This is a genomic window from Puniceibacterium sp. IMCC21224 (assembly GCF_001038505.1).
Lineage (GTDB): Bacteria > Pseudomonadota > Alphaproteobacteria > Rhodobacterales > Rhodobacteraceae > Puniceibacterium.
On record NZ_LDPY01000001.1, the window covers coordinates 920,017 to 977,687 of the forward strand.

The window sequence follows — 57,671 nt, forward strand, 5'->3', positions numbered from 1 at the left end:
ATCAATCTGGGCTTTGCCCTGTCACCCGCCAGCGAAGAGGTCGAAAGCCTCGCGCGGGGGTATATGACGATCCGCATCTGGTCGGCACCCGCTGCCATTGCGCTCTATGGGATCACCGGGTGGCTGATTGCGCAAGAGCGCACCCGCGCCGTGCTGGTGCTGCAATTGTGGATGAACCTGCTCAATATTGTGCTGGATCTATGGTTTGTCCTTGGGCTGGGCTGGGGGGTGAATGGTGTGGCCTTCGCCACCTTCCTGGCGGAATGGTCCGGGCTTGCCATGGGGTTGTGGCTCTGCCGGGCAGCGTTCCGTGTGCCTGCGTGGCGCGATTGGGCGCGGGTGTTTGACCGGATCAGGCTGATGCGGATGTTGCAGGTCAATTCCGATATCCTCGCGCGGTCCTTTCTGTTGCAGGGTATCTTTATGTCGTTCCTGTTTCTGGGGGCGGATTTTGGCGATGTGACGCTGGCCGCCAATCAGGTGCTGATCCAGTTTCTTGAAATCACCGCCTATGCGCTGGACGGCTTTGCCTTTGCCGCCGAGGCGTTGGTGGGGCAAGCCATCGGTGCCCGTAACACCGGGTTCCTGCGGCGTGGCGCGCTGTTGACCAGCTTTTGGGGGCTGGTGGTTTGCGGTGCGCTGTCGTTGGGCTTTGCGCTGGGCGGACCTGCGCTGATCGACCTGATGGCCGATGTGCCACCAGTCCAGGCCGCGGCGCGCAGCTATCTGCCGTGGATGGTCGCGGCCCCGCTGCTGGGGCTGGCCGCCTGGATGCTGGACGGGATCTTTATCGGTGCGACCCGGACCGCTGACATGCGCAACATGATGGTACTGTCGGCGCTGGTCTATGTGGCTGCGGTTCTGTTGTTGATGCCGGTGATGGGCAATCACGGGCTTTGGGCGGCGTTGCTGGTATCGTTTGTGGCGCGGGGCGTGACACTGGCGTGGAAATATCCGGGGCTAGAGCGGGCAGCGGCCTGACGCGCATTGGCGTCCCACAAGCTTCACGCTTTCGCCACACTGCCGCCGTGCATTTCGTACAGTCCTGCGTGACCGGTTAATTGCGCAGGGTGGGACCATGGACGCCATTATTATAATCGCATCGTTCATCGGTCTGGCGGCACTTGCAGGCATCGTTTATCCATTCAGGCCCTTTCGAAAGCGGCTGTATGCGTTCTTGACGTTTTTTACCTGCTTCGTCGTTGTCGGCGTCGCGGCGCCGAAAGTGGACACGGACGGTATCACAGCGGCCACCGCAGCCGCTCGCGCGCCGACCGAGGTTGCCGACGGCGACCGGATCAAGATCCCGAGCGATCCAAAAGCCATGTATTTTGTGCTGGGGATCGACGGTCGGACAGACGGCCGCATCGAAATCACCACCCGGCGTGAAGGCCCGTCGGGGACCTCGTTTGCAATTCGTCTGGTGCAGTGCGAGCCGCTGTTGTTTGGCTATATCGCGGATGGCGACAGTCAGGCCGATCTTGTCCGCGAGCCTGCGCCCGAGATGACAGAGCTGGTTGACGGTTCGATCTCGGATGTGATTTCCAAGGCAGCCTGCGCTACCACCGTTGCTGTCGCGACCCCGCCTGTGAGGCAAATGGCATCCGACGCTGACGCGACCAAGAAGGCCGCCAAACAGATAAAACTCGAAGCAGAATTGCTGCAAGCTGTTGAATCAGGTCAGTGGACCGACGCCCGCACGGCATACCGGGATTTGATCAAAACAGGCTTTGCAAGCGAGGAAGTCAAGTCTGACCTTGAGGCGCGGATGCTCGCGCTGGTGCGGCCATTGCCGTCGAGTGCGCGCGAAACGAATCTGCAAGGATATCAATTTCTTGCGGAAGTCCGCCCGGAGAAAGCCGAATACATCGCCAAGATCGAAACCTACGAGGCCGCGATCAAGGCGGCACGACAGCGTGCCGTGACGTCCCTTCGAACCACGGAAGACAAGATTGAAGGTATCACGTGGTATCAGCACCCGAACGCGCCAAAGTATCTCAACAGCCGATCCACGGCGTATCTCTATATGGGCAAGAAAGGCGGCGCGGGCCGCCCGTGGTTGCGCATGAAGGTGCAATATACCGGCTCCGACTGGCTTTTCGTTACAAGCGTGACGGCGTGGCATGACGGAATAAAGGAGTCGCTGATCGCAGGCTCTTTTGAACGCGACAACAACACGAGCATCTGGGAGTGGATGGATGTGACCCCGGATGACGATCAGATCGAAGTCTTACGGTCGCTGGCAACTGCAAACGAAGCCATCCTGCGGTTTAACGGCGACCAATACCACAGGGATGTGACGCTTTCTTCCGGCGACAAAAAGGCGATCCGCGATATTCTTGACGCGCATGACGCCCTGCGCAACGGGCAGTGGTGAGGTGAACGCGTATCACCCGGTCGATATTTTCAGCCACATCCGGTGTCGCGGTCTGACTTGGTTACGGTCTGGCAGACATGGAGGCATCCGGAGCCCCTGAGTGCCCCCGATCAAAGCCTGCGCAAAACGTCCCGTGCAGGCGCCAACGCCTCACCTGTGGCCTCTCGAATTCGAATCGCACTGGAAATCCGCGCCCGGCTTGCTTAGAGATACACTCTGATCCAGGGGAGATGAGCCATGAACGATCTATTCAACAGTTTCATGACCGGGCCCGACGAAAAAGGCCGCTTTGGTCAGTTCGGCGGGCGGTTCGTGTCGGAAACGCTGATGCCGCTCATCCTGGAACTGGAAGAGCAGTACGAGCGCTCCAAGACCGATAAATCATTCTGGGACGAGATGGATTTCCTGTGGAAACATTACGTCGGCCGTCCCAGCCCGCTGTATCACGCCGAACGGCTGACGGAACATCTGGGCGGCGCCAAGGTGTATATGAAGCGTGACGAGCTGAACCACACCGGCGCGCACAAGATCAACAATGTGCTGGGGCAGATCATCCTCGCCCGTCGCATGGGCAAGACCCGGATCATCGCGGAAACTGGCGCCGGTCAGCACGGCGTTGCCACGGCCACCGTTTGCGCCAAGTTCGGCCTGAAATGCGTCGTCTACATGGGCGCGCATGATGTCGAACGTCAGCAGCCGAACGTCTTTCGCATGCGCCTGCTGGGGGCCGAGGTGATTCCGGTCACGTCGGGACGTGGGACGCTCAAGGACGCGATGAACGATGCGCTGCGCGACTGGGTAACCAACGTGCGCGATACCTTCTACTGCATTGGCACCGTGGCCGGCCCGCACCCGTATCCGGCTATGGTCCGCGATTTTCAAGCCATCATAGGCAAGGAAACCAAGGAACAAATGCACGAGGCCGAGGGCCGTCTGCCCGACACGCTGGTCGCAGCCATCGGTGGCGGATCGAACGCCATGGGGCTGTTCTTTCCCTTCCTCGACGACAAGGATGTGCAGATCATCGGGGTTGAAGCCGGCGGCAAAGGCGTGAATGCCAAGATGGAGCATTGCGCCTCGCTCACCGGCGGTCGTCCGGGTGTGCTGCACGGTAATCGTACCTATCTGTTGCAGGATGACGACGGACAGATTCTTGAGGGGTTCTCGATCTCTGCCGGTTTGGATTATCCGGGCATCGGGCCAGAACATTCCTGGCTGCACGACATCGGTCGGGCGGAATACGTCGCCATCACCGACGTCGAGGCGCTTGAGGCGTTTCAACTGTGTTGCGCGATGGAAGGGATCATTCCGGCACTGGAACCCAGCCACGCGCTGGCGCACGTAATGAAGATTGCGCCGACCCTGCCGCGCGACCATATCATTTGCATGAACATGTGTGGGCGCGGCGACAAAGACATCTATACCGTCGCCAAGGCGCTTGGCTTTGACATGAGTTGACGCCCACACGCAGCGCCGGGACACATCATTGCCTCGCCGACGCGCATGTGTCAGTCGAGGTTTTTTCTGCCTCATCTCTCATCCAGAGGTGCCTGATGTGAATCAGACGATAAGTCCTATATGGATAAGTTTTCCGGGAAATTCAGACCTCAAGTCTTTGATATTTACCCTATAGATATCATATTTTGTAAAGCTCAAGAATGTTCAAAGGCACGACATCCAGTGCCCGCTGGTGGGTCGCCGCGAGGTTGACGCCCGGTGCACAACCCTCGTCATGGGCCTGGAGGAACCGTCCGGCACAAAGGCACCAATGGTCGCCGGGCTTCAGTCCTGAAAACTGATACTGGGGCATCGGCGTCGTCAGATCGTTGCCGACATATTTGGAATAGGCAAGGAACTCGGCCGTCATCACGGCACAGACAGTGTGGCTGCCCTGATCGGCGGCACAGGTGTTGCACATCCCGTCGCGAAAGAACCCAGTGAGGGGGTCGGAAGAACAGCTTTGAAGATCGCCGCCGAGGGCATTGATTTGCGCATCTTTTTTCATGAGCGTGTTCCTTTGGTTATGGGTATCAGCGAAATCGGTCCGCCAGCCGTTGCAGCGGCGACCGAGGTTCTGGGGCGGGTTCCGATGTTTGGGACGATACAGGCAGGGGTTGGTCCGTCTTGGCCTGAACCTTGGTCCCACCGCCCGAGCGGGGCGGGGACACCCGCAAACCGACCGCGTTCAGGAAACCCGCGGCGTCGTCTGCGGCCAGTGCCTCGGAACCATCTGTCAGCCCACGCAACACGTCGTCGAGCCAGTCCTGATCCGCTTTGGCAAAATCATGCAGAACATAGCCCGCAACCAGTTCCTTGCGCCCAGGATGCCCAATGCCAAGGCGCACGCGTCGGTAAGCCTCGCCGATATGCCCATGGATCGACCGCAATCCGTTGTGACCTGCGTGACCACCGCCAACCTTGACCCGCACCTTGCCGGGGGCAAGGTCAAGCTCGTCGTGGAACACGGTAACATCACCGGGTTCGAGCTTGTAGAACCGCATCGCCTCGCCCACCGCCTGACCTGAGAGGTTCATGAAGGTTGCGGGTTTCAACAGCAACACTTTGTCACCGCCCAGCCGACCCTCGGCCACATGCCCCTGAAACCGCGCTTTCCACGGCTGGAACCCATGCGCATCGGCGATCCGGTCAACCGCCATGAACCCGATATTGTGCCGATTGGCGCTGTGCTGGCTGCCCGGATTGCCCAGGCCGACGAAAATTTTCATGGGAGCGTCCTCGCGTTCACCTCTTGGGTGGTCATTGGCAGAGATAGGCCGCATTTGGCACGGCTGCAACGCAAACGGCCCCGCCATCAAGGCAGGGCCGCATCAATCGCTTCGAATCGGGGACCTGAAATTAGGCCTCTTCCGCCTCGTCCACTTCCTCGTCGTCGTCAACACCAGCCGAGCGCAGGCCCGACGGAGCCGAGATGTTTGCAATCACAAAATCACGATCGATCGTTGGCTTTGCGCCTTCGGGCAGGGTCACGTTGGAAATCGTGACGGTGTCGCCGATGTCCAGACCAGTGAGGTCGACGGTGATGTGATCGGGGATATCCCCCGCCGTCACCATCAGCTCGACCTCGGGGCGAACAACGGTCAGAACGCCACCCTTCTTGATGCCGGGCGCGATGGCTTCGTTCTCAAAGTTCACGTGGATGAACAGGTTGATCTTGGACGTGCGGCGCAGGCGCATCAGGTCCAGATGGGTCGGCTGATCCTTGACCACGTCGCGCTGCACGTTGCGGCAGATCACGCGCACGTCCTCGTGGCCTTCAACCTTGAGGTTGAAAAGCGTCGAAAGAAAACGACCGGCCTTCAGCCGCTTGAGCAGGGTGTTGTACGGAATGTTGATCGACAGCGGCTCAGCACCGCCACCGTAAACGATACCCGGAACAAGGTTGTCGCGACGTGCCTGACGAGCGGCGCCCTTGCCTGTCCCCGTCCGGACTTGTGCTTCGAGATCAGGAATCTCTCCAGCCATATTGGTCTCTCCTGGTTAGGGCGGGGCTCCTCCAAGGCTGTAGCCCCGCGTGAACGTCGCGCGATAAACCGGATTGGCCCATATAGCAAGGCGTTTAAGGCTGCCCGCAATGGGCAGTGAACGAAAACCCATCACCGTATTTTTGCCGAAAGATGACGGGGGGTGCGACCAAACGCACGCCAAGTCACCCCGTACGGTTCTGTGGCGGCGCGGCCCAAGTCTTCTTCTCTTCAAAAATACGCAAAGAATCCAACCTCTGCTCCAGGCGCAACATCCAGAGATTTATTGCCAGCGCCCTTCAAAGCCCTCTGGGACCAATAGGATATCGCGGTCGAGCCCCTTGACATCACGCCGTCCGCACAAAGCCATGGTCAGGTCCAGTTCTTTGTGGATAATTTTCAGTGCGTCGCTTACGCCTTGCTGGCCATTGGCGCCCAGACCGTAAACATAGGCGCGGCCGATGTAGGTCCCCTTGGCCCCCATTGCCAACGCCTTGAGAACGTCTTGGCCCGAGCGGATACCCGAATCGAGGTGCACCTCGATCTTGTCACCAACCGCGTCGAGAATGGCGGGTAGCGCCCGGATTGAACTCAGCGCACCGTCCAGCTGTCGGCCGCCGTGGTTTGACACGATGATGGCATCTGCACCGACGTTCAGCGCCTCCAGCGCGTCACGCGGGTCCATGATCCCCTTGATGATCAGCGGTCCGTCCCACATCTTGCGGAATTGCCGGATCCGGTCCCAGTCCAGCGACTGATCAAAGCTTTCGTTGGTCCAATTTCCCAGCGATGAGGGGTCCGAAACCCCCTTGGCGTGGCCAACAATGTTGCCAAAGAACCGTCGTTTGGTCCGCAGCATCCCCAGGCCCCAGTGTACCTTGGTCATCATGTTGGCCACGGATTTTGCTGTCAGCTTGGGCGGGGCTGACAGCCCGTTCTTCAAATCTTTGTGTCGTTGGCCAAGCAATTGCAGATCCACCGTGATCACAGCAGCCGAGCATTTCGCCGCCTTGGCCCGGTCAAACAGCCGCTGCATGAAGTCGTCGTCCTTGAGCGTGTAGACCTGCATCCAGAACGGCTTGTCGGTGTTGGCGGCGACATCCTCGATCGAACAGATCGACATGGTACTGAGGATGTAGGGCACGCCGAATTGTTCGGCAGCTCGGGCGGCTTTGATCTCGCCGTCGTAGTGCTGCATGCCGGTTAGGCCGACGGGGGCCAGTCCGACGGGCATTGCCACGTCTTGTCCAATCATCGTGCTGGCAGTCGAGCGGCCCGCCATATCTGTCGCGACCCGCTGGCGCAGGTAAATGTCATTAAAGTCAGAAACGTTGTTGCGAAAGGTTTGTTCCGACCAGCTGCCCGATTCCGTGTAGTCATAGAACATCTTGGGGACACGGCGGCGGTAAATCCGCTTGAGGTCGTCAATCTCGGTGATAACGGGCATGGGCCGGTCCTTTCGCGCGGGGATTGGTCAGGTTTGAGTACCAATGCCGACGCAACCGGGCAATGGGTCAAATGCGACCGAGGGAACTTGAAGCCAGAGAGACGTTGCTATTGTGAGTCAGGCATATCGAATGCGTTGCAAACCGAACACAAAGACAATTGCTGTCACTGTGATCGGCTCTGCATACGCCCGCCGGGCATGGGCAAAACTACTGGCCTTAGGACGTGGCGCGTTCTACCCCGGCGTCGATGGCGGCGCGAAGTTTACGCTCAAGCATCTTCTGCTTCGACACGGTGTGGTATTTCAGGCCGAACATATCCTTGACGTAGAAGCTGTCGACCACCTGTTCACCATAGGTCGCGATCACGGCCGAGGCGATGTAGACGTGGCTCGCCGCGAGGGTGCGGGTCAGGTCATACAGCAGGCCGGGGCGGTCGCGGGTATCCACCTCGATGATGGTATAAATCTCGGATCCGTCGTTGTCGAAGATGATCGAAGTTGGCACCTTGAAAGCGCGTTCGCGTTTCTTGAGCTTGTCCTTGGAGCGCATCAGGTCGTTCGATCCCAATTCTCCGCGCAGCGCCTTGCCAATCACGTCACGCAGGCGGGGCAGGCGAATGGCGTCGTAGGGTGATCCGTCACCGTCCTGAATCCAGAAGGCGGCGGTGGCGAAGCCATCTTTTGATGTATAGGTGCGGGCGTCCACGACATTTGCACCCGCCAACGACACGGCGCCGGCCAGACGTGAGAATATGCCGGGATGATCATCCAGCGCGAAACAGACACGGGTTGCATCGCGCTCTTCGTCGGGGTGGATGTCGATGCCGATCTCACCGGGGCCGATGTCGCGCAACAGACGGGCAAACACCACATGTGCGGTGACATGCAACCCCTGCCAATACGGCGGATAGTGACGGGCTTTTTCTGTGCGCAGGTCCTTGGCGTCCCAATCCGAGAGCGCTTCGCGCAGCAGAGTCTTGGCCTCGGCGCCGCGACGTTCGCGGTTCAGTGCCTCCATACCGTTTTCCAAACCGTCGCGGGTCTGACGGTAGAGCGCACGCAGCAATGCGGCCTTCCAGTTGTTCCAGGTGCCGGGGCCAACGCCACGAATGTCACAAACCGTCAGCAGCAGCAGCAGGTCGAGCCGCTCGCGAGTCTGCACCGCTTTGGCGAAATCGCGCACTGTGCGGGGGTCGGCGATGTCGCGTTTCTGCGCCATATCGGACATCAGCAGGTGGTGGCGGACCAGCCATTCGACGGTGGCGCTGTCCTTGGCGCTCAGGCCAAGGCGGGGGGCCACCCTGCGGGCGATCTGGGCGCCTAGGATCGAATGATCCTCGTCCCGGCCTTTCCCGATGTCATGCAGCAACATCGCGACGTACAGCACCTTGCGGTTGATGCCCTCTTTCAGAATCAGAGATGCGACGGGCAGCTCTTCGACCAGCTGGCAATTTTCGATCTCGGAGAGGTTCCAGATGCACTGAATCGTATGCTCGTCGACTGTGTAGTGGTGGTACATGTTGAACTGCATCATTGCGACGATCAGTTCGAATTCGGGTATAAAGGCGCCGAGCACACCCAGTTCGTTCATCCGGCGCAGGGCACGGTCGGGATTGCCATGTTTCAGCAACAGATCGAGAAAGATCTGCTGCGCCTCTTTTGACTGACGCATGTCTTCGTCGATCAGTTTCAGGTTCGCAACGATCAGCCGCATGGCGTCGGGATGGATCAGCAGACCGGTGCGCAGTGCCTCTTGAAAAATCCGCAGCAGGTTCATCTTGTCTGCCAGAAAAGCCTTTTCGTTTAACGGGTTGATGCGCCCATTAATGACCTGATAGCCATCGCCGACCTTGGGTGGCCGGCGATTGAAAAAGCGTGCCAGCAGGGGGGCGTCTTTGATATGTTCGGCTTCGAGCGAGGTCAGGAAAATACGCGTCAGATCGCCAACGGCCGTGGCGTGGCGAAAATACTCGTGCATAAAGATTTCCACCGCGCGGCGGCTGCCACGGTCGGTGTAGCCCATCGCTTCGGCAACGGCGACCTGCATGTCAAATGTCAGTTGCTCCATCGCGCGCCCGGCGATCAGGTGCAGGTGGCAGCGCACCGACCATAGAAAGTTCTCGGCCTTGACGAATGTGTTGTATTCCTCGGGGCGAAACACGCCGAGGCGCATCATTTCGCCGATATCGTCGGTGTGGTGAATGTATTTGGTGATCCAGAACAGCGATTGCAGGTCGCGCAGGCCGCCTTTGCCTTCTTTGACGTTGGGTTCGACCACATATCGCTGGCCGCCCTGCTTTTCGTGGCGCGCGTCACGCTCGGCCAGCTTGGCGGTGACAAAATCGCGGATGGTGCCGGTGAACAGCTCGTTCCAGAGCCGCGCGTCGAGATCCTGCGCCAGCGCGGCTTCGCCGATCAGGAACCGGTGCTCCAGCATGGCTGTACGGATGGTATAATCCTCGGCCCCGAGGCGCAGACAATCCTTGACGGTGCGCGAGGCATGGCCGACCTTGAGCTTGAGATCCCACAGGATGTAGAGCATCGATTCAATCACGCTCTCGGCCCAGGCGGTGATCTTGTAGGGCGTCAGGAACAGCAGATCGACATCGGACTGCGGGGCCATCTCACCGCGGCCATATCCGCCAACCGCGATCACGGCGATCTGTTCGCCCTTGGTCGGGTTCGACAGGGGGTGCAGCTGTTTGATTGCCACTTCCCAGGTCAGGGTGACAAGGCAATCGGTAATCCAGGTGTATGAGCGGGTCGCGGGACCGGCGGCAAAGGGCCGCTGGGCGAATCTTTTGGCGATTTCAATCCGTCCGTCGTCGCGCGCGTCACCAAGGATCTGCACACATGCAGCGCGCACGCTGCGTTCGTCCGTCGCCCCTTGGATTGCATTCCAGAGCGTCTTGCGGATGGCGGTACGGTCGAAAATGGCTTCTGCCGGAGCGATCAGATCGTCCGGCAGCACCGTTGCGTCGAAAACATCAGAATCCGGCGCCGCCGAAGCTTCTTGGGGCAGGGTCAAGAATCACCACCTGGTTGTTGCGTACAGTCGCGACTGCCAGGGCACGCTGGTTTGTGCCGTCAGCCAGCAGACGGAATACACCGCCTGTCCCCTGGAAACCAGCGGATTGCGTCAATGCCTTTGCAGTCAGTGCATCCTTGCGCCCGGCTTTGACCAACGCGCCGATGGCGGCGATGCCGTCAAACGCCAACCCGCCCAGGTTATGCGGCTGCGATCCGTAGGCCTGAGCGTAGCGGGCGCTGAAGTTCTGCGCCATGCTGGTATCGGGCATCGCGAAATAGCTGCCGTTGATGCCGGGCAGGTGGAACCCGTCCGAACGAATGTCCCAGCGGGTCAGGCCGATGTATTGCGTGCTTGCGGGGCTGATGCCCTGTTCGGGCGCCAGCTGCAGCACAACGGACAGGCCGCCGTCCCAATCATCAGTCAGAAAAATGGATTGGGCCGCGCCGCTGTCGACCAACCCTTTGACCCGGCCGACGGCAGCCGTCAGGCTTTCGGTATTGAGCGCATAGGCTTCGGCCCCGACGACCGTTGCGCCTGTGCGCGCGGCGGCCGTGGTGATCGCGTTGCGTGCGACCTGTCCCGGCACGTTGTCTGTATAGAGCACGGCAACATCGCCTTTGCCCTGGCTGCGTGCATAGCTGAGCAGCCGGGTGGCGGTGTTGTCAAACGTCGACCCAAGGACAAAGACGTTGCCGCCCGCAATCGCGGTGTTGTTGGAGAAGCTGAGCACGTTGATACCTTCGTCAGCGACAGCAACCCCGGCGGCGTTGGCGGCATTCTGAAACAGCGGGCCAAGGATGATCTTTGCACCTTCGTCAACGGCACGCTGGGCTTGCGCTGCGGCGGTGTCGGCCTGACCGGCGGTGTCATAGACGCGCAGATCAATGTTGACGCCGCCAAGGTCTGCGATGGCCAGCCGCGCAGCATTTTCAAGGCTGCGCGCCACCGAGGCGGCACCGGGATCCGACTTTGGAACCAGTAGGGCGACCTGAACCGGCGCATTCGGGTTTATCGACGGTCCGCCGCCCGATGATCCGAGATCGGACAGGCCTATCGGAGCGCAGGCGGTCAGAACCGCGACAGAGGCGATTCCGGCGACGCGGCGCAACACCTTGCGGGCAGGGGACAAAACAGCAAACATGGCGGGCAACTCCCTCGTTGATGGGCGCGGGTCAGTGCCGCGCATCTTTGCGGGCAATCATAGACAAGCCAGAGGACGGGTCCAGAGATGAATTGGCAAACGGGCAGATTGACGCCGGGGCTGTATCTGGTGGCGACACCCATTGGCAACGCACGCGACATCACGCTGCGCGGCCTTGATATTCTGGCAAGCGCCGATGTGCTGGCTGCCGAAGATACGCGCAGCTTGCGGCGGCTGCTGGAAATTCATGGGGTGGCGCTGAGCGACCGCCCTTTGCTGGCCTATCACGATCACAACGGCGCCCGGATGCGGCCGCGCATCCTGAGTGAGCTGGAGGCAGGCCGATCGGTAGCCTATGCGTCCGAAGCAGGCACCCCGATGATTTCAGACCCAGGGTTTGATCTAATGCGGGCGGCGGTAGCCGATGGATACGCCGCGACCTCTGCGCCCGGCGCTTCGGCTGTGGTGACGGCGCTGACGCTGGCGGGACTGCCCACCGATCGATTCCTGTTCGCGGGTTTCCTGCCCAATGCCACCGGTGCTCGCAAGACGGCACTGCATGGGTTGCGTGACGTAAAGGCCACGCTGGCATTTTACGAATCCCCTAAGCGGGTGGCGGCGATGCTGGCTGACGCGGTCGAGGTGCTCGGTCGGGATCGCGGGGCTGCCGTCTGCCGTGAACTGACCAAAAAATTCGAGGAATGCCGCCGCGGCACGCTCGCCAGCCTAGCCGAAGCCCTGGCAGGTGAAAACGTACGGGGCGAGATTGTCGTTTTGATCGGGCAGGGGGAAAAGGAGAATATTAGTGAATCAGAAATAGATCGTATGTTAGACGATTCCCTGAAAACGATGTCAGTGCGGGATGCGGCAGACTTTGTGTCGCGTATGTATGATTTGCCGCGTAGGCCAATCTATCAGCGCGCGATGAGCCTGAGTCGCGACCGATCCGATCCACAGGATTAGGTTGCGCCAGATGGCGTATGAGACTGGGACTGGCAAATGGTAATGATTGGTGATCGAAGGGAACAGATGATGGCAAGACCAGCACATGCACGATCAGGACGGATGGGCTATCAGGCCGGTATGGCGGCGGAGTTGAGGATCGCACAGGATTATGAACGGCGTGGATTTCCGGTCACCGGTCAGCGCTGGCGTGGCACACTGGGTGAGATTGATCTGATTGCGCAGGATGGCGAGGGGCTGATCTTTGTTGAGGTCAAGCAGAGCCGCAGTTTTGCGCGCGCCGCTGAACGGTTGTCGGCTGCGCAGATGCGACGCATCTATGCCTCGGCTGAGGAATATCTGGGCACCCAGCCCAAGGGCCAGCTCACGCCTGTACGGTTCGACGTGGCGCTCGTGGATGGCATTGGCGCCGTGCAGGTGATCGAAAACGCCTTTGGTCAGCTCTAGGCAGGCATTGCACCGCCGTGTTGCTTGGGCCATGTATCTGGGGCGCAAGAGTGGGGAACGCAATGAAGATCGCCTTTCAGATGGACCCGATCGGTCCGGTCAACATCAATGCCGATAGCACCTTTCGACTGGCCGAAGAAGCGCAGGCGCGCGGTCATAGCCTGTTCTATTACACGCCGGATTACTTGGCGTTTGACGAAGGGCAGATCACGGCGCGCGGGCACACGCTGAAGGTTCAGCGCGTGCCCGGAGATCATGCAATTCTGGGCGATCTGGAGACGGTCAATCTGGCTGATTTCGATGTGGTCTGGCTGCGGCAGGATCCTCCTTTTGATATGCATTATATCACCACGACCCATCTTTTAGACCGGTTGAGCCCCGGGACATTAGTGGTTAACGATCCGTTCTGGGTTCGGAATTTCCCTGAAAAACTGCTTGTGCTTGATTTCCCCGACCTCACGCCACCGACTACGATCGCCCGCGACTTGGAGACGATTCGCGCCTTCAAGGCCAAGCATGGTGACGTGATCCTGAAACCGCTTTATGGCAATGGCGGTGCTGGGGTGTTCCGGTTGGACGTCAATGATCGGAATCTTAGTTCGCTGCATGAATTGTTCACTGGCTTCAGTCGCGAGCCGCTGATCGTGCAAAAATACCTGCCGGCGGTTAGCAAGGGGGACAAGCGAGTAATTCTGGTCGATGGGGAGCCTGTGGGGGCGATCAACCGCGTGCCGGCCGCAGGCGAGGTCCGGTCCAACATGCATGTTGGCGGGAGACCCGAAAAGGTCGCATTGACCGAGCGGGATCGCGAAATTTGTGCTGCAATCGGACCGATCCTCAAGGAAAAGGGCCAGATCTTTGTCGGTATCGATGTCATCGGCGACTATCTGACCGAGATCAACGTGACATCCCCCACGGGTATCCAGGAACTTGAGCGCTTTGATGGGACTAATGTTGCTGCACAGATATGGGAGGCGGTAGAAGCCCGCCGCGCATGAGCAGTTGGCGTCTTCCGATGCAATTGCGGTTGATCGTCAAGCTAGAACCCAATTTAGCGCGCAGTCCGAGCAGGAGTGTCGCGACTTTTACCAGTATCGCGCGCCGAATTGAGCGCCATTCAGCATGTATCAGGCATCAAATATGGTCCGACGGGTTGCACTGTACGAGTGCGTCAGATTACGCGCTGCGACGGAACTTGGTTTATTTCCTTGGCGGGCGAATCTGCGGCGGATTTGGGCGTAATCGCGCGGGTATCAATGGCGTCGGGGAGTGAGATTTGCGCATTGGTTGCTCGATTAACGCAAGGATCGCCAAGCTTCGCAGCTTTTGACGATGTGGTTGTGGCCAAGCGTTCCTCACTTATACTGGGTCTGATGAAGTGGTAACTGAGGGACCGTCTTCTATCCGTCGTGCACGCCCTCAAATGCGGCTTCGAGCGCAATTTGCACCATGCTGCCAAAGCTCTTTTCCCGGTCGGAGGCGGGCAGAGCCTCTTGGGTGATCAGGTGGTCCGACACGGTCAGAACCGCAAGCGCACGCACCCCATGCCGCGCCGCGAGATTGTAGAGCTCGGCGGCCTCCATCTCGACCCCCAGAATACTATGGCGGATCATTAGTTCGTTCAGGTCGGGCCGTTCGTCATAGAACACATCTGCGGAATAGATTCCGCCGACATGGAGCGGCACACCTCGGACGGTGGCAGCGGCATGGGCCGCACTCAGAAGCGACCAGTCGGCGCAGGGGGCAAAATTCAGCTCGCGAAAGATTCCCCGTGACGGGGTCGAGATCGAGCTGGCGGTCATGGCAAGGATCACATCGCGGATCTTCACCTGCGGCTGCATCCCGCCGCAAGACCCGATGCGGATCAAGGTCCGCGCGCCATAGTCGCGAATCAATTCATTGGCATAGATCGACAGCGAGGGCATACCCATGCCCGAGCCCTGGATTGTCACAGGCTGACCGCGCCAGGTGCCAGTGTAGCCCAGCATGCCGCGCACGTCATTCACCAGCTTCACATCATCAAGAAAGGTCTCGGCTGCCCAGCGGGCGCGATAGGGGTCCCCCGGAAGCAGGACCGTTTCGGCAATGTCTCCGGGATTGGCTCCGATGTGGATGGTCATGGCAGGCTCCGTTCAAAAGTAATCCGCGCGTGTCAGTATTGCACAGATATTACCGCCCCAGCCAAGTTAGATTGGCGGTCGTTTCAGGTGCGGTCACATCAAAACGGGTATGGCGAATTCCGAAAAATACCCGAAAAAGAAAAAGCACCACCGCATTTTCTGCAGCGGTGCTAATTTCCTAAGCGGCCAAAGCCGTTCAGATTGTCATGTCGTCAAGAGACTTTCCAGCGGCAAGTGCCTCGATTACCCAATTCGGCTTGCGGCCACGACCAGTCCAGGTCTGACTGCTGTCTGCCGGATTGGCGTATTTCGGTGCACTCTTGCTGCCTTTGCCGGAGCTCCCCAAAAGCTCGTCCAGCGAAAACCCGTATTCCTTGGCCGCGTGTTCAGCGGCTTTTTTTGCCTCTGCCTTGCGACGGGAATCAATGGTTTTAAGCGCTTTTTCGACATTAGACTTAAGTTGTTTCAGGTCGTCTTTAGATAGTGTTTCCAGGTCAATTTGCATAGTTACCTCCGTGAGTGAGGATGTTTTGTAAAAAAAATACCATCTTTACAAGGACTGTTTTGTGTCGAACGGGTGCCATAGGTGAAAGTACGCCAATGCCGACATGACGAATAGAGATTCCGGCATTGGCGTACTTATTCCGGCCTACAAATATTAGGCGGCTGCGATCGAATTGGCGTCCACCAGTGTTACGATGTCTTGCATGATAACATTCAATTCAAAGTGCTTGGGCGTATAGATCTTGGCGACGCCCATTGCGCTCAGTCGCTTTGCATCGTCGTCAGGGATGATGCCTCCGACAATGACCGGAATATGGCCCAGTCCCGCGTCGCGTAGGCGGGTCATCATGTCTTCGACCAGTGGAATATGGCTACCCGACAGGATCGAGAGTCCAACAACGTGTGCGCCATTTTTCGCAGCATTTACAATCTCTTCCGGCGTTAGGCGGATGCCTTCGTAATCGATTTCCATGCCGCAGTCACGGGCGCGGAAGGCGATTTGTTCGGCGCCATTCGAATGTCCGTCTAGGCCCGGCTTGCCAACCAGAAACCGCAGGCGCCGGCCCAATCGGTCGCTCACCGCATCGACAGCGGCGCGGATATCGTCGAGCCCCTCAGTGCGGTTGCTGACCGAACGCGACACTCCGGTCGGACCACGGTATTCACCGTAAACATTGCGCATCTGAGCGGCCCATTCTCCGGTGGTAACCCCTGCCTTGGCGCAGGCGATGGATGGTGGCATGACGTTACGTCCTTCGCGGGCGGCGGCGCGCAGTTCGGCCAAAGCGGCCTCGGCCTTTGGGCCGTCCCGTTCGGTGCGCCAGGCGTTCAGCCGGTTGATCTGCTCTTGTTCAACAGCCGGATCAACCACCATGATTCCGCCGTCTTCGGTTGCCAGCGGCGAAGGTTCAGTCGAAGTGAAACGGTTTACGCCGATCACGATTGTTTCGTTGCGCTCAATCCGATTCAGTCGTTCGGCGTTGCTGTCTACCAGGCGCGCTTTCATATAGTCGATGGCACCGATGGCACCGCCCATGCTGTCAAGGTTGGCAAGTTCTGCGCGTGCGCCATCTTTCAGCGCCTCGACTTTGCGGTCCACGGCGGGGTTGCCGTCAAACAGATCGTCATATTCCAACAGATCTGTTTCATAGGCCATGATCTGTTGCATCCGCATCGACCATTGCTGGTCCCAGGGGCGGGGCAGGCCAAGGGCTTCGTTCCAGGCGGGCAATTGCACCGCGCGGGCGCGAGCGTTCTTTGACAGGGTCACCGCCAGCATTTCGATCAGAATGCGGTAGACGTTGTTTTCGGGTTGCTGTTCGGTCAGGCCCAGAGAATTGACCTGAACACCGTAGCGAAAGCGGCGGTATTTCGGGTCGGAGATCCCAAACCGGTCCCGCAGGATTTCGTCCCAGAGATCGACAAAGGCGCGCATCTTGCACATCTCGGTGACAAAGCGGATGCCCGCATTTACAAAGAATGAAATCCGCGCGGCAAGCGCCGGAAAATCCGCCTCTGGCACTCGGGGTTTCAATTCGTCTAGCACAGCAACCGCCGTTGCCAACGCGAAGGCCAGTTCCTGTTCCGGCGTCGCGCCGGCCTCTTGCAAGTGATAGGAACAGACGTTCATCGGGTTCCATTTCGGCACGTGAGTATAGCAGTACTCGGCCACGTCACCGATCATTTTCAGGCTGGGATTTGGCGGGCAGATATAGGTGCCGCGGGACAGGTATTCCTTGATCAGGTCATTCTGCACCGTGCCCTGAAGCGCGGCGATATCTGCGCCCTGTTCTTCGGCTACGGCGATATACAATGCCAGCAGCCAGGGCGCTGTGGCGTTGATCGTCATCGAAGTGTTCATTTGATCCAGCGGAATCTGATCGAACAGTGCGCGCATATCACCCAGATGGCAGACTGGCACGCCAACCTTACCGACTTCGCCGCGCGCAAGGATATGATCGCTGTCATATCCCGTCTGTGTCGGCAGGTCGAAGGCGACCGACAGGCCGGTCTGCCCCTTGGCCAGGTTCCCACGATAAAGCGCGTTCGAAGCCTTGGCAGTCGAATGGCCGGCGTAGGTGCGGATCAGCCAGGGCTTGTCTCTGTGTGTCTCGGTCATCGTGCCCTCGTGAATCGGGTTGAAATTTTATTGCGTCACGACGTGCATAATCGAAAGATTGTGGCGCTGTCAATTCGCTGCGTCGCGGCGTGATCATGCCGCGGCTGCAATGATACCGCGCTGTGTGGCGCATCGCATGGACTTTCGGCACCTGGCTGGCAGTGGCCGCTGGTTTTGCTGCCAGATCGGGCGAAAATTGCCGGTAGCGACCTCTTGCCCGGACAGGGTGCAGGTGTCACCGTTGGGTCATGACGGCAATGGTGACCCTCCCGCTTTGGCTATTTGTGCTGATCCTTCTGTTTGCGGTCATCACCTTTGCCTCGCATTTTCTGTTTCCTTCGGTCCGCTGGTTTCTGCGGCGACGGATGGAGCGAGTTGTGGCGCGGATAAACACAAGGCTTGAGCGCCCGATTCAGCCATTCAAATTGGCGCGGCGCACCGACATGATCCAGCGACTGTGCTATGATCCCGAGGTGGCGCAGGCGATTGTCGACCACGCCCGCGAAACCGGGGTGCGCGAGGATGTCGCCTTTGAACAGGCCAAAGCCTATGCCCGCGAGATCGTGCCGTCATTCTCGGCCACCGCCTATTTTGGAGTTGCGATCCGCGCGGCGCGGCTGCTGTCGAACGCGCTTTTCCGTGTGCGGCTGGGCCATCACGACGCCGAAGTTCTGAACGTGATTGATCGGGACGCCACGGTAGTCTTTGTGATGAATCACCGCTCGAACATGGATTATGTGTTGGTCACCTATCTGGCGGCTGATCGGTCGGCGCTGTCCTATGCGGTTGGCGAATGGGCGCGGGTCTGGCCGTTATCGTTCCTTATCAAGGCGATGGGCGCCTATTTTATCCGCCGCAAGTCGCGCAACGCGCTCTATCGCCGGGTTCTGGCGCGTTATGTGCAGATGGCGACGCGCGCTGGTGTGACCCAGGCGATGTTCCCCGAAGGCGGGCTGAGCCTGGACGGTGCGCTGGCGCCGCCGCGGATCGGGCTACTGAAATACATCACAAACGGCGTGGATCTGGTGGCGCGCGATGTGGTGTTTGTCCCCGTCGCATTGAACTACGACCGTGTGTTCGAAGATCGAATTCTTATTGCAGCGGGAGAAGCCGGGACGCGGCGATTCCGGGCGCGGATCTCGGTTGTGGCGGGATTCGCTCTCAAGCAGGTCTGGCTGTGGGTAACGGGGCGGTTTCACCGTTTCGGGTATGCGGCGGTCAGCTTTGGCGTACCGTTGTCCCTGCGCACCGAGCCACAATTGGTCACGGATCCCGATGGGCTGGCGCAAGAGATCATGCAGCGGATTGCAGTTGTGGTGCCGGTGCTGCCGGTGCCGCTGGTTGCTTATTTGTTGCTTGAGCGAGGGCCGCTTGATCGGGCGGGGCTAGAGCGTGCCTTTGGCGAGGCGCTCCGGCTTCAGAAAGGGGCACATGTTCATCTGGCACGTCACAATCGCCCCTATTCGGTCGAGGTTGGCTTGCGGGCATTGCTGGAACGCAAGATGATTGAAGAGGTCGGTGGCGGCTATGTCGCGGCACAAGGCCAAGAGGTGGCCTTGCGATTCTACGCCAATTCAATCCGGCATTTGTTCTGAGTATCTTGCATGTGCAGCATAATTTCTGCGACTGCTCGGTCATAAAGTTACAAAATTGCGTCGATCAATGTTGCAATGTTGCGCGGCGGCCGATATTTACCCAAAAACGGCGGCGATTCTGCATCGCGGCACAGTTGAAATGGCAACGGATCAAGGATGGAGGCCCCTATGGCTCTGGATGAACAACCCGGTATCGCCAGCTATGACGCACCTGAAAAGGAGCTGTACGAGATTGGTGAAATGCCCCCGATGGGGTTTGTACCCAAAAAGATGTACGCTTGGGCAATCCGCCGCGAACGGCATGGCGAACCCGATACGAGCTTTCAGGTTGAAGTGGTCGACACATGGGAGATCGACAGCCACGAGGTTCTGGTTCTGGTGATGGCAGCCGGCGTGAATTACAATGGTGTCTGGGCCGGGCTCGGCGTGCCGATCAGCCCCTTTGACGTTCACAAACAGCCCTATCACGTCGCCGGCTCTGACTGCTCGGGCATCGTCTGGAAGGTGGGTGACAAGGTCAAACGCTGGAAAGTCGGCGACGAGGTGGTAATCCATTGCAATCAGGACGATGGCGACGACGAGGAATGCAACGGCGGCGATCCGATGTTTTCTCCGACCCAGCGGATCTGGGGTTACGAGACGCATGACGGATCTTTTTCGCAATTCACTCGCGTGCAATCGCAGCAACTTATGCCGCGCCCCAAGCATCTGACGTGGGAAGAAAGCGCCTGCTACACCCTGACGCTGGCGACCGCCTATCGGATGCTGTTCGGTCACGAGCCGCACGAGCTGAAGCCCGGTCAGAACGTACTGGTCTGGGGGGCATCGGGCGGTCTGGGGTCGTATGCGATCCAGCTGGCCAATACGGCAGGCGCCAACGCAATCGGCGTGATCTCGGACGAGAGCAAGCGCCAGTTTGTGATGGATCAGGGTGCCAAAGGCGTGATCAATCGCAAGGAATTCAACTGCTGGGGCCAGATGCCCACGGTCAACACGCCAGAATATAACGACTGGCTGAAAGAGGCCCGCAAGTTCGGCAAGGCGATCTGGGACATTCTCGGAAAGGGCGTCAGCGTCGACATGGTGTTCGAACACCCGGGCGAAGCGACATTCCCGGTCTCCACCCTTGTGGTCAAAAAGGGCGGCATGGTGGTGATCTGTGCCGGAACCAGCGGGTTCAACTGCACCTTTGACGTGCGTTACATGTGGATGCACCAGAAGCGTTTGCAAGGCTCGCACTTTGCCAACCTCAAGCAGGCATCGTCGGCCAACAAGCTGATGATCGAGCGTCGGCTGGACCCCTGTATGTCCGAGGTCTTTGCCTGGGATCAGATCCCGCAAGCGCACATGATGATGCTGCGCAACGAACACAAGCCCGGCAACATGTCGGTCCTTGTGCAGGCCCCAACCACCGGCCTGCGTACATTAGAGGACGCGTTGGAAGCCCGCAAAGGCTGAACTCGACGCCTGATCTCTGACGGACCTTGCGCCCGCCATCCCGCGAATCCTGCCGCGGGTGGCGGGCGTTTCTGTGTCTCGAAGGCGCCTATAAACGATTTCAATCGCTTCTTTTGAGGCAACTCACTATTTCTGGGGAGTTGAAAGTCGCGAATATGGTTCGATATCCTGTCGTGCTATCCTGAATTTAACAATTCGTTAACCAATGTGAATGAGGGTGCCCATGGGACATGACTGGATTATCGACGTACTCGCCGACCTGAAAACGTTTGCGCGCACCAACGGGATGGGCGCACTTGCCGACCATCTGGATGATACCCAGCTGGTCGCCCAGGTTGAGATTGCGTCGCAGGCCAAAAGGATGACAAGTGGCTTACGCGGCGACGATGCTTTTGCTGGACGACATTCTGCAGCAGTTAGACTGCGCTGAGACGTTAACCGGATTGCAGGAGGCGTCCGAGGCGCTCTGTGAGTTTTATAAGATCAACCATCTGGTCTATCACTGGGTGAACGGCAACGGGGATCAATACGGGTGCGGCACCTATGCGCCTGAATGGGTGCAGCACTATCTGGACCGGGGCTATCTGCGCATAGATCCGGTCATATTGGGCTGCAATCAGCGGTTTCACCCCGTCGACTGGAAGCGATTGGATTGGTCTAGCAAAGCCGCTCGGGCGTTTCAGAAAGACGCCATTGCCTTTGGAGTTGGAAATCAGGGGTTTTCGATCCCGATCCGCGGCCCCAACGGCCAGTTTGCCTTATTCACAGTGAACCATAGTTGCAGCGACGACGAATGGAACGACTTTACTGAAACCCACCGTAAGGATCTGATCCTTTTGGCGCATTATTTCAACAAAAAGGCGCTGGAGTTGGAGCCAGGGCGCAAGCCCGAGGCGGCACAGTCACTGTCGCCCCGAGAGGTCGAGGCAATGACCCTGCTTGCCGTGGGGTATAGTCGGGCGCAGGTCGCTAATACGTTGTCGATTTCGGAAAACACGCTCCGGGTCTATATCGAAAGCGCCCGACACAAGCTGGGCGCACTAAACACAACGCATGCCGTGGCGCGGGCGATGTCGCGCGGAATCATCGTTGTGTAATCTTGGTTAGCGATTTGCAGTCATCACCGTACGGTGGCGCAGAGAGCGATTAACCTTTGAAGCCGAGCCTTCCCTTCAGAAACCGAAGGGAGCCTCACCATGATCCGTTATCTTTACGCCGACCAGCTTTGCCAGTTCCCGCTGTTGCGCGACAGCATGTTCCGGGACCGTGCCGATCAGTTTCGCACCCGTCTGGGATGGGAGGTGCAGGTCGACGCCGATGGGTATGAAAGTGACGAATACGACAAACTGAACCCGCTCTATGTGATTTGGGAACAGCCTGACGGGCGTCACGGCGGGTCGATGCGGCTGCTGCCGACAGTGGGGCGTACCATGGTGAACGACTATTTTGGTCATCTCACCGATGGCGTGCGCATTGAAAGCCCGGTGATTTGGGAATGCACCCGCTTTTGTCTGGCACGTGAAACGGCGCCGGGGGCGGCTGCGGCATTGATGCTGGCAGGCGGAGAGGTGATGCGTGGCTTCGGAGTCGAACATTACGTTGGGGTCTTTGACGCGCGGATGGTGCGGATCTACCGAATGATCGGCGCCTCTCCCGAGGTGTTGGGTACGCAGGGGACCGGGCGGGATGCGATTAGTGTCGGGCTGTGGCATTTCTCGGATGACGCACAGGCGCGGGTTGCGGCCAGTGCGGGGATCGCTCCGTCGCAGTCGCGCCACTGGTTCGAACTGGCCTTTGGCGCAAAATCCGAACAGGCCGCGACCCAGGCTGCTTGAGGCTGGCGCAGCCATGGGCAGACCTGTAGGGTCCGCCCATGACGCTGCCCACACTCATATTTTCCGATGATCAGGCCGAAGCCTACGACCGCGTGGCCGAGATGTTGCGCGGTGCGGGGATCGACCTGTCCGATGGCCTTGTCCTGCCTGCCCAAGCGGGCAAGCCAAGGCTGATGGCACTGGTGGGAAAGGCTGGATCGGGCAAGACACTGCTGCTGGCCGAGTTGTATAAGGCGCTTGAGGCGGCGGGGGTTGAAATCGTTTCGGGGGATTACGAAAGCAAGCGTCGGCGTGACAAGCGCACGCTGGCGATTCTGGCCCCCACCAACAAGGCGGCGAGCGTGCTGCGCATGCGCGGTGTACCTGCGACGACGATTCATCGCATCCTCTACACCCCCGTTTATGATCCGGAATATGAACGCATCGCCGAATGGCTGACCGGTCAGGGCGAAAAACCCGAGATCGAGGCGTTGTCTGAAACGGCGCTGGATCGCGCCTTTGCCTCGTATCAGGGGCACAAATCGGTTCCGGCGGCGCTGGCGGCGGCGGGTTTGCGCGGGTCGGATTTCATCACAGGCTGGAAACGCCGCGAGGATCCGCTGGATCTGGGCTTTGTCGATGAATCGTCGATGCTGGACGAACGGCAGTTCGACGATCTGCAAGAGATTTTTCCAAACCTGCTGCTGTTTGGCGATCCGGCCCAGCTGGCCCCGGTCAATCAGTCGGGCGGTATGGTGTTCGACACCCTCAAACCCGAACAAAAGATGGAGCTGCACCGCGTCCATCGTCAAGATGCTGACAATCCGATTCTTGATCTGGCGCATGCACTTGCTGATCCCGCGCTTGAGTTTTCCGATTTCGAGAAGATGATCGAAGACACTGCGCGGCGCGACGAACGCGTGGTTTGGGGCCAGCGGGTCGAGGTTGACCTGATGGCGCGCTCGCCAGTTCTGGTTTGGCGCAACAACACACGTATCCGGCTGATCAACGCATTTCGCGCGGTACATGACGCACCGGATACCGAATTGCTGGCAGGCGAGCCGCTGATTTGCGACGGGATTGAACTGCCGCTCAAGCATCGCAAAAAGCGGCTGGACCTTGAGGCACGTGGTCTGATCAAGGGCGCGCAGGTGATTTACCTTGGGCCGGGGCGCAAGCCGGGATTTTCACGGTTGCACGTGATGGGGGCCGAAGATCCGCAAGTGTCCGCAGCGTCAATCGTCAAGATCGAAAAACCGGACGAGGAAGAGCCGTTCATTCCCTTTGCTGCCCGCATGGGGGCGACATTCCTGCACGGTGCAGCCGTGACAATCCACAAGGCGCAGGGGTCACAATGGGACACGGTGCAGGTCTTTGCGCCCGACCTGTTTGTCGCTGCGCGCATGGGCCGAGTCGAGGCGGGTCAACCGCTGTGGAAGCGACTGGCGTATGTGGCGATCACCCGCGCGCAAGAGCGGCTGATCTGGGTGGTGCGCAACCGGCTGTCAAAACCTTCGGGGCCGCTGGTGGTCGACGACTTGCGCAGCGCATCAGCCGCACCGCTGATGCTTGAAGCCGAAGAAATCGGCTAAGCCGGAATCGGCGCGGGCCTGTTTCAGACCGTGAACATCAGTGCGTCGCAGGTTCTGGACCGAAGTATCGCGGTGAAGCTGTGCCGCGGTTTTCAATTCTTGGCCGGACGTTTCGGGGATTGGGTATTGCGTCAGCAGGGCCGCCTTGGGCAGTGTGTCCGGACATATGCCGCAAAAGCGAGGGAGGGCTGGATGCAAGGCTTGATGATGAACCAACCGCTGTCGATCATTGAGATCCTGCGGTACGCAAGTTCGGCGCATCCAGGCGCGGGGATCGTGTCCGTTCGCACCGAAGGCGACATTCACCGCGAAACCTACTTCGAGGCGTATCAACGCGCGGCTCGACTGGCGCATGGCATGGCTGCGCTGGGGATCAACGGGGGTGACCGCGTTGCGACACTGGCCTGGAACGGCTACCGGCATTTTGAGCTATATTACGCGCTCTCCGGAATGGGGGCGATCTGCCACACCATCAACCCGCGCCTGTCTGCCGAACAGATGCTGTACATTCTGGGCCATGCTCAGGACCGCATTTTGTGTTTCGATACCACCTTTGCGCCAATGATTGAGGCGATGAAAGACCAGCTTCCCAAAGGTTTGCGGCTGGTGGCGATGACAGATCGGGCACATATGCCCGAAACGTCCCTGGACCTGCTGTGTTACGAGGTTCTGCTGGACGGTCAGCCCGACAGCTATGATTGGCCCACGCTGCCAGAGGAGACGGCGGCGGCATTATGCTATACCTCTGGGACGACAGGTCATCCCAAGGGCGCGCTGTATTCCCATCGATCGACCGTGCTGCACGCCATGACCGTCGCGATTACCCTGAGCAAAAGCCTGACCGAGGGCGGGCGTATTCTGCCGGTGGTGCCGCTGTTTCACGTCAACGCCTGGGGCCTGCCCTATGCTGCGCCTTTGACCGGCGCGTCGCTGGTGATGCCAGGGCCCAAGCTAGACGGGGCATCGCTATTTGATCTGATGGAGGCCGAGGGCGTGACATCCGCCTGGGGGGTGCCAACCGTCTGGATGGGGCTGCGGGCCGAGATTGACAAACGTGGTCGCAACCCGGACGGGTTCGCGCAGGTGGTTGTTGGTGGATCCGCGGCACCGCGCAGCATGATCGAAGGGTTCGAGAATACAGGCGTATCGGTTTGCCACGCATGGGGCATGACCGAAATGTCACCTGTGGGGACACATGGCCTGCTATCTGAACCCATGCGTGAGCTGCCGCGCGACGAACAGATGCGGCTCAAGGCGTTGCAGGGGCGACGGCTGTTCGGGGTCGAGCTGAAGATCGTCGATGAGCAGGGCAATCGCCTGCCGCATGATGGCAAGGCAGCGGGCGAGCTTTTTGTGCGCGGCAACACCATTGTGTCGGGCTATTTCAACAACCCCGAGGCCAGTGAAACGGCGCTGGACGCCGAGGGCTGGTTTGGCACCGGCGATGTGGCGACGATCAACCCGCTGGGATTTCTCAGCATTCAGGACCGCTCAAAGGATCTGATCAAGTCGGGCGGCGAATGGATCAGTTCGATCGACCTCGAAAACCTTGTTATGGCCTGTCCAAAGGTGGCCAATTGCGCGGTGATCGCTGTCAAGCATCCAAAATGGGACGAACGGCCACTTTTGGTTGTCGTGCCAAAGGGGGAGGAGCTGCCGACACTGAGTGAGATACACGACCTTATGTTGCAGTCGGTTGCAAAATGGCAACTACCTGATGCGGTCGAATTTGTCGAAGACCTGCCGCTGACAGCCACCGGCAAAGTGTCAAAGATGACGCTGCGTCAAAAGTTTGTCGGATATAAGTTGCCGGATGTCTGCTGACCTCCTGCGGGTGCTCCCGCCCGGGTATTCGCGTTGGTACGAGATGGATCAGGCGCGGATCGCTGCCTTTGCCGATGTGACTGAGGATTGGCAGTTCATCCATCTGGACGAGGATCGAGCCGCCCAGACGGCGTTTGGCGGCACAATTGCGCACGGTTTTCTGACGCTGTCGCTGCTGTCGGCGATGTCCTATGAGGTGGTGCCAGAGCTGCGGGGGATGCGTGCCAGCGTCAACTACGGCTTTGACAGGGTCCGCTTTGTGTCACCGGTGCGGGCGGGTTGCCGGGTCCGGGGCCGGTTTGCCGTCGCGTCAGTGGATGAGGGGCCGGGCCGGCTGACCGTGCATTGGGATGTCACGCTCGAGATTGAGGATGCCGAGAAGCCGGCGCTGGTGGCATCCTGGATCACCCGATTCGAGATGGAGGAATGACGACACTTTGTTTGCTGGAGTGATAGCGCTGCGCTGGTTCTGCCGCCCCAAGGCGAATAATCGCGCGACATGACTTTAGGTGGAAATTGTATCACCTAGGTTATCGGCACGACAATGTGACGCCGCAAAGCAGGTCGGTTGGAGGCGCATGGACCCCTGACAAGGTATTGCGTCCAGGTGCATTTGTGACAAGGTGCGCGAAAATCGGGATAAAGGTGGCAGAGGCATGAGTGAATTGGATCCGGCATTTGATGAGCCGCCTTACGCCTTTCCGACGCATATCGGGATGCGGATGACGGGCTGGAAGCAGAGCTGGGCAAGGTTCGAAATGCCGTTGCAGCCGTTTCACATGAACCGTCACGACAATCCGCATGGCGGCGTTCACGCGTCGCTGCTGGACACGGTGATGGGATATGCAGGATGCTGGACCGGGGACCCCGAGGTGCGGCAGATGGCGCTCACGCTGTCGCTGAATGTGATGTACCTGTCGCGGCCCAAGGGCACTTTGCTGATCGGGGAAGGCCGCCAGACCGGCGGTGGTCGCAGCACCTTTTTTGCTGAGGCACAGGTTTCTGACAACACGGGCGAGTTGATTGCCACGGGCACCGGGGTGTTCCGGTATCGCAAGTCGGGCTGACGCTGGGGTCCGTGGCCTGGGTTGGGTTTTTGCGTATTTAGAAAGAGAAGAAGCGAGGTATCAGCCCCCAGACTGAACCGCTGCGCGGATGGCGTTGATGTTGTTGCCGTAGGGCGCGGGATTCTCGACCGAGCCGCCTTTGAATACTGCTGAGCCTGCGACCAGTACATCGGCGCCAGCGGCAGCGACGAGTGGCGCTGTTGTCGGGTCAACGCCGCCGTCGATTTCTATATGGATGCCGCGATCTTTGATCATCTCACGCAGCGCGCGGATTTTGGCCGTCATATTGATGAATTTTTGTCCGCCAAAGCCGGGGTTCACCGTCATCACGCAGACCAGGTCGATCATGTCGAGCAATGGTTCCACCGCTGACGCCGGAGTGCCAGGATTGAGCGCCACGCCCGCCTTGACGCCTGCCGCGCGGATCGCCTGAAGCGTGCGGTGAATATGGGGGCCAGACTCAATATGGGCGGTGAGGATGTCGGCCCCGGCGGCGGCGAAGGCGTCGATATAGGGATCAACCGGCGCGATCATCAGGTGGACGTCCATCACCGTTTTGATGTGCGGTCGAATGGCGGCGCAGGTGGCGGGGCCAAAGCTGATGTTGGGCACGAAATGACCGTCCATCACATCCACATGAATCCAGTCCGCGCCCTCTGCCTCGACAGCGCGGATCTCGGCTCCGAAGTTGGCGAAATCGGCGGCGAGGATTGAGGGGGCGATTTTGAGCGAACGGTCGAATGTCATGACAACTCTCCTGCGATGTGGGCCAGGTATCAGTATCCGGCACTGCGGTCCACAAGATGCAACAGCGGTTCGCCTGCTTCGCTCCTGCGGATGTTGTCGGCGATGACGCGCGAGGCCGAGGGGGGCCGCGTTTCCGAAGCGATGTGGGGCGTGACGGTGACGCGCGGATGGCCCCAGTATGGATCGTCATTCGGCAGAGGTTCGGTGCGGAACACGTCCAGAGTGGCATGAGCGATCTGGCCGCTGTCGAGCGCCGCGAGCAGAGCGGCATCGTCGATCAGCGGGCCGCGACCGGGGTTGATCACAAATGCGCCGGGGGCCATCAGCGCCAGGCGCTCGGCGTTCAGGATATTCGCGGTCCCCGGCGTGGCGGGCAGCAGCAGGACCACGATCTGTGCGCCGGTCAGCGCCTCGGTCAAGCCATTGTCGCCAGACATGCTGGTGATGCCGGGCAGTGGGTGGCCGGAGCGGCTCCAGCCGGTGACGGGAAAGCCGAGTGTGGTCAGTATGCGGGCACAGGCCTGCCCCAGCGCGCCAAAGCCCAGAATCGTCACGGGGCGATCGGTGGCCAGAGGGGGCGCGCTGTTGTTCCAGACCCGGTCGGGGTTCACGATGTGGCTGTCCATCCCCAGATGGTGGCGCATCACATGGCCGGTGACCCATTCGACCATGCCTTGGGTCAGCCCCTGATCATCAACCATGCGGGTCAGCGGCACGGTGAGGGTTTTGTTGCCGACCACGTCCTCGACTCCGGCCCAGAGGTTCAGAACGGCTTTGAGCCGTGTGTAGGGCGTGAAATCTTGCACGCTGCCATTTGGGGCGTAGACGATGTAATCGACTTCGGATGGCGCAAATTCGGTGCGCAGGTCATAGTCGAGCCCGGTGTCGTCCAGCGCAATGCGCAAGGGAGTTTCGTATTGCGGCCAGCGGTTTGGCTGCGCGGCGAAAAGCACGTTGACGGTCATGTTACCTCGGTCTGTGGATGTGGGCGCTTTGCACCAGGCCAAATGCCACCATGAGCACAAGCATGGCAGATCCGCCATAGCTGACCAGTGGCAGCGGCACGCCGACGACAGGGGCCAACCCCATCACCATCGACATATTGACGGCAAAATACAAAAAGAATGTCAGCCCGATGCCTAGGGTCAACAGCGACGAGAACCTGTCGCGGTTCTGAAGCGCGGAAGCGATGCAGAACACGAGGACCAGCACATACAGTCCCAGGAGAGATACCGCGCCGACAAAGCCGAATTCCTCGGCAAGGGTGTTGAAGATGAAGTCGGTGTGTTTCTCTGGCAGGAAGTTCAGCCGGGACTGGGTGCCCTGCATGAAGCCGCGTCCGGTCCAGCCGCCGGATCCCATCGCGATCTTGGCCTGAGTGATGTGATATCCCGCGCCCAAGGGATCGGAGTTCGGGTCCAGAAAGGTGTCGATGCGGCGGAACTGGTAGTCTTTGAGCATCTGCCAGTCGGTGCCGCGACTTTTGAACACGGTGGCGACAAAGCCGGTGCCTGCGGCGATCACGGCGGCGAAATAGCCCCAATGCACGCCGGCCAGAAACATCATCAGCCCACCGCCGATGACCAACAGGATTGCGGTGCCAAGGTCGGGCTGCGTCAGCACCAGTAAGGTCGGCGCAAAGATCAGGATCACCGGCAGGATCACCCAAAGGATGCGCGATGTCTTGTGAATCGGCAGCCAATCGTAATAGGCTGCCAGCAGCATCACCATGGTGATCTTCATCAGCTCGGACGGTTGCAGCCGCATAAATCCGAGGTCGATCCACCGTTGCGCGCCCATCCCGATCGAGCCGAAAAATTCGACCAACACCAGCAGGCCGATCGACACCAGATAGGCCACCACCGCCATGTTGCGCCAGAACCAGATCGGCACCATCGCGACCACAAACATCGCGGCCAGACCCAGGCCGTAGCGTCGCATTTGTGGTTCAGCCCAGGGAGTGAACGATCCGCCCGCGACTGAATAGAGCATGAGAAAGCCGACGCAGGCCACCGCGCTGAGCAACAGCACCAGCGGCCAGTTAAGATACAGCGCCTTGCGGATGCCTGCGGGGACCGTTTTGACGGTATATTCAAGATAGCTCATGCGCGGCCAGATCCGTCGGTTCGGGTCATCTGGCGTTCGTCGCGCAGTCGTTCCTGCTGCGCTTTGATCCGGCCATGGTCTCTGGACGGATAGGCGGACAGCGGTGGGTCCTCACCGTAGAGCGCCTGAAGAGTCACGTCGCGGTTGATCGGTGCCGCCGCGGAGGAGCCGCCGCCGCCATGTTCGACCACCACCGCCACTGCGATCTTGGGATTGTCGTAAGGGGCGAAATTCACGAACAACCCGTGATCGCGTCGGTTCCACGGCAGGTCGTTGTTGTTGATCACGCCGCGCGCCCGTTCTGCGGGGCTGATGTTGCGGACCTGGCTGGTGCCGCTTTTGCCCGCCATGCGGTAGGCCTCTTCGGTGATACGTGATCCGTAGCCGGTGCCGCGCCGGTTGTTGCTGACCGCGAACATGGCGCGGCGGATCTGGCGCAGGTGGTTTTCGTTTAACCCCAGGCTGTCCCCGCCGCGCGACGGCGTTTCGATCCCGTCGATGGATTTCACCAGACGCGGGGTGATGCTACGCCCGGTCGCCAGTCGGGCCGTCATCACCGCCAGTTGCAGCGGCGAGGTCAGCACAAAGCCCTGACCGATGGCGGTGTTTACAGTATCACCGATCACCCATCCCGCGCCGCGTTCGCGTTGCTTCCAGGCCTTGTCGGGCACCAAACCCGAGCTGACCGCTGACATCGGGATGTCATGTGCTTCGCCCAGACCCAACTGATGGCACATTGCCGCAATGTTTTCGATCCCCACCTTCAAGGCGAGGTCGTAGTAGTACACATCGCAGCTTTCGCGCAGGGATTGTTCCAGATTCATGTGGCCGTGGCCGGCGCGTTTCCAGCAGTGAAAGCGGCGGCCGCCAACCTCAAGATGGCCCGGGCACCAGACCGTTTCTTCGGGACCGATCACACCGGCCTCCATCGCCGCCATGGCTGTCACCATCTTGAAGGTAGAGCCGGGCGGATAGGCGTCCTGCACGGTTTTTGACGCCAGCGGCCTGCGGTCGTTGTCGTGCAGCACACCGTAATTGGCATACGAGATGCCGCGCACAAACAGATTGGGATCGTAGGACGGCGCAGAGACTGCGGCGCGAATGTCGCCGTGCTCAAGATCCATTACTACGACGCTGGCGCTTTCGGTGCCTAAACGGGCTTCGATGTAATCCTGAAGCTTGGTGTCCACCGTCAGTTGCAGATCGGCACCGGCTTCACCTTCGCGGCGGTCCAGTTCCCGCATGACGCGGCCGACGGCATTGACCTCGACCCGTTTGGCACCGGCACGGCCGCGCAAACGATCCTCGTATTTCGCCTCGACTCCGACTTTGCCGAACTGAAACCGCGGGATGCGCAGCACCGGGTCGGGATCCTCGTACAGCGCCAGATCGCTTTCTGAGACGGGATTCACATAGCCAACGACATGGGCGTACATTTTGCCCTGCGGGTAATGCCGCGACAGGCCGACCTCGGGGGTGACGCCGGGCAGGGCGGGGGCGTTGACCGCGACGCGGCTCACCGCTTCCCAGCTGACGCGATCTGCGACGGTGATCGGCAGGAATGGCGCGGACCGGGCCATCGAGGCCAGCGCGCGGTTCAATTCGTCCTCGTCAAGTTCAACCAGCGTCGAAAGGCGGGCAATCACCTCGTCGACATTTCCGGCGTCTTCGCGGACCATGGTGATGCGGTAGCTGGGTTCGTTTTCGGCGATGATGATGCCGTTGCGGTCAAAAATCTCGCCGCGTGCGGGGGGAATCACGCGGATGTTGATGCGATTCTCTTCGGCCAGCAGACGAAACTGATCTGCCTGTTCAACCTGCATGAATTGCATCCGGGCGGCCAGAACCCCGGAAAACCCCAGCTGCAGCCCACCCAGAATGATGCCGCGCCGGGTGATCCGGCGGACGCTTTCTGCGGAATCGCGTGGTGTGCGTCTCATAGCGAATGTCCCAGCCTGTCCACTTCACCAGGTGCCGAACGTCGGACCCCGAACACCAGATGTGACGATAGCACGATCAGCGGATAAACCGCGATGGTCGTGATCAACTGCATCAGCGACAGTGCGAATGTCCCCGGAGAGACAATCAGCACTAACAACACCAGACGATATATCAGGGTTATGATCAGCAGGCATCCCGCCACGGTGATCCATTCCAGCACAAAGGTGTTATCACGCTGACGCCGTTCACGGGATTTCAGCCACTCGGCCGCCATCACCACCAGCGCAGCCCAGAGTCCGGGTGGGCGGTGAAACACCAGATCCGTCAGCAAAATGACGCCCGCGACCAGCAACGCCGGAACATAATCTGGGCGCCGCAATGCCCAGGCAAAGCACAATGCCACGATCAGATCGGGCGGGGCCCAGCGACGTGGCATCGTCTCAAGTGGCAGCAAATGAAAGAAGATCACCAACAGACTGAGCGCCAGAAAGGCCGCGCGCATGCTCCAGATTCGGGTCAGGCTTTGGTCAACCATCGCCGACGCCCGCGGTTTCGTCGCTGGCCTCGGGGGGGGGCGTTACGGTCCCCAACGGGGCGTCAGGCATAATCAGCGCGCTGGGTTGTGTGACCTTGCGCGCACCGTGGTCGCGCAAGACGCGCAGGAATTCCAGACGTTCATAGTCAGCCGCCATGCGGATGCGCAGCCGTCCGCCGGGGTCCTGTGCCACCTGCCCAATCAGCAGGCCGGGGGGAAAAACGTCACCGTCGCCGCTGGTCACGATGCGGTCGCCGGGACGCACAAGGTCCGGGTTTTCAAGGAAATCAATCGGTGGAGCGGCGGTGTTGTCGCCTACGATCAGCGCGCGCTGGCCCGAAGGTTGGATCACGGCGGGAATGCGGCTGGTGGTGTCGGTCAGTAGGATCACCCGACTGGTATTGTCGCCGACGCCCGATATCCGCCCGACAAGGCCGATACCGTCCATTGTTGCCCATCCGTCAACAATGCCATCGCGTGATCCCACATTGATCAGCACCGTCTGCCGGAACGGAGATCCTGAGTCCGCCAGCACCACACCGGTAATATAGGTCAGTCGCGGGTCAAGCTGGACGTTGTTCAAATCGCGCAGGCGGGCGTTCTCTTGTTCGAGTTGGAGTGCCGCCTCTTTCCACGAGGTCATTTGCCGCAACTCGCGCCGCAGCTCCTGATTCTGTTCGTGGATTCGCTGGTAGCTCTGGAAATTGCGCAGCAGCTTGACCGACGCTGTGACGGGCGCCATCGCCCAGTCGAAACTGGGCAGAACGGTGTCGATCACCTGGGCGCGAAAGCGTTCGACGCGCGGCGAATCAATCCGCCAGAATAGAAAAAGCCCAAGCAGGCACAGCACCAAAACCGACAGCAAAAGCCGTCGGAGCGGGCCGGTATAGTTTTCGCCGTTGCGGTCCTTTGCCAAGATGGCCCCCCAGGTGCCTTATGGGGAAATCAGCTGTCGTAGTCTATCGCGTGGCGCAGCTGCTTTTCGTATTCCAGCGCCTTGCCAGTGCCAAGAGCAACACAATTCAGCGATTCGTCGGCAATTGAGACCGCCAGACCGGTTTGTTCGCGCAGCGCCAGGTCCAGATCACCCAGCAACGCGCCGCCACCGGTCAGCATCACGCCACGATCGACAATGTCAGCGGCCAGATCCGGCGGTGTTGCCTCAAGTGCGGTCATCACCGCCTCGCAGATCGACTGCACCGGTTCCGAAAGGGCCTCGGCCACCTGTGCCTGACTGATTTCGATTTCCTTGGGCACGCCGTTCAGCAGATCGCGGCCCCGGATCTGCATCGAAGAGCCGCGCCCGTCATCCGGCATCCGCGCTGTGCCGATGCTGGTCTTGATCCGCTCGGCGGTTGATTCGCCGACCAGCAGGTTTTGTTGACGGCGCAGATAGTTGATGATCGCCTCGTCCATGCGGTCACCGCCCACCCGGACCGAGCGGGCATAAACAATGTCACCAAGGCTGAGGACCGCGACTTCGGTGGTGCCGCCGCCGATGTCCACGACCATGTTGCCGGTCGGGTCGGTGATCGGCATCCCGGCCCCGATGGCCGCCGCGATGGGTTCGGCAATCAGTCCGGCCTTGCGTGCGCCCGCCGACAGAACCGACTGGCGGATGGCGCGTTTCTCGACCGGGGTGGCGCCATGCGGGACGCAGACAATGATTTTGGGTTTGGAAAAGGTTGAGCGTTTATGCACCTTTCGGATGAAATATTTGATCATCTCTTCGGCGGTGTCGAAATCTGCGATCACGCCCTCGCGCATTGGGCGGATGGCCTGAATGCTTCCGGGTGTGCGGCCCAGCATCAGCTTGGCATCTTCGCCGACGGCCAGCACTTTTTTGACCCCGTCCTTGATGTGGTAGGCCACGACCGAGGGTTCCGACAGTACGATGCCGCGGCCCTTGACGTAGACCAGCGTGTTGGCCGTACCGAGGTCGATGGCCATGTCCGACGAGAACATGCCCAGCAGTTTATCAAGTCCTAGCATTCGCGATCTGCCTCAAAATAGAAAATGGGTCCGCGACTCTCGCGAGGCAGACCGGATGCCCTTATAGGCACGGATCTATACAGGTGAAAGGGGCCGTCGCATGTGAATCAGCGTGAAACCGCCGCAGAGTTGCGTCCAGCGTCCTCAAGTCGCAGTTATCGCAGGATGCCCATGAACTTCTGAAAGAAACGGTCGTGTGCGGCTGCATCGCGGACGCCCCATACCGCAGACGCATTGTGCCAGGCAGGCTGTGTCAGGCGCAGGGTCAGGGTCCTTCCGTTTGAATTTGTGATTCGGGTGATTGATCCTGCGGGGGCCAGTGTGGCATCTGCGGCTTTTGTTCCAGCACCGCGAAACCCTTGTAGAGTTACCTTGATCAGCCGTCCACGCCGTAGCTGATACGCGGTATAATTGTCGATGGTGCTTTTGCTGCGTTTTTGCCTGGTCCGTATGGTCTGCCACGCGCCTGAACGCCCCCGAAATGTGCCGCGAGACACGCTTAGATAGGTCTGCGGGCTTTTGCGGTAGGTCGCGGCAATGCTGTTGGTGAACGTGTTCAGATCGTTTTGTTTGGGCCGATGTTTTGCGCAGGTGATGGTGACAAACGCGTTCGGCACGGCGGCATCGACCAACACCGACATGCTCTGCCGCAGATCATGGGTCGCATGGCTATAAACGGATTTGAAAATATAGGAATCGTCCGAGGATTCTTCGGTCGTGGTCCAGCGCCGGTCGACCCCGGCGAGCAAATTCTGACACTTGTCCAGAATCTGTGGTCGGGGAATATAGCTCAGGCTGCTGACGTCAAAATCCACGGGCTTTTCGTCGGTGCCAAGGCCGCTTTTGGACAAAATACCGGCGCCCATGATGGCCGCGTCGCGGGTGCGTGCGCCGGTTTCCGGTTTGCTGGTCGCGCCATCGTCGCAGGCCGCAAGCAGCAGAGGCAGAGCCGCGGCACGCAATAGAGTGTTTAATAGCATTCTAAAAATCCTGTATTTCAATGAGGATCAGACTAGCACGCACCGTTCGCCAGCGTCGACACCAAAGCGGGAAGTCGATTTTCGCCATGTCGCTTTCCCGCCATGACAAGTCGGGCGGGGTCTGCGGTGCTGATCCGCTTGGGGTATTGAGGGCGCGAAGCCTGCGGGAGTTCGGGACACATGAAAACTGAAGTCAAAGCCCTGGTCATTGGCGGCGGTGCCGTCGGGACGTCGATCGCCTATCATCTGGCCCGCGCGGGCTGGGACGATGTCATGCTGCTGGAGCGGGACGAGCTGACCTCTGGCTCGACCTGGCACGCGGCGGGGCTGCTGCCCTATTTCAACATGTCCTTTGCGACCACGCATATCCACGACTATTCGATCAAGTTCTACAAGACGCTTGAGGAAGAGACCGGGTTGAACGCGGGCTTTGCCGTTGTCGGCAACCTGCGCATGGCCCAGACCGAAGAGCGGATGGATGAATATCGGCTCTATGCCACGACTGCTGAGACTTGCGGCGTGCCGTATGTGTTCCTGACCCCGGATGAGATCAAGGAACGCTGGCCGCTGATCCGCACCGAGGATCTGAAAGGCGCGCTGTATCATCAGACTGACGGCTATATTAACCCTGCCGACGTAACCATGGCGATGGCCAAGGGGGCGCGCCAGCGCGGTGTGATGATCGAACGCAAATGGCAGGCGGATGCCTTTCACTGGACTGGTTCAGTTTGGGAAGTCACGGCCACCAAGATGATCGAAAAGGGCGGCAATCTGGTGCCGTCCGACGAACAAATCGTCATCACCGCCGAACATGTCGTGACCGCCTCTGGGAACCACGCGCAACGCACGGCCAAGATGTTGGGGATCAAGATACCGGCCATCCCGGTCGAACATCAGTTCATCGTGACCGAGCCGGATCCGACGCTGGTAGACTGGCGCAAGGCTGGCAACGCCGAGCATCCGGTGATCCGTGACGCCGATGCACAATCCTATGTGCGCGAAGAGCGCGGCGGCTGGATTCTTGGCGTTTACGAGAAAAATGCCCCTGCGCGGTTCGAATATGGCGTACCGGACAGCTTTCGCGCCGATCTGTTCCAACTCGATCTTGAGCGGATCGAAGAGCAGTATATGGCGATGATACATCGGATGCCCTCGTCAGAAGAGGTCGGCCTCAAGGACGATTTCAACGGTCCGATCTGCTATACCCCCGACGGAAACCCGCTGGTCGGTCCCGCACCGGGGCTGCGCAACATGTGGCTGGCCGAAGGGTTTTCGTTTGGTATCACGGCGGCGGGCGGCACCGGCTATTACCTTGCCCAGTTGATGGTCAATGGCGAGGCCGAGATCGACATGGCATCGCTTGATCCCAAGCGCTACGGCGACTGGATGACGACCGAGTATGCCGCGCGCAAGAACGAAGAGGCCTACGAGAACGTCTATGTCCTGCACCACCCGGACGAGGAACGCCCGGCCTGCCGTCCGCTGCGCACCGTGCCGGCCTATGACCGGCAAAAGGCCCGTGGCGCACAGTTTGGCCATGTAAACGGTTGGGAACGGCCGAACTATTTCGGCCCGCTCGATGCGCCTGACAGTTTTGACCACGATTCGCGCAGCTTTCGTCGCGGCGGCTGGTGGCCCCATGCTGTGGCCGAAGCCAAGGCGATCCGAGAGGGTGTCGGCCTGATCGACGCATCAGCCTTTACCAAACATGTGGTCAAGGGACCGGGCGCGACTGCGTTCCTGGATTGGTTCACCTGCAACAAGCTGCCCAAGGTGGGGCGCATCAACCTGACCTATGCCCTGACGGATCACGGCACCACGCGCACCGAATATACCATTGTGCGGCTGGCCGAGGATGAATATTACCTTGTCTCGGCTGGTGCCTGGACGGATTACGACGCCGATTTTCTGCGTAAGGCCGCCGCCGACAAAGCGCCCGAATTTGGTTATATCGAAATCCAGAATGTCACCACGCAATATGGCGTCTTTGCGATTGCAGGGCCAAAAACGCGCGACGTTCTTAACGCGGTGATCAAGGATGCGGACGCGGCCACCGCCCTGACAAACAAGCGGTTCCCGTGGTTGTCTGCCAGGCGGATTGAATTGGGCATGTGTCCGGTCAACGCAATCCGCGTTGCCTATACCGGCGAACTGGGCTGGGAATTGCATCATCCGATCGAGATGCAGAACTATCTCTTTGACCTGCTGGAAAAGGCTGGGGCGCCGCATGGTATGAAACTGGTCGGCGCACGGGCGCAGAATTGGTTGCGACAGGAAAAGTCGTATCGTGCCTTTGGCAATGAATTGGGCCGGGACGCAACGCCGCTTGAGGCAGATCTGCCGCGCTTTGTCGATCTGTCCAAGGATTTCAACGGCAAAGCGGCGATGGAGGCCAAGGGCATCCGGTCAAAATGTGTCACCGTGCTGATTGACGGGCCGAATGATGCTGACCCGTGGGGGCGTGAGGCGCTGTATTCGTCCGAGGGTACTCGGGTCGGGCGGCTGACCTCGGGCGGCTACTCGGTCGCGTTCGGCAAAAGCATTGGCTTGGGCTATGTTACGCCCGATCTGGCGGTGGCGGGGACAAAGCTGCGGGTTAAGATGCTGGACCAACTGTGGGATGCAGTGGTGACCGAAGACAGCCCCTACGATCCGCAAAATGCGACAATTCGCAAGGACGGCTGAGGGGCAAAGCCCGGCAACGTGAATGGATGAGGGATGTTTGCGCGGCAAAGATCTTCTTGTGCGCCGCTGTCCCCGGCTCGACATTTGGTGAATGCGCGATTAATCGGCCTGCATGCGACAATTCATCGTGGATACCATAGCCACCATCGTCTTTTTCTCGTGCGTCGCCGCCTTCAGTGAGGCGGTGATCGCGGGAATGGCACCGGAACAGGTTCTTGCTGCGCGGCTGATCATGGTGCCGGTTATGGTCCTGACCGGGCGTCCTTATGGCATCTGGCGGGACTGGCTGATCGCTCGGACCGAGGCGCGGTCAACAGTATCGCGCATTGTCGTCGACATTTCTGCGTTTTTGCTGTTTCAGGTGCCCGTCTATGTGATGACTCTTGCTGTCGCGGGCGCATCGCCAGAGGCGATGCTGGCCGCTGTCAGTTCTGCCATCGTGTTTATGGTACTGCTCTCCCGACCATTCGGTCTGTTCCTCGAAATGGTGCGTCGAAAATCGGGCGTCCCGGTGATCTGAGGCCGAAAGTCGGGGCCTATGCCAGCAGACGCCGCGCGATGACCTGCGCCTGAATCTCAGCCGCCCCTTCGAAAATGCTGAGGATCCGCGCGTCGCACAGGATCCGGCTTATCTTGTACTCAAGTGCAAAGCCGTTGCCGCCGTGGATCTGCAACCCGTTGTCGGCGCAGGCCCATGCGACGCGGGCGCCCAGCAGTTTGGCCATCCCTGCCTCTAGATCGCAGCGCCGTCCTTCGTCTTTTTCGCGGGCCGAAAAATAGGTCAGTTGCCGCGCGACCATGATTTCCACCGCCATCATCGCCAGCTTGCCGGACACGCGGGGAAAGTTGATCAGCGATTTGCCGAATTGCTTGCGATCCTGCGCATATGTCATCGACACATCCAGCGCCGATTGCGCCACCCCAATGGCACGGGCTGCGGTCTGGATGCGCGCGGATTCAAACGTTTCCATCAGCTGTTTAAAGCCTTTGCCCTCTTGTCCGCCCAGCAGGTTTTCGCCTTTGACCTTGAAGCCGTCAAAGGCCAGTTCGTATTCCTTCATGCCGCGATACCCCAGCACCTCGATTTCCCCCCCCGTCATGCCATCGGTGGGGAAGGGGGCGTCATCCGTGCCCGGCGTTTTCTCAGCCAGGAACATCGACAGGCCCTTGTAGTCGCTCGTATCGGGGTCGGTACGGGCCAATAGTGTCATGACGTGTGTGCGGGCGGCGTGGGTGATCCAGGTCTTGTTGCCAGTGACGGTATAGTCGCCATCCGCACCCTTGGTCGCGCGGGTGCGCAGCGCGCCGAGGTCAGAGCCGGTATTGGGTTCGGTAAAGACGGCTGTTGGCAGGATCTCACCACTCGCCAGTTTTGGCAGCCAATGGGATTTCTGCTCGTCCGTACCACCGGCGAGGATCAGCTCGGCGGCAATCTCGGATCGGGTGCCAAGCGAGCCGACACCGATATAGCCGCGCGACAACTCTTCGGAGACCACAACCATCGACGCCTTCGACAGACCAAAGCCGCCCAGATTTTCGGGGATGGTCAGGCCAAAGACACCCAGTTCGGCCAACTCGTCGATGATCTCCATCGGGATCAGCTCGTCCTTGAGGTGCCATTCATGGGCAAAGGGTTCGACCTTTTCGAGCGCGAAGCGGCGGAACTGCTCGCGGATCATATCAAGCTCGTCATCAAGGCCGGTGGCCCCAACCGTGATCTCGGCCGAACGTTCCTGCATCAGGGCGACCAGACGGGTGCGGGCAGCCTGCGAATTGCCCGAGCGCGACAGGGTGCTGATTTCGGGCGTTGCCAGCCCGGCGATGTCGTCATCATTCAGGCCCATGTCTTGAAGGCGCAGGATCTCGCCCTGACTCATCGGGATGCCTCCGCGAATCTGACTGAGATATTCGCTAAAGGCGATCTGGTGAATCAGCTGCTCAACCTCGCCGAATTTTCCATCGGCGTTCAGCGATTCGGCCCAATTCTGCATCTGGCGCAGCGATTCGGTGTAGGTGGACAGCCAGGCAAGGCCATGTGCCGCGGTCTGATGCTGTTCGACCAACCCGCCCGAGACGCGACCATCCGCGACAACCAGCGCCCGAACGCGGTCGCGGGCAGCCTCAAACAGTTGTTCGATTGGCGCGACGGCGCCTTTGGTCAGTGTCAGAAGGTCGGGGAGTACAATGTCGCCCGCCAGTGCCAGGTCCTGTCCGTCATGAGCCATGATTCACGTCCTTCTGTTATCTCGGGGTCCAGATAATGCCTTCGCAGATGCAGCGCAACAAAAATACCTAATTCCGTTAATTTTTGATCAAATATTGCGCGTATCTTTTTTGCGGTGCAGCACGAAGCGCTCTGATATGAGGCGAGGATGGACCAGATTTACACACTCATAACACCACAATTTCTCGTGGCCTGCATCGGAATTACGCTGCTGGCGGGGGTCGTCAAGGGCGTCGTCGGATTCGCGATGCCAATGATCATGATTTCAGGCATGGGATCACTTGTCGCGCCGGAGCTGGCTCTGGCCGGGCTGATCCTGCCGACCTTGGTCACCAACAGTATGCAGGCGCTGCGACAGGGACCCGGCGCCGCCTGGGTATCGGTCAAACGCTTCCGGGTATTCCTGTTGGTGGGGATGGTGTTCATGCTCGGGTCGGCGCAATTGGTGTCGGTGCTGCCGGTCAGCGTCATGCTGGCGATCATTGGCGGGCCGGTTGCGGCCTTTGCCTGCGCGCAATTGCTGGGGTGGAAGGGCGATCTGCCCGGAGGTCCCAGCCAAAAGCTGGAAATTGCGCTGGGCGCATTTGCCGGATTTGTCGGCGGGCTTTCCGGGGTCTGGGGGCCGCCGGTTGTGGCCTATCTGACCGCGCTGGGCACGGAAAAACGTGAACAGATGCGTGTGCAGGGCGTGATCTATGGTTTGGGGGCATTGTTGCTGACAGCCGCGCATGTCGGGTCGGGCGTGTTGAATGCGGCGAGCGCGTCGTTCTCGGCGCTGCTGATCATACCGGCGGTGGCGGGGATGTGGATCGGCGGGCGGATTCAGGACCGCATTGACCAGCGGCTGTTTCGCAAGGCAACGCTGGCGGTGCTGCTTGTGGCGGGGCTGAACCTGCTGCGGCGGGCGGTGTTCGGCTAGGCCGGTCAGGACATCGGAGCGGCACCGCAGGAATTGGCGATCTGCGGTTCCTGGGCCGGGGGCACCACCTCAAAACTGGCAGTGTAAATCTCGCGGCCATTCTGGGTGGCGGAAAAGGTCCATGTGCCGGTGACCAGTTCCTTTGGCAGATCAAAGGTATAGGCGTTGATCGACGGGCCGTTGCCGCCGATCACCGTGGTGTACTGCTGGCTGGTGATATCTGTGCCGCGCAACGCGGGATGAGTGAGCGAGATCACCACACCCGGCAGAAATGCGCCCCCCAGCACTTCGGTGCGAACCCCAAAACTAAGGCCGGGCACCGCAGGCACGCGGGTGCCGAGCCACTGAAATTCTGGCGTGCGGTCATAGAGTTCAACAAGCCCCGCAGCGGTGTCGGGGGCTGGCATGGTCCCGGCTGAGACGATCTCGCAAAAGATGCCTTGGGTGACAGATACCCGGCTGGCGTCAAACCGGGCGGTGCCCGATTCTGCCCATAGCGACAGCGGAGCAAGACAGAGCAGGGCAAACGGGATTGCGGTACGGATCATGGCACATGATGCGCCGATCCGGGGGGCAGATGTCAACCTGCTCAGATGATCTGATGGCGGGGATTGGCCATTTGGCGCCAGCAAACATGGTGTGCTGTTCGCCGCAGGTTCCGCCGCCCCTGATTCGGGGCGGCGGTGTATGGGTCAGCTGATTGCGGCGGCTTTGACGTCGTCGTCGATGAACGGCACATATTGCGCAAAATTGTCGGCAAACATCTGCACCAGCTTGCGGGACTGGGCGTCATAGGCCGACTTGTCCTCCCATGTGCGGCGCGGGTGCAGCAGCACTTCGGCCACGCCGTCGACGGATTCGGGCACTTCAAAGCCAAAGTTGGGGTCCTTGCGGAATTCGGCATTGGCAAGGCTGCCGTTCAGGGCTGCGGATAGCAGCGCGCGGGTCGCCTTGATTGGCATACGCGAACCGGTGCCATAGGCGCCGCCGGTCCAGCCGGTGTTGACCAGCCAGCAGGTGGCGCCATGCTTGGCGATCTTGTCGCGCAGCAGATTGCCGTAAACTTCGGGGCGGCGCGGCATGAAGGGGGCGCCAAAACAGGTCGAAAAGGTCGGCTCGGGTTCGGTTACACCGCGTTCGGTGCCGGCAACCTTGGAGGTGAACCCAGACAAGAAGTGGTACATCGCCTGCGCCGGTGTCAGCCGCGCAATCGGAGGCAGCACACCAAATGCATCACAGGTCAGCATGATGATGTTCTTGGGATGGCCCCCAAGCGCGGTCTTGGACGCATTCGAGATGTAGTCTAGAGGATAAGCCGCGCGCATGTTTGCGGTCAGGCTATCATCGTCAAAATCCAGCTCGAATGTGTCGGGATCGAACACCATATTTTCGATTACGGTGCCGAACTTGCTGGTGGTGTCGTAGATCTCTGGTTCTGCCTCGCGGCGCAGATTGATCGTCTTGGCATAGCAGCCGCCCTCGAAATTGAAGGTGCCGCGATCCGACCAGCCATGTTCGTCGTCACCGATCAGCGTACGGTCCGGATCGGCGGACAGCGTCGTCTTGCCGGTGCCGGACAGCCCAAAGAACACCGCCGTATCGACCGGGTTTCCGGTGGCATGGTTGGCGGAGCAGTGCATCGGCATGATGCCCTTTTCCGGCAGCAGGTAGTTCAGCAACGTGAATACAGATTTCTTGTTCTCACCGGCATATTCGGTATTGCCGATCAGGATCAGCTTTTTGTCAAAGTTCAGCGCGATCACCGTTTCGGACCGGCAGCCGTGGCGGGCCGGGTCTGCCTTGAATGTCGGGCAGTTGATGATGGTGAAATCGGCGGTGAAATCGTTCAGATCCTCGGCATCCGGGCGACGCAGCATGTGGCGGATGAACAGCCCGTGCCAGGCAAGTTCGGTGATGACGCGCACGTCGATGCAATGGGCCGGATCGGCACCACCCACCAGGTCCTGCACAAAATAATCGCCGCCCTTCATGTGTTCAATCATGTCGGCGTAAAGGGCGTCGAACGCTTCGGGCGTCATCGCCGCGTTGTTGTCCCACCAGATCTTATCCTCGACCGATGGGGTGCGCACCACGTGCTTGTCCTTGGGGGAGCGCCCCGTAAAGGCGCCGGTAGCAACCAGAAACGCGCCGCCGTTGCCCAGCGTGCCTTCGCTCCGCTTGAGTGCCGCGTCAATCAGCGCCGGCTCCATAAGGTTGTAATAGACATTCCCCAGTCCCTCGATCCCCTGATCCTCGAGGCGGAAGTTCGGGTTCACCCGTCCAAATGTCATTTTCCAAGCTCCTGTAGCCGCGTTATTCTGCGGCGGTCGTTGTCGCACCGATCCTTAAGTCACGGCCGTCATGCGCATGATACACATGGCGAGGCGAGGCTTAGCACGCGAGTTTTGCCGGTGAACAGGCCGCAATCTGCTTGTTAGCGCAACCAAATTAGGTTTAGCGCAATCATCTTTCGTGCTGGACCGGACAGGTGAGGCAATTTAGTCATTCCTTACCCTTTTTCGGATGCAATCAGCCGAGAGAGGCAGAGCGATTCGCAGTTGGCTATTGTTGTAAAGGGTAGAAACCCGCATAATCGGGAAAAAGTCACGTGAGCAGAAATAAAAAGGAAACAATTTCATGTCCAGAATCGCCCTCGTGGACGACGACAGAAATATTCTGACTTCGGTGTCTATCACGCTTGAGGCAGAAGGTTTTGAGGTCGAAACTTATAATGACGGTCAGTCCGCGCTGGATGCATTTAGCAAGAGGCTGCCTGACATGGCTGTCTTTGACATCAAGATGCCGCGTATGGACGGAATGGACCTGTTGCAGCGGGTGCGGCAGAAATCGAAAATGCCGATTATCTTTCTGACTTCCAAAGATGACGAGATTGACGAGGTTCTGGGCCTGCGTATGGGCGCAGACGACTATGTTAAAAAGCCATTTTCGCAGCGCCTTTTGGTCGAACGCATCCGGGCGCTGTTGCGCCGTCAGGAGGCGGTGGCCGGTGATATCGTGGGCGACACGGAAGAAACCAAGATCATGACTCGCGGTAGCCTGTCGATGGACCCGCTGCGCCATGCTGTGGTCTGGAAGGGTCAGGATGTCTCGCTGACCGTGACGGAATTCCTGCTATTGCAGGCTCTCGCGCAGCGCCCCGGTTTCGTCAAGAGCCGCGACCAACTGATGGACGTCGCTTATGATGATCAGGTTTATGTGGATGACCGCACCATCGACAGCCACATTAAGCGGCTGCGCAAGAAAATGCGCAGTGTCGATGACGAGTTCTCGGCAATTGAGACGCTGTACGGTATCGGATACCGCTACAACGAAGAGTAACGATGGCCCTGGCCGAGAGGATCACGATGCGCGACAACGCCCCTGCTGAACGCCGGGACGCTGATGTTGTTTTGGGCGACGATTGGGTCGCCCCGGACAGCACGGTCGAAAAGGAAATGCAGGCCAGCCGGGCACGGCGTGGCGTGTTTTCACTTAACCGCTCGCCACTGACGCGCAAGATCATCACTTTTAACCTGATTGCGCTGAATGTGCTGGTGGCGGGGATTTTGTATCTCAATTCGTCACGTGATACGCTTGCCGTGCAGCAGGTCAACTCGATGCAGAGCGAAGTCGAGCTGATCGCCGATGTGTTTGAGGCGCAATTGCCTGCGGGTGCGCCGGTGTCGCTGGGCACAGGTGACGGAATCAACGTGGCCGAAACGCTGCGCGGTATCGATCTGCGCGCCGGGATGGAGCTACTGATCTACGATTCGGCGAATTTTCTGGTGGGTGAAGCGACGGGGACCGTCCCGCCGGCAATTGCTGTGCAGAAGCGTGGTGACGGGTCCAATACCCTGATCTCGGATTTTCTGGCCAGCCTGTGGCGCGGGTTGTCAGGCTTTTTCAACCTCGTTTCAGGGACTGAAGAAGCGCCACTGGAAGATACACTGCGGCAAATGATCGAAACCGGGAACCCCACTGAAACTCGTGTGAGTTCGGAAACGGGGGCGGACGGAGATGCGATATTCACTGCATTGACACCCATTCGGCAGGGTGAGCGGATCGTCGGTACCGTTGCTGTGGTCAGCGATGCCCTCGAAATTGACGCTGCTGTGCGTGCCGAACGCGAGCGGGTGTTGCAGATGTTTGTCATCGCGACGCTGGTGTCTATTGGTCTCAGTCTGGTGCTTGCCTCCACAATCTCAAATCCGATATCGGATTTGGCGGACGCGGCCGAACTGGGGCGCGACCGCCACTCACGACAGAAATCGCCGGGGCGTATCCGTATCCCGGATCTTACCGCGCGTCCGGACGAAATCGGGCGCCTCAGCGGTGCGCTGCGCGGTATGGTGTCGGCGTTGTATGACCGGATCGATGGGAACGAACAGTTTGCAGCCGACGTGGCGCATGAGATCAAGAACCCGCTGGCCAGCCTGCGATCGGCCGTCGGGTCGCTGCGTATGATCAAAAAAGAAGAGCATCGGGTGCGCCTGCTCGACGTGATTGAACATGATGTGCGGAGGCTGGATCGGCTAGTCAGCGATATCTCGAATGCATCGAGGCTGGATTCCGAGTTGGTGAAGGAAGAAGAAGTACCTTTCAACCTTTTAGAAATGCTCAACAACCTGGCGCAGTATTTGGGCGAGGACGCCAAGAAAAAAGGGGTCGAGTTCATCGTCGACCTGCCGTCGCGTCCGATCGAAATTCAAGGGCTTGAAGCCAGGTTGGCCCAGGTCTTTGTTAACCTGATCGTGAACGCGATCAGCTTTTGCGAAGACGGTGACGCAATCCGTGTCTGGGCGCGGCGGCGTGAAAATCGCGTGCTGGTGGTGGTCGAGGATACCGGCCCAGGCATCCCCGAAGAGGCGCTGAGCAAGATTTTCAAGCGCTTCTATTCACAGCGGCCTGAAACCGACTTTGGCAATAATTCTGGCCTCGGACTCGCCATTTCCAAGCAGATCGTTGAGGCGCATGGCGGCGTGATCTGGGCTGAAAACATCCGTCCAACCGAAGCGGATGTGACATCGGAACCCTTGGGTGCGCGCTTTGTCGTGGGCCTGCCGATCTGAGACAGGGGATGTGAGGCAGCTCCAGCTTATCCTGCATGCCAGCGCGGTGGCAGTTGATGGGCGTGCGGTTCTGATCCGGGGCGCGTCTGGCAGTGGCAAATCGGCGCTGGCGCTTGAGATGATGGCGCGCGGCGCGCACCTGGTTGCAGATGACCGGGTGGTTTTGTCAACGACCGAACACGGCATCGCGCTTTCAGCGCCCGACCCGATCCGGGGGCTGATCGAGGCGCGTGGCGTTGGTATTCTGCATGCCAAGGTTGTTTGTGGCGCGCGGCTTTTCGTTGTGGTTGATTTGGACCATTTGGAAACAGAGCGTTTGCCGCAGCGCAGAAAAATATCTCTTCTGGGGCACTCTCTGCCCTTGCTTCACAAAGTTGACACAGCCTATTTTCCCGCAAGCCTGGTACAATATCTAAGGGCTGAACGGAGAGAGTGATGCCCAGCCTGTCAGATGGATCGTTGCAACGCGTCGTTTTGGTCACCGGACCGTCGGGCGCCGGTCGCAGCACTGCGATCAACGCGCTTGAGGATCTGGGATACGAGGCGATTGACAACATTCCGCTCAACCTGATCCCCAGATTACTGGATGGCGCGACATTGTTACGTCCGATGGCATTGGGCATCGACGTACGAAACCGCGATTTCTCGACCGAGGCGCTGCTGGATCTACAGACACGGATGTCCGGGGAACAGGGGCTAAGCCTTGAACTGCTCTATCTTGACTGCAATCCTGAGGTTCTGGTGCGGCGCTATTCGGAAACACGGCGTAGGCATCCGATGGCGCCCGATGCATCACCCACCGACGGCATCGCGCGCGAGATTGTGTTGCTGGAGCCGGTCAAGGCACGCACGGACATTCTGATCGACACCACGGATCTGACGCCTCATGATCTGCGCGCACAGGTGCAGGACTGGTTCGGGCTGGATACCGGGCAATCCATGGCCGTGTCAGTGCATTCGTTTTCGTACAAACGTGGCTTGCCCCACGGGGTGGACATGGTGCTGGATTGCCGGTTCCTGAACAATCCATATTGGCAACCCGAACTGCGCGGCCTGACCGGTATGGACGAACAGGTGACAGCCTATGTCGCCAAAGATCCGAGGTATGCGCAGTTCCTGGATCACGTGCTCAACTTGCTCACCTTTCAGCTGCCGACGAGCCTGACCGAGGGCAAGGCGCATTTCTCAATCGGGTTCGGGTGTACCGGAGGGCAACACAGGTCGGTCGCAGTGACTGAAAATGTGGCACTTAGCCTTGCGCAGGTGGGCTGGCAGGTGTCAATTAGACACAGAGAACTGGAACGGCGCGGTCTGATGCCCGTGACCGAGCGTTTCCTGGCTAAAAGCGGAAGGTCGCCGGAGTGATCGGAATCGTGATCGTGGCGCATGGCGGGTTGGCGCGGGAATACCTCGCCGCGGTTGAACATGTTGTGGGCGCCCAGCCGGGCATTCAGGCGATTGCCATTGAATCCGACCACAACCGCGAGCGCAAGCAATCCGAGATTTGCACCGCCGCTGACGCCGTCGACCAGGGCGAAGGCGTGGTTGTGGTGACTGATATGTTTGGCGGTTCACCGTCGAACCTGAGCCTGCTGGCCTGTCGACCTGACAATCGCCGGATCCTCTACGGGATGAACCTGCCGATGCTGATCAAACTGGCAAAAAGCCGCCAGAAAACGGTGCCGGATGCGGTGCGGGCGGCGCTCGAGGCGGGGCGTAAATATATTGACAGTCAGAACATAAAGCCGAAAGACGGGTCGGGCGAGGGCGACACACCCGCCTGAAGGATTGGAATGCCGGATAACATGACGGAATCAGTGCGCCGCGATTTGCGGATCATCAACGAAAAGGGGCTACATGCCCGCGCCTCTGCCAAGCTGGTCGAGGTGGTGGAGGGCTTTGATGCCACCGCCGAGGTATCTCGGGATGGACTAAGTGCCGGAGGTGACAGCATTATGGGGCTTTTGATGTTGGCAGCCTCAAAGGGAACCACTATTGAGGTTGAAACCTGCGGTCCCGACGCTGTTGCGCTGGCGGATGCCATCGACAAACTGATTGCGGACCGCTTCGGTGAGGATTGCTGACAGACGTCCACTGGACGAGAGGCTGTCACAGGAACGGGATCACGTGACGGCATGGTCGAGACCTCTCAGCCCGCTGAAACCGTAGATATGCCGCGCCCGCAATCCGCGCCTTATGACAAGCGCAAGCTTAGCTATGCCAGCACTTATTCCAACACGTGGAAAGCCAACACAATTCGAACCGTGGAATGGCTGACCGGCAAGTTGCCGTTGTTGCGCCTTGTGCGCCGGTTTGAACGGCTTGGCCCGGCGGACGGACAGGCTTTCTGGGGCCAGGCTCTGGGATTGATGGGGATTGAACTGCGCACCCCGCCCGAGGAGATCGCACATATCCCAGCCAGTGGGCCGGTGATTGTGGTGGCCAATCACCCACACGGACTGGTCGACGGGATGGTTCTGGCCGAGCTGATCGGCCGTGTCCGGACGGATTACAAGATCCTGACACGGTCACTGCTGACCGGGGTCCGCGAGATCGAGGAATTCATGATCCCTGTGCCATTCCCGCACGAGGAAGATGCGCGCGAGCAGAGCCTTGCGATGCGGGCGCAGGCGATGGAACATCTGCACGCAGGCGGTGTGATCGTGTTGTTCCCGTCGGGGGTGGTTGCAGCCTCGGAGACATTGTTTGGGTCAGCGGTCGAGCAGGTCTGGAATCCGTTCACCGCCAAGATGATCCAACGGTCGGGTGCTACAGTGGTGCCGGTCTATTTTCCGGGGCAGAACTCGCGCGCCTATCAGATCGCCAATATATTGTCGCCGACATTGCGGCAGGGTCTGCTGATCCATGAGGTGATGCATGCCTGTCGTCCGGCGCAGGCGCGCAGGGTCGGGTCGCCGGTGGTCGGTGCGCCTGTCTTTGCGGCTGATTTTGCCGCACGGGCTGAACGCGGCCGCGATCTGGTGGCTTGGCTGCGCGAACTTACGCTGGCTTTGGCTGACAGCGCGCGTTGACCGGACACTGTGCCGCGTTAGCGGGTCGGGACGGGCGTTTCGCCGCGGTAGTCGTAAAAACCGCGCTTGGTCTTGCGGCCCAGCCATCCAGCCTCGACATATTTCGACAGTAGCGGGCAGGGGCGGTATTTGGTGTCACCCAACCCGTCATGTAGCACGTTCATGATCGCAAGGCAGGTGTCCAATCCGATGAAATCGGCCAGTTCCAGCGGCCCCATCGGATGGTTTGCACCCAACTTCATCGCTTGGTCGATCGAGCTGACTTTGCCGACACCCTCATAGAGCGTATAAACCGCTTCGTTGATCATCGGCATCAGGATGCGGTTGACGATAAAGGCCGGGAAATCCTCGGCCGAGGCGGCGGTTTTCCCCAAAGCATTCACGACAGCAAGGCAGGAGTCATAGGTTTCCTGATCCGTCGCGATGCCGCGGATCAGTTCGACCAACTGCATCACCGGCACCGGATTCATAAAGTGGAAGCCCATGAATTTTTCCGGTCGGTCTGTGCGGGATGCTAGCCGTGTGATCGAAATCGACGACGTGTTTGAGGTCAGGATCGTGTGGGGCTGCAAATGCGGCAGAAGCGCATCAAATATCTTTTGCTTGACCTCTTCGCGTTCGGTTGCCGCTTCGATCACCAGATCGGTCTGGCCCAGATCGGCAATGTGAAGCGTTGTGCTGATCCGCGCCATCGCGGCGTCCTTGTCGTTCTGACTGATCTTGTCGCGCGACACCTGACGGTCAAGATTGCGGTCAATCACCTGCACCGATGCGTCCAGCGCATCCTGACTGATGTCGTTAAGGCGCACGAAATACCCAGCCAGAGCCATTACATGAGCGATGCCGTTGCCCATCTGCCCCGCGCCGACGACGCCTATCGACTTGATCTTCATGCTCTGACTTCCTTGTTTGCCGCGGTGCAACAATAGGCCTGGCAGGCGGGTCGCCGCAAGGGCAGGTCGTTAAACTTCGTGACGCATTTGCGCATTAGCAAATTTGCAAGGGTATGAGGGGATTCTGATCACGGGTGAGATTAATTAGGTGGGTGAGATGACTTATTTGGAACGAGGCCAGCCCGGCCTTGAATACTATCCGTGTCGCTATGGCCGTTCGAAGGTGCTGTTTCGGGGGCCTCGACGTCCGATGCAGGAAGAATTCGTCGCGTTTCTGGGGGGAACCGAGACGTATGGACGGTTTATCAAGGTGCCGTTTCCAAGCCTTGTGGAAAAGGCGCTGCGCAAGCCCTGCGCAAATTTTGGTGCGATAAATGCGGGCCTGGATCTGTATATCAACGATCCAACCGCGATGGAGGCGGCGCAGCGTGCCAGCGTCACCGTTATCCAGATCCTCGGCGCGCAGAACATGTCGAACCGGTTTTATTCGGTGCACCCGCGCCGCAATGACCGGTTTCTCAAGGCGTCGGACCTGTTGCAGATCCTGTATCAAGAGGTGGATTTTACCGAGTTCAACTTTAACCGTCATATGCTGACGCAGTTGCGGGATCTCTCAGAAGAGCGATTTGATAAGGTTGCCGCAGAGTTGCGGATGGCCTGGGTGTCCCGGATGAAACACATTCTTTCGGTGTTGCGGCAGCCGGTCTATCTGCTCTGGTTCGCGCAATCGTCACCGAGTGAGACGCCGCTGACCGCGATTGAGGGTGAACCATTGTTCATCGACCGCCAGATGATCGAAAGCCTGCGCCCGCGCTGCGCCGGGATCATCGAGGTCACGCCCAGCGATATCGCACGCGCCATGGGGACCGATGGCATGATTTTTAACGAGTTCGAGGCGTGCGCCGCGCAGGAATTGATGGGTCCGCAGGCGCATATCGAGGCGGCGGATGCGCTGCTGAAATCGCTCGACCCGCTGATGCAGAAACAGGCCTGACCTGACAATAAAAATACCCGCCCCCGGTTCAAGGGGGCGGGCCAGACGAATGTCGCAGGATGTGCGATCTTAGCCAAGCTTTTCAGTGAGTTCTGGCAGCGCGGTGAACAGATCTGCAACCAGGCCGAAATCGGCGACCTGGAAAATCGGCGCCTCTTCGTCCTTGTTGATCGCGACGATGATCTTGGAATCCTTCATCCCGGCAAGGTGTTGGATCGCGCCCGAGATACCAACCGCGATGTATAGGTCCGGCGCCACCACTTTGCCGGTCTGGCCAACCTGCCAGTCGTTCGGGGCGTAACCCGAATCGACCGCCGCGCGTGACGCACCAACCGCCGCGCCCAGTTTGTCGGCCAGCTTTTCGATCAGCGCAAAATCGGCCTCGGAGCCGACACCGCGACCGCCCGATACCACAATGCCCGCCGAGGTCAGTTCAGGACGGTCCGAGGCTGCGACCTTGTCTTCGACCCACTCCGAAAGATCGGGGTTGTCGCCAGCGGCGATATCCTCAATCGGGGCCGAACCGCCAGCCGCGGCAGCCTCAAAGGTTGATGTCCGGAAGGTGATGACCTTTTTCGCATCGCCAGAGCGCACGGTCTGCATGGCGTTGCCTGCATAAATCGGACGCACAAAGGTATCCGCATCCACTACTGACGTGACATCCGTCAGCACCATCACATCCAGCAGGGCCGCGACGCGGGGCAGGATGTTCTTAGCATCGGTGGTGGCGGGCGCAACAATGTGACTGTAATCTGCGGCAAGCGAAGTGATCAGCGCCGCCACAGGCTCCGCCAGGCGGTGTCCATACAGCGCATCCTCGGCCACCAGTACCTTGGCAACGCCGTCAATGGTCGCGGCCTCTTTCGCAGCATCCGCCGCAGCGGCACCGCAGCACAGCACGGTCACATCCCCCAACGACTGCGACGCGGTCACAGCCTTGGCGGTGGCATCCATCGCCAGCGCGCCGTCGTTGATTTCGGCAATCAGAAGTACAGCCATCAGACAGCCCCCGCTTCCTTGAGTTTCGCCACAAGCTCGTCCACCGAGCCAACCTTGATTCCGGCGGCACGTTCCGACGGCTCGCCGGTTGTGACAACGGTCAGGCGGGGCGTGACATCGACGCCGTAATCGCCAGGGGTCTTTTCATCCAAAGGTTTCTTCTTTGCCTTCATGATGTTGGGCAGCGACGCATACCGCGGTTCGTTCAGGCGCAGGTCAGTTGAAATGATCGTGGGCATCTTGACCTTGAGGGTCTGCAACCCGCCGTCGACTTCGCGCGTGACCACGGCATGATCGCCGTCGACGTCGATGTCATTGGCATACATCGCCTGCGACCAGCCCAGCAGGGCCGACAGCATCTGACCGGTGGCGCCCAGATCGTTATCAATCGCCTGCTTGCCGCACAGGACAAGGCCCGGCTCTTCTTCCTTGACGATGGCGGCCAGAACCTTGGCCACGGCCAGCGGTTCAATATCGGTATGCACGTCATCGGCCGCGACCACCAGAATGGCGCGGTCAGCACCCATGGCCAGCGCGGTGCGCAGCGTTTCCTGCGCCTGCTTGACGCCAATGGACACGGCGATGACCTCGGTGGCCTTACCGGCTTCGCGCAGGCGGATGGCCTCTTCGACGGCGATCTCGTCGAACGGGTTCATCGACATCTTGACGTTGGCCAGATCGACGCCGGAACCGTCCGCTTTGACGCGAACTTTCACGTTGTAGTCGATCACGCGTTTGACAGGCACAAGAACCTTCATCTGCAGTGGTCTCCATTTGCTTGGCGCGCAAACTTGCGCGACGGTGGGGATTATGAATGGCGTGATAACGCTTTGAGCCAGAGGGAAACAGCGCAAAAGCGTCTTGTTAGCGCCAACCTACGCCGCGTTTCGTCGCATCCGGTGCCCGGTGCCTGCCTCGCCGCCGAAACGTGCTCTGGGAAAACCCCTTCTTCTCTTCCTAAATACGCAAATCCGCAGTCGCAACGGGCGGATCAGTCGCAAATAGCGCGCAACGTCTGCCAATGTTGCGGACTCAGCAGGGTCGCCGCTTCGAACCCCTCGGGTGTCGCCCTGCGGGCAGCGGCAATACGATCACCCAGATCAGGGTGGCTCAGAAAATGCGCGATCAGGCCGCTTGTCCCGCCTCCCATTGCTCGAAACCGCTCGAACATCTGCGCCAGTGCGTCGGGCGGCAGGGCGGCGTCACGCAGCATCTGATGCGCAAAAAGATCGGCCGCTGCCTCGGCCTCCTGGCTATAGCTGGCCTGAATCAGCCGTTCTGCCAGGAACAGAACGACCGCGCCGCCGGCAAAATCGCCAAAGAGCAACCCAAGAACCCCGATTGACCCGGCAGAGCGCAGGGCATGCCGGGTCGGATCGCGGCTGACCACATGGCCAATTTCGTGCGCCAGAACGGCGGCAACCTCTTCGGGCGACTCCGCGCTTTGGATCAGCCCGTCGAACAGCACGACATAGCCACCGGGCAGGGCGAAGGCGTTGACCATGTCGTGGCCCAGAACATGAACCGACAACGGCTGTCCGGGATCCTGCGCGGCGGTCAGGCGGCTACGGATCTTGTTCAGCGCGGCAAGGCCGGGGGCAGAGTCGCACACCGGGACCGGCGACAAACCACTTTCATCCAGTGCATCGCGGATCTGGTTGAGGGTGACTTCGCCCAGGGCCCGTTCGCCCGCAGGCGGCACAAAAGCAGCGAGCCGGTCCGCCAGCAGCGGCACCAGCACCAGGACAATCAGCGCAACCGAAGCAATTGCGGCACCAGCCCAGACCAGCAACCGCCCGCGCCGCGTGACCGGAGCGCGACGCCGCAACCGGGGAAGGCGCGGCGCAAGGCTTCGGTCGGGCAGGATCAGCCGTTGCAGCGGATCATCACGCAAACGCAGCACAAAAAGGTCACCACCAGCCTGATCGGGGACTTCGCGGATGTCGCGCAGAGGCCAGTCGATGTCGACCCCACTGACCAGCGTGGCACGGTCCTCGTCTATGGCGAGCGTGACTTCGCGCGGTTCGGGGCGCGTCCCGTCCAGAAACAGCGCCTGCGAGTGGAACCGGGCGGGGCTGCCGCCGACGCGGATCACGGTGTCGGGAGGAGCCATCCTGCTCATATTGAGGCCCCCACATCCAGCGCCTCGGCAAAGCCTTCGGCCTGCTGCACCTCGTCTCTTGGGCGCTGGCGGATCGCGGACAGGGCGTCGGGATTGGTGACGCTTAGCCCGTTTGCGTAGTGGCGCATCACCGGCAAGGTGACAAACGTATGAGCCAGAGCGGACCATAGCAGAAATATCGTGAAATAGAGCGCGGCACTGACGCCGAGAATCAGCGCACGCGGTACATTTTCCAGAAAATCCAATGCTCCGCCCAAATCCATTTCGACCAGCATTTCGGCTGCCTGCAAAGCCAGCATCAGCGGCGCAAGGATTAGGGCGGGCAGGGCGACAGCCAGCAGTACCATCAGATAGCCCAGCACATAGATCATCAGAATTCGCCAGGGATTGGCCCGCAGCGTCAGGCCGACACCGTCAAGGCGCTTGGTCCCGGTCAGCAGTCGCAGGGTCTCGACTCGGTAATGCACCACCCCGTACAGCGCGATCAGTGCGGAAAGGACCGCCAAAATGCCGCCCATTCCGGCATTTTTGGTCAGAAATGCGGCACCCGCCCCGGCCCCGAAGAGCAGCGCCAGAAAGAGCGGTTTCGTTGCGGGATACAGCATCTGCCATCGTCCGCCCTGTTCCATCCGCGCCGTACCAAAGGATGTGCGTTCTGTCTTGTAGCGCTCCAATGCAAAGGTCATGCGCGGCCAGAGCAGCCCGAGGCTGAGGATGGTGATGGCCCAGTGCATCAGCGCCCGGCCAACATAGCCGCATGCTCCGGAGTCGAGACCGAACCGCAACCCGCGCCACCGGGTGCGGGCCAGAACGTAACGCCGCGACCGGTACTGCGCGTAAAACCACAGCGGGATCACCCCGACAAAGCTGAGCAGATAGGCAACGCCATTGCCCTGAAACAGCGAAAAGCTGATGAACATCAGCGCCAGATTCACGATGCCGATATAAAAGGCAAGGATGACAACGGCGACAAAGAAACCCAACAGCTTTTCCACCGGATCGCCGACATATTCCAATGGCAGCCCGCCGGGGCGGATTGCCGACCAGTACCAACGCCGCAGCCGGGTCTTCATCCAGAAGCGGTAGAATCCCAGCGTCAGCACAGTCAGAAACCCGGTGCGCAGCGCCAGCCCGAACACCGCAGCGCGACGCCCGACCCAGTCAGTAGTCAGCGTGTCAGTTGAATCGGTTGTCACGGGGGAAGCCACGCGGTGCCATGCGACCGGAGGTGGCACGCTTGGCGATCCATTCGGCAAGATTGCTTTCGGTTCGGGTGCGTCCGGCAGGGTCGCGCCACGAGAGGCCCGCCTCCAGGGTGAAGGTGGTTGCATCTGACAGGCCCCCGTCCTTGTACTTTTGCAGCCGCACGCCCTTGCCCCGGCCCATTTCCGGCAGCTCTTCCAGACTAAAGACCAGCACCTTGCGGTTGTCGCCGACCACGGCCACGGCGTTGCCGGTGACGGGTTTGCAGATCTTGGCGCGCACGTCGTCGCGCACGTTCAGAACCTGCCGTCCGCTGCGGGTCTGGGCGACAACGTCGGCCTCGGGCACGACAAAGCCATCGCCGGCAGATGAGGCGACCAGCAGTTTGCGGTCTGGATCATGGATGAACAGATCGACAATCTCGGCCTCGTTCGGCAGATCGACGATCAGGCGCAGCGGTTCACCCATGCCGCGCCCGCCGGGCAGATTCGCCGCCGACAGGGTATAGAACCGCCCATTAGCGCCAAAAGCCAGCAGACGGTCGGTGGTTTCGGCGTGGAAGACAAAGCGCGGTCCATCGCCATCCTTGAACTTCAGCTCGCGGGTCAGGTCGATATGGCCAGTCATGGCACGGATCCAGCCCATCTGGCTGCAAACCACGGTGATCGGTTCGCGGTCAATCATCGCCTCAAGCGGAACATCGGGCGTATCCGTCGCATCGGCAAAGCTGGTGCGGCGTTTGCCACCGTCGGCATCCTTGCCGAACCGTTTGCGGGTGGCGCGCAGTTCGTCGGCGATGGTGGACCATTGCAGGTCATCACTGTCGAGAAGATCCTCGAGTCCCGCACGTTCTGCCATCAGCTTGTCACGCTCGGCCACCAGCTCCATCTCTTCGAGACGGCGCAAGCTGCGCAGGCGCATGTTCAGGATCGCTTCGGCCTGCACATCCGTGAGGCCCAGCCCTTCGTCACCCGATATCGGAGGCGGAGAGACATAGTCGGATTCGTCGGTGGCGCGCTTGCGTTTGGTGCCCCAGTCCTCGCGCATCAGCGCGGCCTTTGGCTCGTCGTCGTAGCGGATGATGTCGATCACCCGGTCAAGGTTGAGGAAGGCGACGATCAGCCCCTCAAGCACCTCAAGCCGGTGGTCGATCTTTTCCATCCGGTGTTTGGACCGGCGGACCAGCACGTCGCGGCGGAAGTCGAGAAAGGCGCGCAGCACCTCTTTCATTGAGCAGACCTTGGGCGTGACCCCATCAATCAGCACGTTCATGTTGAGCGAGAACCGGATCTCAAGATCCGAGTTGCGGAACAGCATGCCCATCAGCATGTCGGGTTCGACATTCTTGGAGCGCGGTTCCAGAATCAATCGCACATCTTCGGTGCTTTCGTCCCGCACATCGGCGAGGATCGGCACCTTTTTGATGTGGATCAGCTCGGCGAGGCGTTCGATCAGCTTGGATTTTTGCACCTGATACGGGATTTCGGTCACGACGACCTGCCACTGGCCGCGGCCCAGATCCTCGACCTCCCAACGGCAGCGCAGGCGGAACGATCCGCGCCCGGTGCTGTAGGCCGTCGCGATGCTGTCGCGCGGTTCGACCAGCACACCGCCGGTCGGAAAGTCGGGGCCGGGGACATATTGCAGCAATGTGTCGTCTGCGGCGTTCGGGGTCTTGATCAGATGCAGGCAGGCCCCGATCAATTCGGCGATGTTGTGCGGCGGGATGTTGGTCGCCATGCCAACGGCAATACCGCTTGCACCATTGGCCAAAAGGTTAGGGTAGGACGCAGGCAGCACCACAGGTTCTGCGAGGCGGCCATCGTAGTTGGGGCGAAAATCGACGGCATTCTCGTCCAACCCGTCAAGCAGCGCCTCGGACATCACGGTCATCCGCGCTTCTGTGTAGCGCGAGGCGGCGGGGTTATCGCCGTCGATGTTGCCAAAGTTGCCCTGACCGTCGACCAGCGGGTAGCGAATGGTGAAATCCTGCGCCAGACGCGCCATGGCATCATAGATCGCCACGTCGCCATGCGGGTGGAAATCGCCCATGGTGTCGCCGCTGATCTTGGCGGACTTCAAAAAGCCGCCTGTCGCGCTCAGACGCAGCCGCCGCATGGCGTAAAGAATGCGCCGATGCACCGGTTTTAACCCATCTCGAGCGTCAGGCAACGCACGGTGCATGATCGTGCTTAACGCATAGGTCAGATAGCGGTCGCCGATGGCGCGGCGCAGTGGCTCGGCCACGT

At 59.8% G+C, this 57,671-nt stretch carries 52 protein-coding genes (2 of these 52 only partly in view); 26 read left to right on the forward strand and 26 right to left on the reverse strand.

Annotated features, from left to right (window positions below; translation table 11 throughout):
• The 3 genes from IMCC21224_RS04255 to trpB form a co-directional block, all read left to right on the forward strand.
• Window positions 1-981, forward strand: partial view of an MATE family efflux transporter gene (locus IMCC21224_RS04255; protein WP_047994287.1) — the 3' portion only. It extends 354 nt beyond the left edge of the window; 981 of the gene's 1,335 nt are visible here — the last part of the coding sequence; its start codon lies off the left edge, out of view; its stop codon occupies window positions 979-981.
• A gap of 97 nt (window positions 982-1,078) precedes the next feature.
• Window positions 1,079-2,377 carry a hypothetical protein gene (locus IMCC21224_RS26375; RefSeq protein WP_053078889.1) on the forward strand — a complete coding sequence of 433 codons (1,299 nt, stop codon included), beginning with the start codon at window positions 1,079-1,081 and terminating at the stop codon, window positions 2,375-2,377.
• Window positions 2,378-2,614: 237 nt separating this feature from the next.
• Window positions 2,615-3,835, forward strand: coding sequence for a tryptophan synthase subunit beta (gene trpB / locus IMCC21224_RS04265; RefSeq protein WP_047994288.1), 1,221 nt, complete (start codon window positions 2,615-2,617; stop codon window positions 3,833-3,835).
• A 178-nt stretch (window positions 3,836-4,013) separates the two neighbouring features.
• Here trpB and IMCC21224_RS04270 read toward each other — a convergent pair whose 3' ends face one another.
• The 6 genes from IMCC21224_RS04270 to IMCC21224_RS04295 all read right to left on the reverse strand — a co-directional run bounded on the left by IMCC21224_RS04270 (window position 4,014) and on the right by IMCC21224_RS04295 (window position 11,478).
• Complete coding sequence (locus IMCC21224_RS04270; protein WP_047994289.1) at window positions 4,014-4,382, reverse strand: DUF2237 family protein; 369 nt, start codon at window positions 4,380-4,382, stop codon at window positions 4,014-4,016.
• A 25-nt stretch (window positions 4,383-4,407) separates the two neighbouring features.
• Window positions 4,408-5,103 (reverse strand): aminoacyl-tRNA hydrolase, encoded by a 696-nt coding sequence (gene pth, locus IMCC21224_RS04275; protein ID WP_047994290.1) that lies wholly within the window; start codon window positions 5,101-5,103, stop codon window positions 4,408-4,410.
• 130 nt (window positions 5,104-5,233) lie between these two features.
• Window positions 5,234-5,860 carry a 50S ribosomal protein L25/general stress protein Ctc gene (locus tag IMCC21224_RS04280; RefSeq protein WP_047994291.1) on the reverse strand — a complete coding sequence of 209 codons (627 nt, stop codon included), beginning with the start codon at window positions 5,858-5,860 and terminating at the stop codon, window positions 5,234-5,236.
• A gap of 282 nt (window positions 5,861-6,142) precedes the next feature.
• Entirely contained in the window at window positions 6,143-7,306 is a 1,164-nt protein-coding gene (locus tag IMCC21224_RS04285; RefSeq protein WP_047994292.1) for an alpha-hydroxy acid oxidase, read from the reverse strand.
• Between the two features lie 217 nt (window positions 7,307-7,523).
• Window positions 7,524-10,334, reverse strand: coding sequence for a [protein-PII] uridylyltransferase (locus IMCC21224_RS04290; protein WP_082135131.1), 2,811 nt, complete (start codon window positions 10,332-10,334; stop codon window positions 7,524-7,526).
• Window positions 10,294-11,478, reverse strand: coding sequence for a penicillin-binding protein activator (locus tag IMCC21224_RS04295; RefSeq protein ID WP_047994293.1), 1,185 nt, complete (start codon window positions 11,476-11,478; stop codon window positions 10,294-10,296). Before IMCC21224_RS04295 ends, IMCC21224_RS04290 begins: the two co-directional genes overlap by 41 nt.
• A gap of 87 nt (window positions 11,479-11,565) precedes the next feature.
• Here IMCC21224_RS04295 and rsmI point away from each other — a divergent pair, with 87 nt between their 5' ends.
• From rsmI to gshB, 3 genes are all read left to right on the forward strand, one after another.
• Window positions 11,566-12,441, forward strand: a complete 876-nt coding sequence (rsmI, locus tag IMCC21224_RS04300) for a 16S rRNA (cytidine(1402)-2'-O)-methyltransferase (protein WP_047994294.1) — start codon at window positions 11,566-11,568, stop codon at window positions 12,439-12,441.
• A gap of 69 nt (window positions 12,442-12,510) precedes the next feature.
• On the forward strand, window positions 12,511-12,888 hold the full coding sequence (locus tag IMCC21224_RS04305; RefSeq protein WP_047996862.1) for a YraN family protein: 378 nt from the start codon (window positions 12,511-12,513) through the stop codon (window positions 12,886-12,888).
• Window positions 12,889-12,950: 62 nt separating this feature from the next.
• Complete coding sequence (gshB, locus tag IMCC21224_RS04310) at window positions 12,951-13,886, forward strand: glutathione synthase (protein WP_047994295.1); 936 nt, start codon at window positions 12,951-12,953, stop codon at window positions 13,884-13,886.
• Window positions 13,887-14,288: 402 nt separating this feature from the next.
• Here gshB and deoD read toward each other — a convergent pair whose 3' ends face one another.
• From deoD to IMCC21224_RS04325, 3 genes are all read right to left on the reverse strand, one after another.
• Window positions 14,289-15,008, reverse strand: coding sequence for a purine-nucleoside phosphorylase (gene deoD / locus IMCC21224_RS04315; protein ID WP_047994296.1), 720 nt, complete (start codon window positions 15,006-15,008; stop codon window positions 14,289-14,291).
• A gap of 196 nt (window positions 15,009-15,204) precedes the next feature.
• Complete coding sequence (locus IMCC21224_RS04320; RefSeq protein WP_047994297.1) at window positions 15,205-15,513, reverse strand: H-NS family nucleoid-associated regulatory protein; 309 nt, start codon at window positions 15,511-15,513, stop codon at window positions 15,205-15,207.
• 153 nt (window positions 15,514-15,666) lie between these two features.
• Window positions 15,667-17,646 carry a protein meaA gene (locus IMCC21224_RS04325; protein WP_255348000.1) on the reverse strand — a complete coding sequence of 660 codons (1,980 nt, stop codon included), beginning with the start codon at window positions 17,644-17,646 and terminating at the stop codon, window positions 15,667-15,669.
• Between the two features lie 233 nt (window positions 17,647-17,879).
• Here IMCC21224_RS04325 and IMCC21224_RS04330 point away from each other — a divergent pair, with 233 nt between their 5' ends.
• The 9 genes from IMCC21224_RS04330 to IMCC21224_RS04370 all read left to right on the forward strand — a co-directional run bounded on the left by IMCC21224_RS04330 (window position 17,880) and on the right by IMCC21224_RS04370 (window position 26,981).
• Window positions 17,880-19,226 (forward strand): 1-acyl-sn-glycerol-3-phosphate acyltransferase, encoded by a 1,347-nt coding sequence (locus IMCC21224_RS04330; protein WP_047994299.1) that lies wholly within the window; start codon window positions 17,880-17,882, stop codon window positions 19,224-19,226.
• A gap of 168 nt (window positions 19,227-19,394) precedes the next feature.
• The gene (ccrA, locus tag IMCC21224_RS04335; protein ID WP_047994300.1) at window positions 19,395-20,684 is read left to right on the forward strand and encodes a crotonyl-CoA carboxylase/reductase; all 1,290 of its coding nucleotides are present in this window, start codon (window positions 19,395-19,397) and stop codon (window positions 20,682-20,684) included.
• A gap of 223 nt (window positions 20,685-20,907) precedes the next feature.
• Window positions 20,908-21,114: a hypothetical protein gene (locus tag IMCC21224_RS04340; protein WP_047994301.1), complete on the forward strand. Its 207-nt coding sequence runs from the start codon at window positions 20,908-20,910 to the stop codon at window positions 21,112-21,114.
• Window positions 21,071-21,781 (forward strand): LuxR family transcriptional regulator, encoded by a 711-nt coding sequence (locus IMCC21224_RS04345; RefSeq protein ID WP_047994302.1) that lies wholly within the window; start codon window positions 21,071-21,073, stop codon window positions 21,779-21,781. The genes IMCC21224_RS04340 and IMCC21224_RS04345 overlap by 44 nt, the downstream gene beginning before the upstream one ends.
• A gap of 99 nt (window positions 21,782-21,880) precedes the next feature.
• A complete protein-coding gene (locus IMCC21224_RS04350; RefSeq protein ID WP_047994303.1) occupies window positions 21,881-22,519 on the forward strand; it encodes an acyl-homoserine-lactone synthase in 639 nt (212 codons plus the stop codon).
• 38 nt (window positions 22,520-22,557) lie between these two features.
• Entirely contained in the window at window positions 22,558-24,090 is a 1,533-nt protein-coding gene (locus IMCC21224_RS04355) for an ATP-dependent RecD-like DNA helicase (RefSeq protein WP_047994304.1), read from the forward strand.
• 192 nt (window positions 24,091-24,282) lie between these two features.
• Complete coding sequence (locus IMCC21224_RS04360) at window positions 24,283-25,914, forward strand: long-chain-fatty-acid--CoA ligase (protein WP_047994305.1); 1,632 nt, start codon at window positions 24,283-24,285, stop codon at window positions 25,912-25,914.
• Complete coding sequence (locus IMCC21224_RS04365) at window positions 25,904-26,344, forward strand: MaoC family dehydratase (RefSeq protein WP_047994306.1); 441 nt, start codon at window positions 25,904-25,906, stop codon at window positions 26,342-26,344. Before IMCC21224_RS04360 ends, IMCC21224_RS04365 begins: the two co-directional genes overlap by 11 nt.
• Before the next feature lie 226 nt (window positions 26,345-26,570).
• Complete coding sequence (locus IMCC21224_RS04370) at window positions 26,571-26,981, forward strand: PaaI family thioesterase (RefSeq protein WP_047994307.1); 411 nt, start codon at window positions 26,571-26,573, stop codon at window positions 26,979-26,981.
• A 60-nt stretch (window positions 26,982-27,041) separates the two neighbouring features.
• Here IMCC21224_RS04370 and rpe read toward each other — a convergent pair whose 3' ends face one another.
• From rpe to IMCC21224_RS04410, 8 genes are all read right to left on the reverse strand, one after another.
• The gene (rpe, locus tag IMCC21224_RS04375; protein WP_047994308.1) at window positions 27,042-27,728 is read right to left on the reverse strand and encodes a ribulose-phosphate 3-epimerase; all 687 of its coding nucleotides are present in this window, start codon (window positions 27,726-27,728) and stop codon (window positions 27,042-27,044) included.
• A gap of 29 nt (window positions 27,729-27,757) precedes the next feature.
• Window positions 27,758-28,693 carry a glyoxylate/hydroxypyruvate reductase A gene (locus IMCC21224_RS04380; RefSeq protein WP_047994309.1) on the reverse strand — a complete coding sequence of 312 codons (936 nt, stop codon included), beginning with the start codon at window positions 28,691-28,693 and terminating at the stop codon, window positions 27,758-27,760.
• Window position 28,694: 1 nt separating this feature from the next.
• Window positions 28,695-29,834, reverse strand: a complete 1,140-nt coding sequence (gene rodA / locus IMCC21224_RS04385) for a rod shape-determining protein RodA (protein WP_047994310.1) — start codon at window positions 29,832-29,834, stop codon at window positions 28,695-28,697.
• The gene (mrdA, locus tag IMCC21224_RS04390) at window positions 29,831-31,774 is read right to left on the reverse strand and encodes a penicillin-binding protein 2 (RefSeq protein WP_047994311.1); all 1,944 of its coding nucleotides are present in this window, start codon (window positions 31,772-31,774) and stop codon (window positions 29,831-29,833) included. The genes rodA and mrdA overlap by 4 nt, the downstream gene beginning before the upstream one ends.
• A complete protein-coding gene (locus IMCC21224_RS04395) occupies window positions 31,771-32,310 on the reverse strand; it encodes a hypothetical protein (RefSeq protein WP_047994312.1) in 540 nt (179 codons plus the stop codon). The genes mrdA and IMCC21224_RS04395 overlap by 4 nt, the downstream gene beginning before the upstream one ends.
• On the reverse strand, window positions 32,303-33,226 hold the full coding sequence (mreC, locus tag IMCC21224_RS04400) for a rod shape-determining protein MreC (RefSeq protein WP_047994313.1): 924 nt from the start codon (window positions 33,224-33,226) through the stop codon (window positions 32,303-32,305). Before mreC ends, IMCC21224_RS04395 begins: the two co-directional genes overlap by 8 nt.
• A gap of 29 nt (window positions 33,227-33,255) precedes the next feature.
• Window positions 33,256-34,302, reverse strand: coding sequence for a rod shape-determining protein (locus IMCC21224_RS04405; RefSeq protein ID WP_047994314.1), 1,047 nt, complete (start codon window positions 34,300-34,302; stop codon window positions 33,256-33,258).
• 155 nt (window positions 34,303-34,457) lie between these two features.
• Window positions 34,458-35,282: a hypothetical protein gene (locus IMCC21224_RS04410; RefSeq protein WP_047994315.1), complete on the reverse strand. Its 825-nt coding sequence runs from the start codon at window positions 35,280-35,282 to the stop codon at window positions 34,458-34,460.
• 180 nt (window positions 35,283-35,462) lie between these two features.
• Here IMCC21224_RS04410 and IMCC21224_RS04415 point away from each other — a divergent pair, with 180 nt between their 5' ends.
• Window positions 35,463-37,967, forward strand: a complete 2,505-nt coding sequence (locus IMCC21224_RS04415) for an FAD-dependent oxidoreductase (RefSeq protein ID WP_047994316.1) — start codon at window positions 35,463-35,465, stop codon at window positions 37,965-37,967.
• A gap of 112 nt (window positions 37,968-38,079) precedes the next feature.
• Complete coding sequence (gene alaE / locus IMCC21224_RS04420; protein WP_047994317.1) at window positions 38,080-38,487, forward strand: L-alanine exporter AlaE; 408 nt, start codon at window positions 38,080-38,082, stop codon at window positions 38,485-38,487.
• 16 nt (window positions 38,488-38,503) lie between these two features.
• Here alaE and IMCC21224_RS04425 read toward each other — a convergent pair whose 3' ends face one another.
• Complete coding sequence (locus tag IMCC21224_RS04425; protein ID WP_047994318.1) at window positions 38,504-40,192, reverse strand: acyl-CoA dehydrogenase family protein; 1,689 nt, start codon at window positions 40,190-40,192, stop codon at window positions 38,504-38,506.
• A 147-nt stretch (window positions 40,193-40,339) separates the two neighbouring features.
• On the opposite strand from IMCC21224_RS04425, the gene IMCC21224_RS04430 reads away from it, so the two are divergent.
• Complete coding sequence (locus IMCC21224_RS04430; protein ID WP_047994319.1) at window positions 40,340-41,110, forward strand: sulfite exporter TauE/SafE family protein; 771 nt, start codon at window positions 40,340-40,342, stop codon at window positions 41,108-41,110.
• 5 nt (window positions 41,111-41,115) lie between these two features.
• On the opposite strand, the gene IMCC21224_RS04435 is transcribed toward IMCC21224_RS04430, so the two are convergent.
• Window positions 41,116-41,658: a DUF3859 domain-containing protein gene (locus IMCC21224_RS04435; protein WP_053078890.1), complete on the reverse strand. Its 543-nt coding sequence runs from the start codon at window positions 41,656-41,658 to the stop codon at window positions 41,116-41,118.
• Between the two features lie 144 nt (window positions 41,659-41,802).
• Window positions 41,803-43,401: a phosphoenolpyruvate carboxykinase gene (locus IMCC21224_RS04440; RefSeq protein WP_047994320.1), complete on the reverse strand. Its 1,599-nt coding sequence runs from the start codon at window positions 43,399-43,401 to the stop codon at window positions 41,803-41,805.
• Between the two features lie 346 nt (window positions 43,402-43,747).
• Between IMCC21224_RS04440 and IMCC21224_RS04445 the strand changes: the two genes are divergently transcribed.
• From IMCC21224_RS04445 to IMCC21224_RS04475, 7 genes are read left to right on the forward strand one after another with little or no spacing between them, the layout of a single operon-like run.
• Window positions 43,748-44,449, forward strand: a complete 702-nt coding sequence (locus tag IMCC21224_RS04445) for a response regulator transcription factor (RefSeq protein ID WP_047994321.1) — start codon at window positions 43,748-43,750, stop codon at window positions 44,447-44,449.
• A gap of 2 nt (window positions 44,450-44,451) precedes the next feature.
• Window positions 44,452-46,179, forward strand: a complete 1,728-nt coding sequence (locus IMCC21224_RS04450; protein ID WP_082135132.1) for a sensor histidine kinase — start codon at window positions 44,452-44,454, stop codon at window positions 46,177-46,179.
• A 46-nt stretch (window positions 46,180-46,225) separates the two neighbouring features.
• Window positions 46,226-46,615, forward strand: coding sequence for an HPr kinase/phosphorylase (locus tag IMCC21224_RS04455; protein WP_369796037.1), 390 nt, complete (start codon window positions 46,226-46,228; stop codon window positions 46,613-46,615).
• Window positions 46,615-47,544: an RNase adapter RapZ gene (gene rapZ, locus IMCC21224_RS04460; protein ID WP_047994323.1), complete on the forward strand. Its 930-nt coding sequence runs from the start codon at window positions 46,615-46,617 to the stop codon at window positions 47,542-47,544. Before IMCC21224_RS04455 ends, rapZ begins: the two co-directional genes overlap by 1 nt.
• Window positions 47,541-47,963: a PTS sugar transporter subunit IIA gene (locus tag IMCC21224_RS04465; RefSeq protein WP_047994324.1), complete on the forward strand. Its 423-nt coding sequence runs from the start codon at window positions 47,541-47,543 to the stop codon at window positions 47,961-47,963. The genes rapZ and IMCC21224_RS04465 overlap by 4 nt, the downstream gene beginning before the upstream one ends.
• Before the next feature lie 21 nt (window positions 47,964-47,984).
• On the forward strand, window positions 47,985-48,263 hold the full coding sequence (locus tag IMCC21224_RS04470) for an HPr family phosphocarrier protein (RefSeq protein ID WP_047996865.1): 279 nt from the start codon (window positions 47,985-47,987) through the stop codon (window positions 48,261-48,263).
• A gap of 51 nt (window positions 48,264-48,314) precedes the next feature.
• Window positions 48,315-49,211, forward strand: a complete 897-nt coding sequence (locus tag IMCC21224_RS04475; RefSeq protein ID WP_047994325.1) for a lysophospholipid acyltransferase family protein — start codon at window positions 48,315-48,317, stop codon at window positions 49,209-49,211.
• A 17-nt stretch (window positions 49,212-49,228) separates the two neighbouring features.
• Here IMCC21224_RS04475 and IMCC21224_RS04480 read toward each other — a convergent pair whose 3' ends face one another.
• A complete protein-coding gene (locus IMCC21224_RS04480; protein ID WP_047994326.1) occupies window positions 49,229-50,104 on the reverse strand; it encodes a 3-hydroxybutyryl-CoA dehydrogenase in 876 nt (291 codons plus the stop codon).
• Window positions 50,105-50,261: 157 nt separating this feature from the next.
• Between IMCC21224_RS04480 and IMCC21224_RS04485 the strand changes: the two genes are divergently transcribed.
• Window positions 50,262-51,098 (forward strand): DUF6473 family protein, encoded by an 837-nt coding sequence (locus IMCC21224_RS04485; protein WP_047994327.1) that lies wholly within the window; start codon window positions 50,262-50,264, stop codon window positions 51,096-51,098.
• A gap of 69 nt (window positions 51,099-51,167) precedes the next feature.
• On the opposite strand, the gene IMCC21224_RS04490 is transcribed toward IMCC21224_RS04485, so the two are convergent.
• The 5 genes from IMCC21224_RS04490 to IMCC21224_RS04510 form a co-directional block, all read right to left on the reverse strand.
• Entirely contained in the window at window positions 51,168-52,097 is a 930-nt protein-coding gene (locus IMCC21224_RS04490) for an electron transfer flavoprotein subunit alpha/FixB family protein (protein ID WP_047994328.1), read from the reverse strand.
• Window positions 52,097-52,855 (reverse strand): electron transfer flavoprotein subunit beta/FixA family protein, encoded by a 759-nt coding sequence (locus IMCC21224_RS04495; protein WP_047994329.1) that lies wholly within the window; start codon window positions 52,853-52,855, stop codon window positions 52,097-52,099. Before IMCC21224_RS04495 ends, IMCC21224_RS04490 begins: the two co-directional genes overlap by 1 nt.
• A gap of 233 nt (window positions 52,856-53,088) precedes the next feature.
• Window positions 53,089-54,219, reverse strand: coding sequence for a M48 family metallopeptidase (locus tag IMCC21224_RS04500; RefSeq protein ID WP_082135133.1), 1,131 nt, complete (start codon window positions 54,217-54,219; stop codon window positions 53,089-53,091).
• A complete protein-coding gene (locus IMCC21224_RS04505; RefSeq protein ID WP_231582014.1) occupies window positions 54,216-55,415 on the reverse strand; it encodes a DUF898 domain-containing protein in 1,200 nt (399 codons plus the stop codon). Before IMCC21224_RS04505 ends, IMCC21224_RS04500 begins: the two co-directional genes overlap by 4 nt.
• Window positions 55,396-57,671, reverse strand: the 3' portion of a protein-coding gene (locus tag IMCC21224_RS04510) for a DNA topoisomerase IV subunit A (protein ID WP_047994331.1). 40 nt of this gene lie beyond the right edge of the window; 2,276 of the gene's 2,316 nt are visible here — the last part of the coding sequence; its start codon lies off the right edge, out of view; the stop codon is at window positions 55,396-55,398. The genes IMCC21224_RS04505 and IMCC21224_RS04510 overlap by 20 nt, the downstream gene beginning before the upstream one ends.

Coding starts and splice junctions, on each gene's coding strand:
- IMCC21224_RS04475 (WP_047994325.1), top strand. CDS start 48,315: ATGGTCGAGACCTCTCAGCCCGCTGAAACCGTAGATATGCCGCGCCCG.
- IMCC21224_RS04365 (WP_047994306.1), top strand. CDS start 25,904: ATGTCTGCTGACCTCCTGCGGGTGCTCCCGCCCGGGTATTCGCGTTGG.
- IMCC21224_RS04470 (WP_047996865.1), top strand. CDS start 47,985: ATGACGGAATCAGTGCGCCGCGATTTGCGGATCATCAACGAAAAGGGG.
- deoD (WP_047994296.1), bottom strand. CDS start 15,008: ATGACCATCCACATCGGAGCCAATCCCGGAGACATTGCCGAAACGGTC.
- IMCC21224_RS04285 (WP_047994292.1), bottom strand. CDS start 7,306: ATGCCCGTTATCACCGAGATTGACGACCTCAAGCGGATTTACCGCCGC.
- rapZ (WP_047994323.1), top strand. CDS start 46,615: ATGCCCAGCCTGTCAGATGGATCGTTGCAACGCGTCGTTTTGGTCACC.
- IMCC21224_RS04395 (WP_047994312.1), bottom strand. CDS start 32,310: ATGGTTGACCAAAGCCTGACCCGAATCTGGAGCATGCGCGCGGCCTTT.
- IMCC21224_RS04415 (WP_047994316.1), top strand. CDS start 35,463: ATGAAAACTGAAGTCAAAGCCCTGGTCATTGGCGGCGGTGCCGTCGGG.
- IMCC21224_RS26375 (WP_053078889.1), top strand. CDS start 1,079: ATGGACGCCATTATTATAATCGCATCGTTCATCGGTCTGGCGGCACTT.
- IMCC21224_RS04360 (WP_047994305.1), top strand. CDS start 24,283: ATGCAAGGCTTGATGATGAACCAACCGCTGTCGATCATTGAGATCCTG.
- trpB (WP_047994288.1), top strand. CDS start 2,615: ATGAACGATCTATTCAACAGTTTCATGACCGGGCCCGACGAAAAAGGC.
- IMCC21224_RS04500 (WP_082135133.1), bottom strand. CDS start 54,219: ATGAGCAGGATGGCTCCTCCCGACACCGTGATCCGCGTCGGCGGCAGC.
- IMCC21224_RS04320 (WP_047994297.1), bottom strand. CDS start 15,513: ATGCAAATTGACCTGGAAACACTATCTAAAGACGACCTGAAACAACTT.
- IMCC21224_RS04445 (WP_047994321.1), top strand. CDS start 43,748: ATGTCCAGAATCGCCCTCGTGGACGACGACAGAAATATTCTGACTTCG.
- IMCC21224_RS04370 (WP_047994307.1), top strand. CDS start 26,571: ATGAGTGAATTGGATCCGGCATTTGATGAGCCGCCTTACGCCTTTCCG.
- pth (WP_047994290.1), bottom strand. CDS start 5,103: ATGAAAATTTTCGTCGGCCTGGGCAATCCGGGCAGCCAGCACAGCGCC.
- ccrA (WP_047994300.1), top strand. CDS start 19,395: ATGGCTCTGGATGAACAACCCGGTATCGCCAGCTATGACGCACCTGAA.
- IMCC21224_RS04330 (WP_047994299.1), top strand. CDS start 17,880: ATGACGGCAATGGTGACCCTCCCGCTTTGGCTATTTGTGCTGATCCTT.
- IMCC21224_RS04340 (WP_047994301.1), top strand. CDS start 20,908: ATGGGACATGACTGGATTATCGACGTACTCGCCGACCTGAAAACGTTT.
- IMCC21224_RS04280 (WP_047994291.1), bottom strand. CDS start 5,860: ATGGCTGGAGAGATTCCTGATCTCGAAGCACAAGTCCGGACGGGGACA.
- mrdA (WP_047994311.1), bottom strand. CDS start 31,774: ATGAGACGCACACCACGCGATTCCGCAGAAAGCGTCCGCCGGATCACC.
- IMCC21224_RS04380 (WP_047994309.1), bottom strand. CDS start 28,693: ATGACCGTCAACGTGCTTTTCGCCGCGCAGCCAAACCGCTGGCCGCAA.
- IMCC21224_RS04425 (WP_047994318.1), bottom strand. CDS start 40,192: ATGGCTCATGACGGACAGGACCTGGCACTGGCGGGCGACATTGTACTC.
- IMCC21224_RS04345 (WP_047994302.1), top strand. CDS start 21,071: ATGCTTTTGCTGGACGACATTCTGCAGCAGTTAGACTGCGCTGAGACG.
- IMCC21224_RS04450 (WP_082135132.1), top strand. CDS start 44,452: ATGGCCCTGGCCGAGAGGATCACGATGCGCGACAACGCCCCTGCTGAA.
- IMCC21224_RS04405 (WP_047994314.1), bottom strand. CDS start 34,302: ATGCTAGGACTTGATAAACTGCTGGGCATGTTCTCGTCGGACATGGCC.
- IMCC21224_RS04480 (WP_047994326.1), bottom strand. CDS start 50,104: ATGAAGATCAAGTCGATAGGCGTCGTCGGCGCGGGGCAGATGGGCAAC.
- gshB (WP_047994295.1), top strand. CDS start 12,951: ATGAAGATCGCCTTTCAGATGGACCCGATCGGTCCGGTCAACATCAAT.
- IMCC21224_RS04495 (WP_047994329.1), bottom strand. CDS start 52,855: ATGAAGGTTCTTGTGCCTGTCAAACGCGTGATCGACTACAACGTGAAA.
- IMCC21224_RS04350 (WP_047994303.1), top strand. CDS start 21,881: ATGATCCGTTATCTTTACGCCGACCAGCTTTGCCAGTTCCCGCTGTTG.
- alaE (WP_047994317.1), top strand. CDS start 38,080: ATGCGACAATTCATCGTGGATACCATAGCCACCATCGTCTTTTTCTCG.
- IMCC21224_RS04430 (WP_047994319.1), top strand. CDS start 40,340: ATGGACCAGATTTACACACTCATAACACCACAATTTCTCGTGGCCTGC.
- rodA (WP_047994310.1), bottom strand. CDS start 29,834: ATGAGCTATCTTGAATATACCGTCAAAACGGTCCCCGCAGGCATCCGC.
- IMCC21224_RS04435 (WP_053078890.1), bottom strand. CDS start 41,658: ATGATCCGTACCGCAATCCCGTTTGCCCTGCTCTGTCTTGCTCCGCTG.
- IMCC21224_RS04485 (WP_047994327.1), top strand. CDS start 50,262: ATGACTTATTTGGAACGAGGCCAGCCCGGCCTTGAATACTATCCGTGT.
- IMCC21224_RS04440 (WP_047994320.1), bottom strand. CDS start 43,401: ATGACATTTGGACGGGTGAACCCGAACTTCCGCCTCGAGGATCAGGGG.
- IMCC21224_RS04410 (WP_047994315.1), bottom strand. CDS start 35,282: ATGCTATTAAACACTCTATTGCGTGCCGCGGCTCTGCCTCTGCTGCTT.
- rpe (WP_047994308.1), bottom strand. CDS start 27,728: ATGACATTCGACCGTTCGCTCAAAATCGCCCCCTCAATCCTCGCCGCC.
- IMCC21224_RS04270 (WP_047994289.1), bottom strand. CDS start 4,382: ATGAAAAAAGATGCGCAAATCAATGCCCTCGGCGGCGATCTTCAAAGC.
- IMCC21224_RS04355 (WP_047994304.1), top strand. CDS start 22,558: ATGACGCTGCCCACACTCATATTTTCCGATGATCAGGCCGAAGCCTAC.
- IMCC21224_RS04295 (WP_047994293.1), bottom strand. CDS start 11,478: ATGTTTGCTGTTTTGTCCCCTGCCCGCAAGGTGTTGCGCCGCGTCGCC.
- IMCC21224_RS04305 (WP_047996862.1), top strand. CDS start 12,511: ATGGCAAGACCAGCACATGCACGATCAGGACGGATGGGCTATCAGGCC.
- rsmI (WP_047994294.1), top strand. CDS start 11,566: ATGAATTGGCAAACGGGCAGATTGACGCCGGGGCTGTATCTGGTGGCG.
- IMCC21224_RS04490 (WP_047994328.1), bottom strand. CDS start 52,097: ATGGCTGTACTTCTGATTGCCGAAATCAACGACGGCGCGCTGGCGATG.